General features: G+C 55.3%; 48 protein-coding genes and 1 riboswitch (2 of these 49 cut by a window edge). Of the genes, 23 read left to right on the plus strand and 25 right to left on the minus strand.

Going from position 1 to position 57671, the window contains the following annotated elements; genetic code table 11:
- The 3 genes from lspA to ispH all read left to right on the plus strand — a co-directional run.
- A protein-coding gene (gene lspA / locus OGV67_RS16740; RefSeq protein ID WP_047459022.1) for a signal peptidase II crosses the window boundary here: on the plus strand, window positions 1–319 show its 3' portion. Its footprint begins 170 nt before the window's first position; the window shows 319 of its 489 coding nt (coding positions 171–489); its start codon lies beyond the left edge, outside the window; the stop codon is at window positions 317–319.
- Window positions 320–442: 123 nt separating this feature from the next.
- Window positions 443–892, plus strand: a complete 450-nt coding sequence (fkpB, locus tag OGV67_RS16745) for an FKBP-type peptidyl-prolyl cis-trans isomerase (RefSeq protein ID WP_112001207.1) — start codon at window positions 443–445, stop codon at window positions 890–892.
- Window position 893: 1 nt separating this feature from the next.
- The gene (ispH, locus tag OGV67_RS16750) at window positions 894–1844 is read left to right on the plus strand and encodes a 4-hydroxy-3-methylbut-2-enyl diphosphate reductase (RefSeq protein ID WP_286465773.1); all 951 of its coding nucleotides are present in this window, start codon (window positions 894–896) and stop codon (window positions 1842–1844) included.
- A 47-nt stretch (window positions 1845–1891) separates the two neighbouring features.
- On the opposite strand, the gene OGV67_RS16755 is transcribed toward ispH, so the two are convergent.
- Together OGV67_RS16755 and OGV67_RS16760 are read right to left on the minus strand one after the other, a co-directional pair.
- Window positions 1892–2584, minus strand: a complete 693-nt coding sequence (locus OGV67_RS16755) for a response regulator (RefSeq protein ID WP_012134148.1) — start codon at window positions 2582–2584, stop codon at window positions 1892–1894.
- Window positions 2574–4211, minus strand: coding sequence for an ATP-binding protein (locus OGV67_RS16760; RefSeq protein ID WP_012134147.1), 1638 nt, complete (start codon window positions 4209–4211; stop codon window positions 2574–2576). The genes OGV67_RS16755 and OGV67_RS16760 overlap by 11 nt, the downstream gene beginning before the upstream one ends.
- 333 nt (window positions 4212–4544) lie before the next feature.
- Here OGV67_RS16760 and OGV67_RS16765 point away from each other — a divergent pair, with 333 nt between their 5' ends.
- The 3 genes from OGV67_RS16765 (at window position 4545) to rihC (ending at window position 7863) form a co-directional block, all read left to right on the plus strand.
- Window positions 4545–5912, plus strand: coding sequence for a 2-hydroxycarboxylate transporter family protein (locus OGV67_RS16765; RefSeq protein WP_012134145.1), 1368 nt, complete (start codon window positions 4545–4547; stop codon window positions 5910–5912).
- 24 nt (window positions 5913–5936) lie between these two features.
- Window positions 5937–6800, plus strand: coding sequence for a fumarylacetoacetate hydrolase family protein (locus tag OGV67_RS16770; RefSeq protein WP_024130722.1), 864 nt, complete (start codon window positions 5937–5939; stop codon window positions 6798–6800).
- A 148-nt stretch (window positions 6801–6948) separates the two neighbouring features.
- Complete coding sequence (gene rihC / locus OGV67_RS16775; protein WP_115615148.1) at window positions 6949–7863, plus strand: ribonucleoside hydrolase RihC; 915 nt, start codon at window positions 6949–6951, stop codon at window positions 7861–7863.
- Here rihC and OGV67_RS16780 read toward each other — a convergent pair.
- A complete protein-coding gene (locus OGV67_RS16780) occupies window positions 7860–8759 on the minus strand; it encodes a LysR family transcriptional regulator (protein WP_012134142.1) in 900 nt (299 codons plus the stop codon). The genes rihC and OGV67_RS16780 overlap by 4 nt on opposite strands.
- 90 nt (window positions 8760–8849) lie before the next feature.
- On the opposite strand from OGV67_RS16780, the gene OGV67_RS16785 reads away from it, so the two are divergent.
- The 5 genes from OGV67_RS16785 to caiF all read left to right on the plus strand — a co-directional run bounded on the left by OGV67_RS16785 (window position 8850) and on the right by caiF (window position 15986).
- Window positions 8850–9479, plus strand: coding sequence for an alanyl-tRNA editing protein (locus tag OGV67_RS16785; RefSeq protein WP_230012097.1), 630 nt, complete (start codon window positions 8850–8852; stop codon window positions 9477–9479).
- Between the two features lie 186 nt (window positions 9480–9665).
- Window positions 9666–10487 carry a 4-hydroxy-tetrahydrodipicolinate reductase gene (dapB, locus tag OGV67_RS16790; RefSeq protein ID WP_286464526.1) on the plus strand — a complete coding sequence of 274 codons (822 nt, stop codon included), beginning with the start codon at window positions 9666–9668 and terminating at the stop codon, window positions 10485–10487.
- Between the two features lie 456 nt (window positions 10488–10943).
- Window positions 10944–12092, plus strand: a complete 1149-nt coding sequence (gene carA, locus OGV67_RS16795) for a glutamine-hydrolyzing carbamoyl-phosphate synthase small subunit (RefSeq protein ID WP_024130719.1) — start codon at window positions 10944–10946, stop codon at window positions 12090–12092.
- Window positions 12093–12110: 18 nt separating this feature from the next.
- The gene (gene carB / locus OGV67_RS16800) at window positions 12111–15335 is read left to right on the plus strand and encodes a carbamoyl-phosphate synthase large subunit (RefSeq protein WP_012134136.1); all 3225 of its coding nucleotides are present in this window, start codon (window positions 12111–12113) and stop codon (window positions 15333–15335) included.
- A gap of 258 nt (window positions 15336–15593) precedes the next feature.
- On the plus strand, window positions 15594–15986 hold the full coding sequence (gene caiF, locus OGV67_RS16805) for a carnitine metabolism transcriptional regulator CaiF (protein WP_012134135.1): 393 nt from the start codon (window positions 15594–15596) through the stop codon (window positions 15984–15986).
- An 84-nt stretch (window positions 15987–16070) separates the two neighbouring features.
- On the opposite strand, the gene caiE is transcribed toward caiF, so the two are convergent.
- From caiE to caiT, 6 genes are all read right to left on the minus strand, one after another.
- Window positions 16071–16664, minus strand: a complete 594-nt coding sequence (gene caiE, locus OGV67_RS16810) for a carnitine operon protein CaiE (RefSeq protein WP_047459010.1) — start codon at window positions 16662–16664, stop codon at window positions 16071–16073.
- Between the two features lie 96 nt (window positions 16665–16760).
- Complete coding sequence (caiD, locus tag OGV67_RS16815) at window positions 16761–17546, minus strand: crotonobetainyl-CoA hydratase (protein ID WP_115615147.1); 786 nt, start codon at window positions 17544–17546, stop codon at window positions 16761–16763.
- A 40-nt stretch (window positions 17547–17586) separates the two neighbouring features.
- A complete protein-coding gene (gene caiC / locus OGV67_RS16820) occupies window positions 17587–19140 on the minus strand; it encodes a crotonobetaine/carnitine-CoA ligase (RefSeq protein WP_058668555.1) in 1554 nt (517 codons plus the stop codon).
- A 65-nt stretch (window positions 19141–19205) separates the two neighbouring features.
- Entirely contained in the window at window positions 19206–20423 is a 1218-nt protein-coding gene (caiB, locus tag OGV67_RS16825) for an L-carnitine CoA-transferase (protein WP_115615146.1), read from the minus strand.
- Between the two features lie 199 nt (window positions 20424–20622).
- Entirely contained in the window at window positions 20623–21765 is a 1143-nt protein-coding gene (caiA, locus tag OGV67_RS16830; protein ID WP_012134130.1) for a crotonobetainyl-CoA dehydrogenase, read from the minus strand.
- Window positions 21766–21798: 33 nt separating this feature from the next.
- Window positions 21799–23316, minus strand: coding sequence for an L-carnitine/gamma-butyrobetaine antiporter (caiT, locus tag OGV67_RS16835; RefSeq protein WP_012134129.1), 1518 nt, complete (start codon window positions 23314–23316; stop codon window positions 21799–21801).
- Between the two features lie 480 nt (window positions 23317–23796).
- On the opposite strand from caiT, the gene OGV67_RS16840 reads away from it, so the two are divergent.
- The 9 genes from OGV67_RS16840 (at window position 23797) to folA (ending at window position 32239) form a co-directional block, all read left to right on the plus strand.
- Complete coding sequence (locus OGV67_RS16840) at window positions 23797–24567, plus strand: electron transfer flavoprotein FixA (RefSeq protein WP_115615145.1); 771 nt, start codon at window positions 23797–23799, stop codon at window positions 24565–24567.
- A gap of 15 nt (window positions 24568–24582) precedes the next feature.
- The gene (locus OGV67_RS16845) at window positions 24583–25524 is read left to right on the plus strand and encodes an electron transfer flavoprotein subunit alpha/FixB family protein (RefSeq protein WP_115615144.1); all 942 of its coding nucleotides are present in this window, start codon (window positions 24583–24585) and stop codon (window positions 25522–25524) included.
- 61 nt (window positions 25525–25585) lie between these two features.
- Window positions 25586–26872, plus strand: coding sequence for an FAD-dependent oxidoreductase (locus OGV67_RS16850; protein ID WP_286465781.1), 1287 nt, complete (start codon window positions 25586–25588; stop codon window positions 26870–26872).
- Complete coding sequence (fixX, locus tag OGV67_RS16855) at window positions 26869–27156, plus strand: ferredoxin-like protein FixX (RefSeq protein WP_012134124.1); 288 nt, start codon at window positions 26869–26871, stop codon at window positions 27154–27156. Before OGV67_RS16850 ends, fixX begins: the two co-directional genes overlap by 4 nt.
- A gap of 117 nt (window positions 27157–27273) precedes the next feature.
- Complete coding sequence (locus tag OGV67_RS16860) at window positions 27274–28605, plus strand: MFS transporter (protein WP_024130715.1); 1332 nt, start codon at window positions 27274–27276, stop codon at window positions 28603–28605.
- Between the two features lie 102 nt (window positions 28606–28707).
- Window positions 28708–28941, plus strand: a complete 234-nt coding sequence (locus tag OGV67_RS16865) for a YgdI/YgdR family lipoprotein (RefSeq protein ID WP_012134122.1) — start codon at window positions 28708–28710, stop codon at window positions 28939–28941.
- A 104-nt stretch (window positions 28942–29045) separates the two neighbouring features.
- Window positions 29046–29576 carry a glutathione-regulated potassium-efflux system oxidoreductase KefF gene (gene kefF / locus OGV67_RS16870; protein ID WP_115609631.1) on the plus strand — a complete coding sequence of 177 codons (531 nt, stop codon included), beginning with the start codon at window positions 29046–29048 and terminating at the stop codon, window positions 29574–29576.
- The gene (kefC, locus tag OGV67_RS16875) at window positions 29569–31431 is read left to right on the plus strand and encodes a glutathione-regulated potassium-efflux system protein KefC (RefSeq protein ID WP_115615142.1); all 1863 of its coding nucleotides are present in this window, start codon (window positions 29569–29571) and stop codon (window positions 31429–31431) included. Before kefF ends, kefC begins: the two co-directional genes overlap by 8 nt.
- Window positions 31432–31759: 328 nt before the next feature.
- Window positions 31760–32239, plus strand: a complete 480-nt coding sequence (folA, locus tag OGV67_RS16880) for a type 3 dihydrofolate reductase (protein ID WP_012134119.1) — start codon at window positions 31760–31762, stop codon at window positions 32237–32239.
- Between the two features lie 116 nt (window positions 32240–32355).
- Here folA and apaH read toward each other — a convergent pair whose 3' ends face one another.
- From apaH to lptD, 6 genes are read right to left on the minus strand one after another with little or no spacing between them, the layout of a single operon-like run.
- On the minus strand, window positions 32356–33204 hold the full coding sequence (gene apaH, locus OGV67_RS16885) for a bis(5'-nucleosyl)-tetraphosphatase (symmetrical) ApaH (RefSeq protein WP_110494687.1): 849 nt from the start codon (window positions 33202–33204) through the stop codon (window positions 32356–32358).
- Between the two features lie 10 nt (window positions 33205–33214).
- Window positions 33215–33592: a Co2+/Mg2+ efflux facilitator ApaG/CorD gene (apaG, locus tag OGV67_RS16890; RefSeq protein ID WP_012134116.1), complete on the minus strand. Its 378-nt coding sequence runs from the start codon at window positions 33590–33592 to the stop codon at window positions 33215–33217.
- A 2-nt stretch (window positions 33593–33594) separates the two neighbouring features.
- Window positions 33595–34416, minus strand: coding sequence for a 16S rRNA (adenine(1518)-N(6)/adenine(1519)-N(6))-dimethyltransferase RsmA (gene rsmA / locus OGV67_RS16895; RefSeq protein WP_049011436.1), 822 nt, complete (start codon window positions 34414–34416; stop codon window positions 33595–33597).
- Window positions 34413–35402, minus strand: a complete 990-nt coding sequence (gene pdxA / locus OGV67_RS16900) for a 4-hydroxythreonine-4-phosphate dehydrogenase PdxA (RefSeq protein WP_012134114.1) — start codon at window positions 35400–35402, stop codon at window positions 34413–34415. The genes rsmA and pdxA overlap by 4 nt, the downstream gene beginning before the upstream one ends.
- A complete protein-coding gene (surA, locus tag OGV67_RS16905; RefSeq protein ID WP_047458976.1) occupies window positions 35402–36688 on the minus strand; it encodes a peptidylprolyl isomerase SurA in 1287 nt (428 codons plus the stop codon). Before surA ends, pdxA begins: the two co-directional genes overlap by 1 nt.
- Before the next feature lie 53 nt (window positions 36689–36741).
- The gene (gene lptD, locus OGV67_RS16910) at window positions 36742–39093 is read right to left on the minus strand and encodes an LPS assembly protein LptD (protein WP_111925703.1); all 2352 of its coding nucleotides are present in this window, start codon (window positions 39091–39093) and stop codon (window positions 36742–36744) included.
- 375 nt (window positions 39094–39468) lie between these two features.
- Between lptD and djlA the strand changes: the two genes are divergently transcribed.
- Window positions 39469–40284 (plus strand): co-chaperone DjlA, encoded by an 816-nt coding sequence (gene djlA, locus OGV67_RS16915; RefSeq protein WP_012134111.1) that lies wholly within the window; start codon window positions 39469–39471, stop codon window positions 40282–40284.
- Window positions 40285–40383: 99 nt separating this feature from the next.
- Here djlA and rluA read toward each other — a convergent pair whose 3' ends face one another.
- The 6 genes from rluA to araB form a co-directional block, all read right to left on the minus strand.
- A complete protein-coding gene (rluA, locus tag OGV67_RS16920; RefSeq protein ID WP_012134110.1) occupies window positions 40384–41043 on the minus strand; it encodes a bifunctional tRNA pseudouridine(32) synthase/23S rRNA pseudouridine(746) synthase RluA in 660 nt (219 codons plus the stop codon).
- A gap of 11 nt (window positions 41044–41054) precedes the next feature.
- Window positions 41055–43961, minus strand: a complete 2907-nt coding sequence (gene rapA / locus OGV67_RS16925) for an RNA polymerase-associated protein RapA (protein ID WP_012134109.1) — start codon at window positions 43959–43961, stop codon at window positions 41055–41057.
- A 131-nt stretch (window positions 43962–44092) separates the two neighbouring features.
- Window positions 44093–46444, minus strand: a complete 2352-nt coding sequence (gene polB, locus OGV67_RS16930; protein ID WP_286465783.1) for a DNA polymerase II — start codon at window positions 46442–46444, stop codon at window positions 44093–44095.
- A gap of 97 nt (window positions 46445–46541) precedes the next feature.
- Window positions 46542–47237 (minus strand): L-ribulose-5-phosphate 4-epimerase, encoded by a 696-nt coding sequence (araD, locus tag OGV67_RS16935; protein WP_115615141.1) that lies wholly within the window; start codon window positions 47235–47237, stop codon window positions 46542–46544.
- A 98-nt stretch (window positions 47238–47335) separates the two neighbouring features.
- Window positions 47336–48838: an L-arabinose isomerase gene (araA, locus tag OGV67_RS16940; RefSeq protein WP_115615140.1), complete on the minus strand. Its 1503-nt coding sequence runs from the start codon at window positions 48836–48838 to the stop codon at window positions 47336–47338.
- A gap of 10 nt (window positions 48839–48848) precedes the next feature.
- On the minus strand, window positions 48849–50558 hold the full coding sequence (gene araB, locus OGV67_RS16945) for a ribulokinase (RefSeq protein ID WP_115615139.1): 1710 nt from the start codon (window positions 50556–50558) through the stop codon (window positions 48849–48851).
- A gap of 340 nt (window positions 50559–50898) precedes the next feature.
- On the opposite strand from araB, the gene araC reads away from it, so the two are divergent.
- A complete protein-coding gene (gene araC, locus OGV67_RS16950) occupies window positions 50899–51744 on the plus strand; it encodes an arabinose operon transcriptional regulator AraC (protein WP_286465786.1) in 846 nt (281 codons plus the stop codon).
- 119 nt (window positions 51745–51863) lie between these two features.
- Window positions 51864–52631 carry a DedA family protein gene (locus OGV67_RS16955; protein ID WP_115615138.1) on the plus strand — a complete coding sequence of 256 codons (768 nt, stop codon included), beginning with the start codon at window positions 51864–51866 and terminating at the stop codon, window positions 52629–52631.
- A gap of 92 nt (window positions 52632–52723) precedes the next feature.
- Here the strand turns inward: OGV67_RS16955 and thiQ are convergent, their stop codons facing one another.
- From thiQ to sgrR, 4 genes are all read right to left on the minus strand, one after another.
- On the minus strand, window positions 52724–53422 hold the full coding sequence (thiQ, locus tag OGV67_RS16960; RefSeq protein ID WP_115615137.1) for a thiamine ABC transporter ATP-binding protein ThiQ: 699 nt from the start codon (window positions 53420–53422) through the stop codon (window positions 52724–52726).
- On the minus strand, window positions 53406–55016 hold the full coding sequence (thiP, locus tag OGV67_RS16965) for a thiamine/thiamine pyrophosphate ABC transporter permease ThiP (RefSeq protein WP_115615136.1): 1611 nt from the start codon (window positions 55014–55016) through the stop codon (window positions 53406–53408). Before thiP ends, thiQ begins: the two co-directional genes overlap by 17 nt.
- Window positions 54992–55975 carry a thiamine ABC transporter substrate binding subunit gene (thiB, locus tag OGV67_RS16970; protein WP_047458953.1) on the minus strand — a complete coding sequence of 328 codons (984 nt, stop codon included), beginning with the start codon at window positions 55973–55975 and terminating at the stop codon, window positions 54992–54994. The genes thiP and thiB overlap by 25 nt, the downstream gene beginning before the upstream one ends.
- A gap of 31 nt (window positions 55976–56006) precedes the next feature.
- Window positions 56007–56128: riboswitch (TPP riboswitch) on the minus strand.
- A gap of 33 nt (window positions 56129–56161) precedes the next feature.
- Window positions 56162–57671, minus strand: partial view of an HTH-type transcriptional regulator SgrR gene (sgrR, locus tag OGV67_RS16975; RefSeq protein ID WP_071257553.1) — the 3' portion only. 146 nt of this gene lie beyond the right edge of the window; 1510 of the gene's 1656 nt are visible here — the last part of the coding sequence; its start codon lies beyond the right edge, outside the window; it ends in the stop codon at window positions 56162–56164.

A 57671-nucleotide genomic window follows, 5' to 3' on the forward strand; every position in this document is an offset into this window, starting at 1 on the left:
GTTTAGCTTCTTAGCCGACAGCGGCGGCTGGCAGCGCTGGTTCTTTGCCGGTATCGCCATCGGTATTTGCGTTATCCTGATGGTGATGATGTATCGCTCGAAGGCGACGCAAAAGCTGAACAACATCGCCTATGCGTTAATCATTGGCGGTGCGCTGGGCAACCTGTTCGACCGCCTGTGGCATGGCTTTGTTGTCGATATGATCGACTTCTATGTTGGCGACTGGCATTTCGCCACCTTTAACCTGGCCGATAGCGCGATTTGTATCGGTGCGGCGTTGATTGTGCTGGAGGGTTTCCTGCCGAAAAAGCAGGCGTAATAAAATGCCGGATGGCGGCGTAAGCGCCTTATCCGGCCTACAAAATAGCGCGATTCTTGTAGGCCCGGTAAGCGTAAGCGCCACCGGGCAAACAGGTGACCCAAAACAAGTGAGCAAACCTGCATGTCTAAATCAGTACAGAGTAACAGTGCGGTGCTGGTGCACTTCACCTTAAAGCTTGACGATGGCTCTACCGCTGAGTCAACGCATAACAATGGTAAGCCAGCGCTATTCCGCCTGGGTGACGGCTCCCTGTCTGAAGGGCTGGAGCAGCATCTTCTGGGACTGAAAGACGGCGACAAAACCACGTTTTCTCTGGAACCGGATGCCGCGTTTGGCGTACCGAGCCCGGACCTGGTTCAATACTTCTCTCGCCGCGAGTTTATGGACGCGGGCGAGCCTGAAGTGGGGGCAATTATGCTCTTTACCGCAATGGACGGCAGTGAGATGCCTGGCGTGATCCGCGAAATTAACGGTGACTCGATTACCGTCGATTTCAACCATCCGCTGGCCGGGCATACCGTTCATTTTGATATTGAAGTGCTGGAAATCGATCCGGCACTGGAGGCGTAAAATGCAGATCCTGTTGGCCAACCCGCGCGGCTTTTGCGCAGGTGTAGACCGCGCTATCATCATTGTAGAAAACGCGCTGGCTATTTACGGCGCGCCAATTTATGTCCGTCACGAAGTGGTGCACAACCGCTACGTGGTGGATAGCCTGCGTGAGCGTGGGGCGATTTTCATCGAGCAGATCAGTGAAGTGCCGGACGGCGCGATCCTGATTTTCTCCGCACACGGGGTTTCCCAGGCGGTACGTAACGAGGCGAAAAGCCGCGATCTCACCGTTTTTGACGCCACCTGTCCGCTGGTAACAAAAGTGCATATGGAAGTGGCGCGCGCCAGCCGTCGCGGCGAAGAGTCAATCCTGATCGGCCACGCCGGGCACCCGGAAGTGGAAGGGACGATGGGGCAGTACAGCAACCCGGAAGGGGGCATGTATCTGGTCGAGTCGCCGGACGACGTTCTGTCGCTTGATGTCAAAAACGAAGGCAAACTCTCCTTTATGACCCAGACGACGCTCTCCGTCGATGACACGTCTGATGTGATTGACGCGCTGCGTCAACGCTTCCCGAAAATTGTCGGGCCGCGTAAAGATGACATTTGCTACGCCACGACGAACCGCCAGGAAGCGGTGCGCGCGCTGGCGGAACAGGCCGATGTCGTGCTGGTGGTTGGTTCGAAAAACTCCTCCAACTCCAACCGTCTGGCTGAACTGGCGCAGCGTATGGGGAAAGCGGCGTTTCTGATCGACGATGCCACCGACATCCAGGAAGCCTGGGTGAAAGAGGCGAAGTGCGTTGGCGTGACCGCTGGCGCTTCCGCACCGGATATTCTGGTGCAGAATGTGATCGCTCGCCTGCAAGAGCTTGGCGGCGGCGAAGCCATTCCGCTGGAAGGCCGCGAAGAGAACATCGTTTTCGAAGTGCCGAAAGAACTGCGTGTGGATGTTCGTGAAGTAGAGTAATTACGCTTTGACGCCGGTCTGCTATCCGACCGGCATCTTTTATGCCATTACGTTTCGCTCAGGCGATACATCCTGCGCGGATGCCCTGGCTTGCCATACAGCATTTCGACGCGAAGAAAACCCGTCTCGACACCGTGTTCAACATAGCGGCGCGCCGTGGTTTTACTTAACCCCGTTCCGGCAACCACATCGTCAACGGAGAAGCTGCGCGTGCTGTTTTCTGTAAAAAGCTTCTGCACCAGCGCCAGCGTGATTTCTTCAATCCCCTTACTGCTATTCTCCTGACGGTAATTCTTCGCCTGTAACAGGTAGAGTGAATCGACGTTTTGCTGATCGACAATTTTCCATACCCGCTGCTGTTCGGCAAACTGGACAAAACGTTCCAGCGACTGGCTGAGCCGTTTCCACGAGATTGGCTTCAGAATATAGTCAAACGCGCCGTTGCGAATCGCCAGGCTACAGGTATCCATATCACTGGCGGCAGTAATAAAGATCACTGAGCAATTCGTGTTCATGACTAACGGATCGCTGATGAGCGTAATACCCTTACCATCCGGTAGATAGTTGTCCAGCAGCAGTAGCTGAGGCCGCAGCTGGTTGAGTTTTTGCCGGGCATCGGCAAGCGTGGAGGCAATGCCAGCCAGTCGGAGTCTCGGATGTTTGTCGATCAGTTCAGCGTGCAGCTGCGCCAGTTCGTTCTCGTCCTCAACGATCAGGACATCGATAAGTTCAGGTTGCATAATCGGTACCTTCCAGTTCCTGTACGGGACTGCGGGAAATTCCCGTAGCGGGAATAAACAACGTAAATATGGCGCCGCGCGGTGAATTATCAGCGACTTCTATCACCCCTCCCGCCTGAGTGACATAACTTTCAATCAGATACAATCCAATGCCATGATCGCCCCGGGTTTTCGTGGTGACGCCACGTTCGAAAATATGCTCGCGAATCTCCGGTTTAATACCGACTCCCTGATCGGCCACTTCGATAATCAGCTCATGCTCGTTGAGTCTGATCAGCACGTCCACTGGCGCATGCGGTAATGGCGATCGCTGCGTTGCTTCGATCGCGTTATCGAGTAAATTGCCCAGGATCGAAATCAGTTCTGATTCTGCAAGTGGCGGAAAAGGCCTATCCATCCGGCAGCTGGGATCGAAATTCAGTTCCACCCCTTTTTCACCCGCTCTTGCCGCTTTACCTAACAGCAGGCCGCACAACGTCGGTGAACTGAAGCGCGATGAGATAAAGTCCAGCAGCTCCTGGGCATGTTCCGACTGAGCCTGAATATAATCAATGGCTTCATTGTAACGACCCATATGCAGTAAACCAGAAAGGGTCGTCATGCAATTGAGCTGCTCGTGGCGCATGATGCGCAAATTATCTACGTAACGTTTTACCTGGCTTAGCTGAGCGCTCAAACTGTCTATTTCATTGCGATCGCGGAAGGTTATCACCCATCCCTGAAGCGAGTTCTCCAGCATGATGCGCACCCGGCTGGCGATAACCGTCAATTCATTGAAACGGCAGATTTCATCATGAGTGTCATTCTTCAGCATCACTTCTTTAAGGAAGAAGGGGGATGGCGTAATCACTTCGGTAATGTGTTGCCCGCGTATCGCCTGCGCAGGCTGGCCTAAACCCAGCAGCTCGCGGGCAGCCTGATTGATCACCTCAATGTGCAAATTATTATCAATGGCGATTACCCCTTCATAAATTGATTCCATCATCGCTTTTTGCTGACGAACCAGCAGGCCTATCTCTCGAGGCTCCAGTGAAAAAATCTGTTTTTTAATACTGCGGGTGAAGAACCAGGAAAAGACAAAAAGGGATATCAGTAGCAGGATGGCGGCAACCAGGATACTGACGGCTTTATTCACCGTAATGGTGTTGAGGTAACTGGTGAGGTATCCAACGGAGACGATACCAATAACCTCGCCCTGATCGTCAACAATGGGCGCTTTACTGCGCAGGGAGATGCCCAGGCCGCCACGGCGAATTGTCGTGGTGCTCTTTCCGTGAAGCACTTCAGTGTTATCGTCACCAACCAGCTTTTTTCCTACTCTGTCGGCATAAACAGAATGAAACAGATGGATACCTTCTTTATCTCCGATAACAATAAAACTGGCGTCGCTATGCGCGGCTATTTTTTGCATAAATTGATGAATCGCCGTGGTATCTCTTTCCACGACTTCTTTTCGCAAATTCGGAATAAGCGCAATTTCTTCCGCCTGTATTTTCGCCCTGGCTCCCATCTCCTGATAAAGCTGCTTTTCTACGTGCATATAATAGTATCCACCCAGTAAGGCAAATAATATGGAGAAAAAAGCAATCAGCGATATAAACAGTTTGATCTGAAATGAAACTTTCATAATGTTCAGGCATCGTCATCAGGGATACGTCACTGTATCATCTTTTGGCCTGAATGAAGCGATTTTGCCAGAAACCTGTGATCTTTTGCACAGCAGAATATATTGCGGTAGGCAGCGCGCAGGCGCAACGATGTTACCAAACGTTGCTTTAAATACGCGCTGAAAAGAAACCATAAAAACCACGGCGTTAAATAAGAGATAAATCACATAAAATAATAGAAACCATTAAAACTATAGAGACCATTAAAACTTCTTTTTGAATTCGTCAGCACTCACACAAAGTAAATATTGAAGCCCATAAACTAACCCTGAAAAATAACCGAGGGCTTAATAATGAGCACGACTGATGATTCTTTCTCTGTTACTCATGAACCGTTAAACATTCAGCGTTTGTCACTTAAAGAGCGCTGGTGGCACATTATGGATACATGGAAAATCGGTATTATTCCATTACCGATGTTTTTGTTGGCCGGTGCATTAATCGCGATTGATTGCCTGGGCGGGAAGCTGCCGAGCGATATTGTCGTGATGGTCGCCACGCTGGCTTTTTTTGGCTTTGCCTGCGGAGAGTTTGGAAAGCGTTTGCCCATCGTCGGCAAACTGGGGGCCGCCGCAATTTGCGCGACCTTTATTCCTTCCGCGTTAGTTTACTATGGCCTGCTGCCGGATGTGGTGGTGGAGTCGACGACCAAATTCTATAAATCTACCAACATCCTGTATCTCTATATCTGCTGCATTATCGTCGGCAGTATTATGAGTATGAATCGCACCGTGCTGATTCAGGGTTTCCTGCGTATTTTCTTCCCAATGTTATGCGGTGAAATCGTCGGTATGGTTGTTGGTATGGGCGTCGGCCTGGCGCTTGGCCTCGAACCCTTTCAGATTTTCTTCTTTATTATTTTACCCATCATGGCCGGCGGCGTTGGCGAAGGCGCCATTCCGCTTTCAATCGGCTATGCGACCCTGTTACACATGGATCAAGGGGTGGCGCTCGGTCGTATCTTACCGATGGTGATGCTGGGCAGTCTGACCGCCATTATCATCTCCGGCTGCCTGAACCAACTGGGCAAGCGCTTCCCGCATCTGACCGGCGAAGGTCAATTGATGCCAAACCGTGCGAATGCCGATGAACAATCGCCGTCACTGGCGGAAGGCGTCTCTGGCAAAACGGATGTGACCACGATTGCCGCAGGCGCGCTGCTGGCGATACTGCTCTATATGCTGGGTATGTTAGGGCACAAGCTGATTGGCTTGCCCGCACCGGTTGGCATGTTGTTTGTGGCAGTGCTGGTCAAGTTAGTTAACGGCGTATCGCCCCGCGTTCTTGAAGGCTCGCAGGTGGTGTACAAATTCTTCCAGACTTCAGTGACTTATCCCATTCTGTTCGCGGTTGGCGTAGCCATTACGCCGTGGGAGGAGCTGGTGAACGCCTTCACCCTGACCAATCTTCTGGTCATTATCAGTACCGTTGCTGCGCTGGTCGCGACAGGATTCTTCGTTGGTAAAAAAATCGGTATGCATCCTATTGATGTCGCCATTGTCTCCTGCTGTCAGAGTGGGCAAGGCGGTACGGGCGACGTAGCGATTTTAACCGCAGGCAACCGCATGAGCCTGATGCCGTTCGCACAAATTGCGACGCGTATCGGCGGGGCGATAAATGTTTCCATTTCGCTGCTGGTGCTGGGTAACTTTCTTATTTAATTGAAGTATGCAGGATTGATAATTATGAAACTCGCAAGCTTTCTTTATCAGGGCACTCGCAGCTATGGCATCGTTACTGCCGGAGGCGTTATTGATTTGGGGAACCGCATCGGCGACCAGTATCGGGACCTGAAGGCGCTATTGCAGGGGGATGGTCTGGAGCAGGCGCGGCGCTTCGCGCAGGCGCCGGTCGATCTAAAAATGGATGCAATCACCTTTTTACCGGTAATAGAGCGACCGGAAAAAATACTCTGTGTCGGCATGAACTACGCCGAAAAGCGCCAGGAGTTCGATCAGCATGACCCCGCGCCGACGCTGTTTGTTCGTTTTGCGGATTCGCAAACCGGGCACAACATGCCGGTACTCAAGCCTCGCCATTCGCATGAGTTTGATTACGAGGGGGAGCTGGCGGTGATCATCGGTAACGGTGGCGAGAATATCTCCCGTGACCATGCGCTTGACCATGTCGCCGGATACAGCTGCTATATGGATGGCTCCGCACGCGACTGGCAGCACAGCTGGTTTACTGCGGGGAAAAACTGGCGGCAGACCGGCGCTTTTGGCCCGTGGATGGTTACTGCCGATGAAATTCCCGACCCGCATCAGCTGGCGATCCGCACCTGGCTCAACGGCCGCATGGTACAGGAAGATAACACCAGCAGTATGATCCATAAAGTTGCTGAATTAATTGAGTATATAAGCACTTTCACCCGTCTTAATTCCGGGGACGTCATCATTACGGGCTCGCCGGGCGGCGTAGGGAAAAAGAGGAATCCGCCGTTATTCATGCAGGAAGGCGATCGTATTGAAGTGGAGATTGAGCACATTGGCCATCTGAGTAATGTCATCATGGAAGCCCCGCTACAGGCCTTTGCGGCGGCGCATTAATACGATGAGCCAACACGTTTTGGCGTATGGGATTAATGACAAATTTTGTTTCGTCTCCTTTTGTCGGTCGGTCGCTTGCCAACCGGCAAAAGGTTTGCCAATAATCGGATGCCAACCCTGGAGCTTGTCATCTTTTTATGGAGGAAACATGCGCCTGCCCATTATTCTGGATACCGATCCGGGTATAGACGATGCCGCCGCCATCGCCGCCGCCCTGTTTGCCCCGCAGCTTGACCTGCAACTGATGACCACCGTCGCGGGGAATGTCTCCGTAGAGAAAACCACCCGCAACGCGCTGCAACTGCTGCATTTCTGGAACATGGATATCCCGCTGGCGCAGGGGGCCGCCACGCCGCTGCTGCGCCCGTTGCGCGATGCTGCTTACGTCCACGGCGAGTCGGGCATGGAAGGCTATGACTTTGTCGCCCATGATTGCCAGCCATTGGCAAAACCGGCCTTTATCGCCATTCGGGATGCCCTGATGAGCGCCACGGAACCCGTCACGCTGGTCGCGATCGGCCCGTTGACCAATATTGCGCTGCTGCTGACTCACTACCCGGAATGCGCTTTTAACATTCGTCGTCTGGTGATCATGGGCGGCTCTGCGGGGCGGGGAAACTTTACGCCGAACGCCGAATTCAATATTGCCGTCGACCCGGAAGCTGCTTCCCGCGTTTTTCAGAGTGGGATAGAGATAGTGATGTGCGGGCTGGACGTGACCAACCAGGCCCTGCTGGCGCCGGATTATCTGGCAAAACTGCCCGAACTTAACCGGACGGGAAAAATGCTGCATGCGTTGTTTAGCCACTACCGCAGCGGCAGCATGAACACCGGGCTGCGTATGCACGATCTCTGCGCCATCGCCTGGCTGGTTCGCCCGGATCTGTTCACCGTTAAACCCTGTTTTGTCGCGGTAGAGACACAGGGGGAATACACCGCAGGCACAACGGTTGTTGATATTGAAGGTCGACTGGGGAAAAGCCCTAACGTGCAGGTGGCGCTGGAGATAGATGTGGCTGGCTTCCAGCAGTGGGTCGCCGACGTGCTGGCGCTGGCGCCCTAGGATTTTAGTTGTTGGCTAAGGTAATCAATCATGGCCCGTATTTTGAGCGGCATATGCTTGTTTCCAGCCCACAAAAGCCATAGCTCGCCGGAGTAGTTGCTGATGAACGTCCACTCCGGCAACACCTGCATGATTTCGCCGTCTTGTAACGCTTCTCTGGCCGTGAATGCGGGGAGACTGCCAATTCCCAGATGGCGCTTTACTGCGTCCAGTCTTACACCCGTATGATTAGCCGCATAGCGTCCCGTTGTTTGAACGACTTCTGTCTTACCTTGTTTACGAAATTTCCAGCGTGAGTCCGTTGGCGTCTCTCCGAGGCTAATGCAACTGTGCTGACGTAAATCTTCCGGGTGCGTCGGTGTCCCCTGTTTTTGCAGATACTCTGGCGTGGCGCAGAGGATGTGGGTGATTGGCATTAACGGCTTGCCATGCAACCCGGGCGAGGGGGTATTGGTGATTTGCAGCGCCAGATCGACGCCATCATCAATGAGATCCATATAGCGGTCTTCGAGTCTCAGGCAAACATCAACCAGGGGAAAACGTTCAAGAAATTGCGGGATCAGTGGATGAATAACGAAGCGTCCGACGGCTTTGGGTACGCTGAGCGTAATCTTTCCCTGAGGAACGTGTTGTACGCTTCCCCCGGAATCAATGGCCTGTCGCGCCGCTTCCAGCATCATTTTTGCATGTTCATACACCATCTTTCCTGTTTCACTTAATGCCAGCTTACGTGTTGAACGATGCAACAACTGGCTGCCCGTTTCGCGTTCAAGGCGTGAAACGCTGCGGCTCATGGCTGATGGGGTCACACCTGCTGCGCGCGCTGCGGCAGAAAAGCTACCGTGATCAACAATCAACACAAAAGTGGCCAGATCGGGAAGGAGTGTCAAATTCATTTGTGTTTCTCAGGCAAAGATTCATTGCCGGGCAGGCGGATTATCTGCTCCGGGATAAATAATATACTGCCCTTCACGACAGGAGGACATATGACAGAACGTCTTTATTACAGCACCGATGATACAGAAGGCATGGCATGTGTGACGGGGTGCTCTCCACAAATGGATGGCCTGTATGCCGTTACGCTCGATAAAACATTATTCCACCCTCAGGGAGGTGGACAACCCGCAGACAAAGGCTGGATTGCGGATATTCCAGTTTGCGGAATCATGTTACGTGATAATCAAATTATACATATTCTGCCGCAACCCGTTGCAGCGGGAGTGGTGCAGCTAAAAGTCGATGTACAGACGCGTTTGCTCAACTCTCGTCTGCATTCAGCAGGCCATCTTATCGGGTGTGCGGGAGAAACATGGGGTTGGTCGCCAGTGAAAGCGCACCACTGGCCGGGTGAGGGGCGCATTACCTTTTCAGCAGGTGAACATGCTCGTCTTCCTGATGCTGAAAATCTGCTGGCGTGTATTGAGCAGTGGCAGGCGAAGGATTATGCCCGCCGAATTGAGTTTGACGGTGAGCGACGTAAAGTGGGGTTTGGCGAACTTCCGATGTACTTCTGTGGAGGAACACATGTCACTTCGCTCGGCCAACTTGGTCGTATAACGATCGGTGGGATCAAAATGAAGAAAGGGCAGCTCATCATTAACTATTCCATTGAATAGCGTCCATTTGCTCTTGATCGCAGGCAGAGTTGCCTGCGGTGTCCCGCTTTTTCCGCATATAGCTTTTACTGATATCTCTCCCTGTTTATCATTAAATTCTAATTATCGACGTTTTTGGCTAGCGGCGCGGCGTGGCGCTGGTTAATCTGAAAACGATTTACGCAAAATTAATAAAAGAGAATAGCTATGCATGATGCACAAATCCGCGTTGCCATCGCGGGAGCCGGGGGACGCATGGGACGTCAGCTGATTCAGGCCGCCCTGGGGATGGACGGCGTTCAACTCGGCGCGGCGCTGGAGCGGGAAGGTTCTTCATTACTGGGCAGCGATGCCGGTGAATTAGCAGGCGCAGGGAAAACGGGCGTCACCGTGCAAAGTAGCCTGGAAGCGGTAAAAGATGATTTTGACATCTTTATTGATTTCACTCGCCCGGAAGGGACGCTGGCGCACCTGGCGTTTTGCCGTCAGCACGGTAAAGGCATCGTCATTGGCACGACGGGATTTGATGACGCAGGCAAGCAGGCCATTCGCAATGCCGCGCAGGATATCGGCATTGTGTTCGCCGCCAACTTTAGCGTCGGTGTTAACGTCATGCTGAAGCTACTTGAGAAAGCGGCGAAAGTGATGGGCGACTATACCGATATTGAAATTATCGAAGCGCACCATCGCCATAAAGTGGATGCGCCGTCAGGCACCGCGCTGGCGATGGGGGAAGCGATCGCCCACGCGCTGGACAAAGATCTGAAAGCGTGCGCGGTATACAGTCGTGAAGGTTATACCGGCGAACGCGTGCCGGGCACCATCGGTTTTGCGACGGTTCGTGCCGGCGACATTGTGGGTGAACATACCGCGATGTTTGCTGATATCGGTGAACGTATTGAAATCACGCATAAGGCCTCCAGCCGTATGACGTTTGCGAATGGCGCGGTCAGATCGGCTATCTGGCTAAAATCAAAGCCAAATGGTCTTTTTGATATGCGAGATGTGCTGGATTTAAACAATTTATAGCTTGTTTTTACCCTTCGTGATGTGGTTATGGTAATCATAATTTATTGATTACATAGGGCAATAATTTATTGCCCTATTATTTTTAACTTTATCTTTCTATTTTTTATTTAAACTCGTGAATTTATCTGTTTTCTTCTGTTTATTTGTTGCTTTTATGTAAATTTTGACCAAGTGGTCCACTTTTTTCTTCTCACTGGTTTCATAATGCATTCTTTCAGCCACGCAAGCGTTTTCCAGGACAAGTTAGCTGATCTTTTTGCCTGTTAAATCAGAACATCTTTGCCTGAGTCGTAAAACAATACAAAAAATACCGCCTTTAAGTTGACTTTTACCCGCCTTATCTTCAGAATGCCGCCGTTTGCCAGAAATCCACGGGTAAGCAGATTTGCATTGATTCAGGTTATACAAATGAATTAATATGCAAATAAAGTGAGTGAATATTCTCTGGAGGGTGTTTTGATTAAGTCAGCGCTATTGGTTCTGGAAGACGGAACCCAGTTTCACGGTCGGGCCATAGGGGCAACAGGTTCGGCGGTTGGGGAAGTCGTTTTCAATACTTCAATGACCGGTTATCAAGAAATCCTCACTGATCCTTCCTATTCCCGCCAAATTGTCACTCTTACTTATCCTCATATCGGTAATGTCGGCACCAATGAAGCCGATGAAGAATCCTCTCAGGTTCATGCGCAAGGCCTGGTCATTCGCGATCTGCCGCTGATTGCCAGCAACTTCCGCAATACTGAAGACCTCTCTTCTTACCTGAAACGCCATAACATCGTGGCGATTGCCGATATTGATACCCGTAAGCTGACGCGCCTGCTGCGTGAGAAGGGCGCACAGAACGGCTGCATTATCGCGGGTGATAACCCGGATGCGGCACTGGCGCTGGAGAAAGCGAAAGCCTTCCCGGGCCTCAACGGAATGGATCTGGCGAAAGAAGTGACCACCGCTGAATCCTATAGCTGGACGCAGGGAAGCTGGACGCTTGCAGACGACCTGCCGGAAGCCAAATCAGAAACTGACCTGCCGTTCCACGTTGTGGCTTACGACTACGGCGCGAAACGCAACATCCTGCGTATGCTGGTAGACAGAGGCTGCCGCCTGACGGTGGTTCCGGCGAAGACCTCCGCCGAAGAGGTGCTGAAGATGAACCCGGACGGTATCTTCCTCTCTAACGGCCCTGGCGATCCGGCGCCGTGCGACTACGCTATCGAGGCGATTCAGGCATTCCTCGAAACCGATATTCCGGTTTTCGGCATCTGCCTCGGCCATCAGCTGCTGGCGCTGGCGAGCGGCGCGAAAACCATCAAGATGAAGTTCGGCCACCACGGCGGTAACCATCCGGTAAAAGATATCGATAACAATACCGTGATGATTACGGCGCAGAACCACGGTTTTGCGGTGGATGAGGCTTCTATGCCTGCAAATCTGCGAGTGACGCACAAATCGCTGTTCGACGGCACTCTGCAAGGGATTCATCGTACCGATAAACCGGCGTTCAGCTTCCAGGGGCACCCTGAGGCGAGCCCTGGCCCGCATGATGCCGCGCCATTGTTCGACCACTTTATCGAGTTAATTGAGCAGTACCGTCAGTCCGCGAAATAATCAGGAGTAAACAGAGCCATGCCAAAACGTACAGACATAAAAAGTATCCTGATTCTGGGTGCGGGCCCGATTGTTATCGGCCAGGCGTGTGAGTTTGACTACTCTGGCGCCCAGGCGTGTAAAGCGCTGCGTGAAGAAGGTTATCGCGTCATCCTGGTGAACTCTAACCCCGCGACCATCATGACCGACCCGGAAATGGCCGATGCGACCTACATCGAGCCGATTCACTGGGAAGTGGTGCGTAAAATTATTGAGAAAGAGCGCCCGGATGCGGTGCTGCCGACGATGGGCGGCCAGACGGCGCTGAACTGCGCGCTGGAGCTGGAGCGTCAGGGCGTGCTGGCTGAGTTCGGCGTGACCATGATTGGCGCCACTGCCGATGCGATTGATAAAGCCGAAGACCGCCGCCGTTTCGACGTGGCGATGAAGAAAATCGGCCTCGACACTGCCCGCTCCGGTATTGCGCATACGATGGAAGAGGCGCTGGCGGTTGCCGCTGACGTCGGTTATCCGTGCATTATCCGTCCATCCTTTACGATGGGTGGCACCGGCGGCGGTATTGCCTACAACCGCGAAGAGTTCGAAGAAATTTGCGCGCGCGGTCTGGATCTCTCCCCAACCAACGAACTGCTGATTGATGAGTCGCTGATTGGCTGGAAAGAGTACGAAATGGAAGTAGTGCGTGATAAGAACGACAACTGCATTATCGTCTGCTCCATTGAGAACTTTGACGCGATGGGCATTCACACCGGTGATTCCATCACGGTGGCTCCGGCGCAAACGCTGACGGACAAAGAGTACCAAATCATGCGTAACGCCTCGATGGCGGTACTGCGTGAAATCGGCGTGGAAACCGGCGGTTCCAACGTTCAGTTTGCGGTGAACCCGAAAAACGGTCGTCTGATTGTCATCGAAATGAACCCGCGCGTTTCCCGCTCCTCGGCGCTGGCGTCAAAAGCCACCGGCTTCCCGATTGCCAAAGTGGCGGCGAAACTGGCGGTGGGTTACACCCTCGACGAACTGATGAACGACATCACCGGTGGCCGTACTCCGGCATCGTTCGAACCGTCCATCGACTACGTTGTCACCAAAATTCCTCGCTTCAACTTTGAAAAATTCGCGGGCAGCAACGACCGTCTCACCACCCAGATGAAATCCGTCGGCGAAGTGATGGCGATTGGCCGCACTCAGCAGGAATCCTTACAGAAAGCGCTGCGCGGCCTGGAAGTGGGCGCCGCCGGTTTTGACCCGAAAGTGAGCCTGGATGACCCGGAAGCGCTGACCAAAATTCGTCGCGAGCTGAAAGATGCGGGCGCCGAGCGTATCTGGTACATCGCTGATGCGTTCCGCGCGGGGCTGTCTGTCGATGGCGTCTTTAACCTGACCAACATCGACCGCTGGTTCCTGGTGCAGATTGAGGAACTGGTTCGTCTGGAAGAGAAAGTGGCAGAGCTTGGCATCACCGGTCTCGACGCTGACTTCCTGCGGATGCTGAAGCGCAAAGGCTTCGCCGATGCGCGTCTGGCTAAACTGGCGGGCGTGCGCGAAGCGGAAGTGCGCAAATTGCGCGACCAGTTCAACCTGCACCCGGTTTACAAGCGCGTGGACACCTGTGCGGCGGAATTTGCTACCGACACCGCCTACATGTACTCCACTTATGAAGATGAGTGCGAAGCGAATCCGAACCAGGACCGCGACAAAATCATGGTGCTCGGCGGCGGCCCGAACCGTATCGGCCAGGGGATTGAATTTGACTACTGCTGCGTACACGCCTCGCTGGCGCTGCGCGAAGACGGTTACGAGACCATTATGGTCAACTGTAACCCGGAAACGGTCTCCACCGACTACGACACCTCCGACCGCCTGTACTTCGAGCCGGTCACGCTGGAAGATGTGCTGGAAATCGTGCGCGTCGAGAAACCGAAAGGCGTCATCGTACAGTACGGCGGCCAGACTCCGCTGAAACTGGCGCGCGCGCTGGAAGCGGCAGGCGTGCCGGTTATCGGCACCAGCCCGGATGCGATTGACCGCGCGGAAGACCGTGAGCGCTTCCAGCAGGCGGTTGACCGTCTGAAACTGAAACAGCCTGCTAACGCCACCGTGACGGCGATTGAACAGGCCGTTGAGAAGGCAAAAGAGATTGGCTATCCGCTGGTGGTTCGCCCGTCCTACGTGCTGGGCGGCCGCGCGATGGAAATCGTTTACGACGAAGCTGACCTGCGTCGTTACTTCCAGACCGCAGTCAGCGTCTCTAACGATGCGCCGGTACTGCTGGATCGCTTCCTTGATGACGCGGTGGAAGTGGATGTGGATGCTATCTGCGACGGTGAAATGGTGCTGATTGGCGGCATCATGGAACACATCGAACAGGCGGGCGTGCACTCCGGTGACTCCGCATGTTCTCTGCCGGCCTACACGTTAAGCAAAGAGATTCAGGACGTGATGCGCCAGCAGGTGCAGAAGCTGGCCTTTGAGTTGCAGGTGCGTGGTCTGATGAACGTGCAGTTCGCGGTGAAAGACAACGAAGTCTATCTGATTGAAGTGAACCCGCGTGCGGCGCGTACCGTACCGTTCGTCTCCAAAGCGACCGGCTTACCGCTGGCGAAAGTGGCGGCGCGCGTGATGGCGGGCAAATCGCTGACCGAGCAGGGCGTGACGAAAGAAATCATCCCGCCGTACTACTCGGTGAAAGAAGTGGTGCTGCCGTTCAACAAATTCCCGGGCGTTGACCCGCTGTTAGGGCCAGAAATGCGCTCTACCGGGGAAGTGATGGGCGTCGGCCGCACCTTCGCTGAAGCGTTCGCCAAAGCGCAGCTTGGCAGCAGCTCGACGATGAAGAAATCGGGCCGTGCGCTGCTCTCCGTTCGTGAAGGCGACAAAGAACGCGTGGTGGACCTGGCGGCGAAGCTGCTGAAACAGGGCTTCGAACTGGATGCGACTCACGGTACGGCGATTGTGCTGGGTGAGGCGGGCATCAACCCGCGTCTGGTCAACAAGGTGCACGAAGGTCGTCCGCACATTCAGGACCGTATCAAGAATGGCGAATACACCTACATCATCAACACCACCGCAGGTCGTCAGGCGATTGAGGACTCTAAACTGATTCGCCGCAGCGCGTTGCAGTATAAAGTGCATTACGACACGACCCTGAACGGCGGCTTCGCCACGACGATGGCGCTGAACGCCGATGCGACTGAAAAGGTGATCTCCGTACAGGAAATGCACGCGCAAATTACGAAGTAAGCGGCAGACGCATTTATCTGGTGATATAAAAAGGTTCCTGCAAAGGAACCTTTTTTTACGCCATAAGGTCATTCCTGGTCACATACGCTTCCTGGATGTGGTTTTCAATGTAACAAGCACGATTTCGCTCACACTAATCAACAATTAAGTCGCATACTATCCCCTTATATCCACAATTTATTTATGGTTAATGGCGTTATTTATATTCAGGCCATAACGAACCGTAGCAAGATTTTTAATTTGTAAAATGGTGTGCTTATGAGTGAAAAATATGTTGAGAAACCACTTTATTTGTTAATTGCTGATTGGGTAATGGCAGAAAACCGGTGGGTGAGCGCCAAAGAGATCGCGAAGCAATTTAATATGGATTATTGCAAAGCGATTAATACGGTTTCGTATATTCTTTCTGAAGTGGGGGAAATAGAGTGCGAGACCAGGACGATCCCTAATCAGCTGGAAGGGCGAGGATGCCAGTGCCAGCGTCTGGTGCGTATTAAGCGTATTGACGCGCAGCTCTATGCGCGTTTGGGTCATAGCGCGCAGGAGAAGATGGTAAAAGCGGAGAGAACCCCGCGAATGCCGGTTCCGCCCGCAGAGCTAAACCGCGAGCAGAAATGGCAGATGATGCTATCAAAAAGTATGCGTCGGTAATGTCGGCGTAAATGCCTTATCCGGCCTGCAACGGTGTGTTGACTCGTAGGCCGGATAAGCGCCAGCGCCATCCGGCACAAAGCGCTACGCCGATTTTGGCTTCACCTCCGTCGTGCCTTTCAGGCGCGGCCGGTTCTTTTCGACCTGGGTTAAGGGTTGCGTTTCACATAGCGATGCCCGACAGCGTACCGCGAGATCCTGATATTCCTGCGTGTTGAGCCGTTTCCAGTGCAGCTCTTCATCCGTGACATCACGTTTGACGCGTGCAGGCGCGCCAACCAGCAGCTGCCTGGGCGCGCCGACAAAACCCGCTTTTACAAAACTCATGGCGGCGACGATACTCTCTTCGCCGATGATTGCGCCATCCATGATTACGCTGTTCATGCCCACTAACGCATCACGACCAATCACGCAGCCGTGAAGGATTGCGCCGTGCCCGATATGCCCGTTTTCATGCACGATGGTGTCGGTATCGCAATAACCGTGCATGATGCAGCTATCCTGAAGGTTAGCGCCCGCCTCAAGAATCAGACGCCCATAGTCGCCGCGCAGCGATGCAAGCGGGCCGATATAGACGCCGGCACCGACGATGACATCGCCAATCAACACGGCGCTGGGATGCACGTACGCCTCTGGATGTACTACCGGAATCAGGCCTTCAAAGGCGTAATAGCTCATGGTTATTTCTCCGTGATTGTTGTCGGATGGCGGCTGCGCCTTATCCGACCTACGGCAGTAGGCGGATAAGCGTTAGCGCCATCCGGCAGCGCGGCGCTAGCGGCCTTTCCAGACCGGATCGCGTTTTTCGGCAAACGCCTGCGGGCCTTCGAGCGCATCTTCAGAGTGCAGTACCGACGGGTAGTGCTTCAATGCGCCGCTGCGAATGTAGCGATAGCCTTCTTCCACCGGCATTTCGCTGGTTGTGCGGTAGATCTCTTTGAGGGCGGCGATCGCCAACGGCGCGCTGTTCACCAGCTGTTGCGCCAGTTCGCGGGCGCTGTCCATTAACGCTTGTTGGCTGACAACCCGGTTCACAATTCCCCAGCGCAAGGCTTCTTCTGCGTCCATTCGTCTGCCGGTCATCAGCATTTCGTTGACGATAGCAGGCGGCAACAGCTTAGGCAGGCGCAGCACGCCGCCGCTGTCAGGCACAATGCCGAGCTTTGCTTCAGGCAGCGCGAAACTGGCGTTATCGGCACAGACGATAAAATCCGCCGCCAGCGCCAGTTCGAACCCGCCGCCGAAGGCATAGCCGTTAACGGCGGCAATCACCGGTTTATCCAGGTCAAAGATCTCGGTTAAACCGGCAAACCCGCCGGGGCCAAAATCGGCGTCCGGGGCTTCGCCTTCGGCTGCCGCTTTTAAATCCCAGCCTGCGGAGAAGAATTTTTCGCCGCCACCGGTGATGATCGCCACACGTAATTCGGGATCGTCACGGAAATTGAGAAAAACTTCGCCCATCTCAAAACTGGTTTTTGCGTCTATTGCATTCGCTTTCGGGCGATCCAGCGTAATTTCCAGAATCGGGCCGTGACGGGTCAAATGTAATGATTCACTCATATCTTCACTCCATTATTTAAAATCGGACGGGTAAGAATGCTTATTTCAGGTTCTTTTTAATTATTTTTCCTGAACAATTTCGGGGCAGATCATTTCTTATCTCAAGAAAAGAGGGGACTTTGAATTTCGCCATATTCTGTTCACAGAAAGCGAAAAACTCCTCTTCCGTTAATGTTTCACCTTCATTAAGCACCACAAAGGCTTTAATGGCTTCATCGCGGATCGAATCGTGAATACCAATAACGACGATGTCCTGAATTTTGGGATGAGCCGAAATAATGTTTTCCAGTTCGACGCAGGAGACATTTTCGCCGCCGCGCTTAATCATGTTGCAACGCCTGTCGACGAAATAGAAAAATCCCTCCTCATCCCGATAGCCGGAATCACCGGTATGCAGCCAGCCGTTGGCTTCCAGCGCTTTGGCGGTGGCTTCCGGCCTGGCGTAATACTCTTTAAAGAGGGTTTTTCCCGGCACGCCTTTAATACAGATTTCACCGATTTCTCCGGCGGGCAGCGAGCGGTTCTGCTCATCGCGGATGTCCGCCTCATAGCAAAATCCAGGGCGACCAATAGATGGCCAGCGCCGTTTATCGCCGGGACGATCGCCAATAATGCCGACAATGGTTTCCGTCATCCCGTAAGAGGTCAGCAGCCGGACGCCGAAACGTGCAATAAAAGCGTCTTTTTCCTGCACGGAAAGGTTGAGATAGAACATCACTTCGCGCAGACAATGCTGCCTCTCTTCCGGGGAGGCGGGCTGCACCATCAGCGTCCTGATCATCATCGGAATACATTCCGTGACGGTGGCGCGATACTTTCGTACCTGTCCCCAGAACGCGCGGGCGCTGTATTTTTCGATCAGCACAAAGGTGCTGCCTGCGGAGAATGCCGCCATTGCCGCAGTACACTGACAGTCAATATGAAAGGCGGGCATCACCGTCAGATAGACGTCATCTTCACGCAGCGCACACTGCCAGGAGGAGTAGTAACCCGCAAAACGCAGGTTGTAATGGGTAATGACCACGCCTTTTGGCCGCGAGGTGGTGCCAGAAGTAAACAGAATCTCCGCCGTGTCGTCAGTGGATAACGGCGGCGCATAGCACAATGTGGCAGGCTGCTGGTCTTTCAGTTGAGAAAAATGGCTAACGTTATCTTCAACGGGCGCATTTTCGCCAATCAGACAGATATGATTGAGCAGGGTATCGTCCTCAAGCAGTATCTGGCGATACATCGGATAAAATTCAGCGCTGGTGACGATGAGCTGCGCGCGGCTGTTTTGTAAAATCCAGGCGCTCTCTTCGCGCAGGAGCCTGGCATTGATCGGCACCATGATGGCGCCAATTTTGGCCAGACCAAACCAGCAGAAAAAGAACTCCGGGCAGTTATCCAGATGCAGCGCGACGTTATCGCCTTTCTGAATGCCTGAGGCGAGGAAAAGGTTCGCCGTGCGGTTGATCTCTTCATTCAGCGACGCGTAGCTGAATTGCCGGACAACGCCTTCGCTGGATTCAAAAATAAGCGCCGTTTTATTTCCGTATACCTCGGCCAGGTCGTCCCACATCTGACGTAAGTTTTGTCCGCCAACGATATCCATTGCACTGTTATCCGTTCGAAAATAGGCATGCGCGCTAACCGGATAAACCGGTTAGCGCTTTGCGTTTAATCCTCAACTTTGGCCAGACCCTTGCTGACCAGTTCCTGTATATCTGCTTCGTTGTAACCGATGTTTTTTAGAATGGCGGCGGTGTCCATGCCATGCGACGGCATGCCACGCCAGATTTTCCCTGGGTTGTTTTTGAATTTCGGCATGATGTTTGGCCCTTTACAGGTGCGGCCATCCATCGTGTGCCACTCGGTAATGGATTCGCGGGCGACGTACTGCGGGTTGCTTTCCAGTTCTGGAATGGTCAGCACTTTCGCGCAGGCGATATTCAGCTCGGCGAAACGCGCCTGCACGTCGGCGATGGAACGGGTTGCCAGCCACGCATCCAGTTTTTCCTCGACTAACGGCCCGTAAGGGCACTCAACGCGATGGATAAGCTGGGTGCCTTCCGGCACCTCTGGCGTACCCAGAATGTGCGCCAGACCGATATCCTTAAAGCACTCGTTGATCTGCGTAATGCCGACCAGCTCCATCACGATGTAACCGTCTGCGCATTTATACAGCCCGCATCCGGCGTAGTAGGGGTCTTTGCCTTTGGTCATGCGCGGGCAAATTTCGCCGCCGTTGAAGTAATCCATCATGAAGTACTGACCCATACGCAGCATCACTTCATACATCGCCACATCAATGCTTTCGCCTTTGCCGGTTTCACGCACTCTGTGCAAAGCCGCCAGCGCGGCGGTGGTGGCGGTCATCCCGGAAAAATAGTCCGCCGTATACGGGAACGCGGGCATGGGTTGATCGACATCGCCGTTCTGAATCAGGTAGCCGCTAAAGGCCTGGGCGATGGTGTTGTAAGCCGGGAGGTTGGTGTACTCCTCCGTGCCGTACTGACCGAAACCGGAAAGGTGGGCGATCACCAGTTTGGGGTTGTGTCCCCACAGCACGTCATCGGTAATTCCGCGACGGGCAAACGCCGGGCCTTTGCTGGCTTCGATGAAGATGTCAGTGGTTTCCATGAGTTTCAGAAACGCTTCCCGACCTTCATCTTTGAAGATGTTAAGGGAGAGGGCATGCAAGTTTCGGCGTGAAAGCTGCGGATAGTTCGGCTGGACGCGAATGGTATCGGCCCAGGCGACGTTTTCAATCCAGATCACTTCCGCGCCCCACTCTGCGAACATTTGTCCGGCGAACGGCCCGGCGATTTCAATCCCAGAGAACACGACCCGCAATCCGGCGAGCGGCCCGAAAGTGGGCATCGGTAAACGGTTCATAAATAAATTCCTGCATTTTTTGTAGGCCCGGTAAGCGCAGCGCCACCGGGCAAATTGCCGGATGGCGGCATAAACGCCTTATCCGGCCTACGATGGTTTGTAGGCCCGGTAAGCGTAGCGCCACCGGGCATGTTGCCGGATGGCGGCGTAAACGCCTTATCCGGCCTACGATGTTTGTAGGCCCGCCACCGGGCAATGTTTAACGGTATTGCTTCAGCACGGCGCGGCCGAGCGTCAGGATCTGCATTTCGTCAGAGCCGCCGGAGACGCGGTCAACGCGCAGGTCACGCCAGAAACGCGTAATGCGGTGGTTGCCCGCAATCCCGACGCCGCCCAATACCTGCATGGCGCTGTCTACCACGTCAAACGCGGCGTTGGCGCAGAAGTATTTACACATCGCGGCATCGCCCGAGGTGATGGTGCCGTTATCCGCTTTCCACGCGGCTTCCAGCAGCATGTTTTTCATGGAGTTTAATTTGATCGCCATATGCGCGAACTTCTCCTGAATCAGCTGGAAGCGGCCGATCGTCTCGCCAAACTGCACGCGCTGATTGGCGTAACGCGCAGCATCTTCGAACGCGCACATCGCCGTACCGTAGTTGGTTAAAGCCACCAGAAAACGTTCGTGGTCGAACTCTTCTTTTACGCGGTTAAAGCCATTACCTTCCCGGCCGAACATGTCTTTTTCGTCCAGCTCAACATCGTCAAAATTGATTTCACAGCAGCTGTCCATGCGCAGGCCGAGCTTCTCAAGTTTGTTAACCTTGATGCCGGGTTTGCTCATATCGACAAACCATTCGGTATAAATCGGTTTGTCCGGGGAGGCGCCGTCCCGTGCCATCACCACGATGTAGGGGGTGTAGGCGCTACTGGTGATGAAACACTTGCTGCCGTTAAGATAAACCTTACCATTTTTACGGGTATAGGTAGTTTTTAAACTGCCAACATCCGATCCCGCTCCCGGTTCGGTGATCGCCGAGTTCCACATCTGCTTGCCGGTTCCCTGGAACGCCATGATTTTATCAATTTGTTCCTGGGTCCCTTCACGCAGGAAAGTGTTAAAACCTCCCGGCAATTGGTACAACACGTAAGTTGGCGCGCCCAGACGCCCCAGTTCCATCCATACGGCGGCAACGGTGACGAAACCGGCTTCCAGCCCGCCGTGTTCTTCCGGGATCAACAGGCTGTCAATGCCCATATCCGCCAGCGCTTTCACAAAACGTTCCGGGTAGACGCTGTCGCGATCGCACTCGGCAAAGTAGGCTTCCCAGTTCTCACTGGCCATCAGTTCACGAATACCGGCGACAAACAGTTCCTGCTCGTCATTCAAATTAAAATCCATCTTCCAGCCTCATTTGTAAGGAGTTTATTGAGTTTATTTATCTTTCCAGTGCACTTTGGCGTCTTTGATAAAGGAGAGCGTTACCATGATGTTGACGAAGAACAGCGGGCATCCTCCGGCGATAATCGCGGTTTGAATGGGTTTTAACCCGCCGAGCGCTAACAGGACGATGCCGATAACGCCAACCAGCACCGACCAGCCGATACGTACCAGCAGCGGCGGCTCTTCACCGTCGCGCACTTCGCGGCAGGTGGACATGGCCAGCGTGTAGGAGCAGGCGTTAATCAGCGTGACGGTGGCGATAAAGCAGAGGATGAAGAATCCCCACATCGTAGCCGTGCTGAATGGCAGTGCGGCCCAGGTTTCGATGATGGCGCGCGCCACGCCGTGCTGTTCGATCAGTTGTGGAATATTGAGGATATTTTTATCCATCAGCAGCAGGGTGTTGCTGCCAAGAACGGTCCACAGAATCCAGGTGGAGGCGGTCAGGCCGAGCACCATCCCAAAGCACAGTTCACGCACGGTACGGCCGCGGGAAATACGCGCGAGGAAGATACTCATCTGGATGGCGTAAATGACCCACCATGCCCAGTAGAAAACGGTCCAGCCCTGCGGGAAGCCGCCTTTGCCGATTGCATCGGTGTAGAACAACATGCGTGGCAGATACATCAACAGCATACCGACGGAATCGGTGAAGTAGTTCATGATGAAGCTGGCGCCGCTGACGATAAACACCCAGCCGAGCATCAGGAAGCTGAGATAGCTACGCACGTCACTGGCGATTTTCACCCCTTTTTGCAGGCCGCAGGCCACGCAAATGGCGTTCAGAACGATCCAGCAGGTAATGATGATGGCGTCCAGTTCCAGCGTATGAGGGATGCCGAACAGATACTGCATACACTCTGTCACCAGCGGCGTCGCCAGGCCGAGGCTGGTGCCCATCGCGAAGATCAGCGCCACCAGATAGAAGTTATCGACAATAGTACCGAATAACCCTTTCGCGTGTTTCTCGCCCACTAAAGGTACCAGCGTCGAGCTGGGACGAATCACGTCCATTTTGCGAACAAAAAAGAAGTAGGCGAACGCGACGGAGAGGAAGCTGTAAGTCGCCCACGGTAACGGCCCCCAGTGAAACAGGCTGTAGGCGAGGCCGATCTCTTTGGCGCCGTTGGAGCCAGGTGCCAGAGCAAAGGGCGGCGTCGAGATGTAATAATAAATTTCGATTGAGCCCCAGAACAGCACGGCGGCGGAAGTGCAGGAGGCGAACATCATGAAAATCCAGCTGGCGGTGCTGAATTCTGGCGGTTCATCACCTAATCTTTTTTTAGCGTAAGGGCCGAAGACCAGCCAGAACCAGCCAAAAAGCATCACCACCATGTACCATTCAAATGCCCAACCCCAGATATTTGTGACATAACTGAAGACGGCATTAATAACAATATTCGCAGCGTCGAGATCTCTGACGGTTAGCCAACAAAGTATCCCTACAATTATTAACGGCGGGAAAAAAACCTTAGGTTCAATCCCGGACTTTCTCTTTTCATTTTTCATGAGTCAATTCCAGTGTCAAAACGAAATTTATGTTACGTTCCCGTTTGTTATATTTTGTTTATTTTTCTTAGTAATAATCTGATGACAGTTAGACCTCAGAGTCGCTTTGGCGAGTAACTCATAATGGGTATTCATTTTGCGGTAATCCGTTATGTTGATCACACTTTTTTGTCTGGTGTTTTTGACCCTGATTTTCAAATAAAATCAATTTAAAACAATTAGATGCGATGTATTTTGGTCGAATTGCGCGCATCTCTCATTCAATATTGGTGATCCATCAAGCAATATTGAAAATTTTTATGTTCTACGGGTGCTGTTCAATATTAGTGAGGTGCTTAACAATATTGAAAGTTGTAAATATCAGCGTGTGACATTTTCAATATTGGTGATTAAAGTTTTATTTCCGAATTAAAGAGCGTGATATCTGTATTTAACACCGCCGATATGGATGACGTTTCCTTCATGATTTCTGGAGATGCAATGAAGATAATTACTTGTTACAAGTGCGTGCCTGATGAGCAGGATATTGCGATCAATAATGCCGATGGTTCATTAGATATCAGCAAAGCGGATGCCAAAATCAGTCAGTACGATCTGAATGCGATTGAAGCTGCCTGCCAGTTAAAGCAGCAGGCAAGCGATGCCCAGGTGATTGCCATGAGCGTAGGCGGCAAGGCGCTGACCAACGCCAAAGGGCGTAAAGATGTGCTCTCCCGTGGGCCAGATGAACTGGTCGTGGTGATAGACGACCAGTTTGAACAGGCTTTGCCGCAACGCACCGCCGCAGCGCTTGCCGCCGCCGCGCAAAAATCGGGCTTTGATCTGATCGTTTGCGGCGACGGTTCCTCCGACCTTTATGCCCAGCAGGTCAGCCTGCTGGTGGGTGAAACGCTGAACATTCCGGCCATCAACGGCGTGAGCAAAATCCTCTCCCTGACGGAAAGTGCGCTTACCGTTGAGCGTGAACTGGAAGATGAAATTGAAACCCTGAGTATTCCCCTGCCTGCGATGGTGGCGGTCTCCACAGACATTAACGCTCCGCAGATCCCGTCGATGAAAGCGATTCTGGGCGCGGCGAAAAAACCGGTGCAGGTCTGGTCTGCGGCGGATATTGGTTTCAGTGCGCCAGACGCGTACTCCGTCCAGAAAGTCGCCGCACCGAAACAACGCGAGCGTCAGCGCATCGTTATTGAAGGCGATGGTGAAGAACAGATCGCCGCGTTCGCCGAACATCTGCGCAAAATCATTTAATTACCGGGGGATATTATGAACACGTTTTCTCATGTCTGGGTATTCAGCGATACCCCTTCTCGTCTGCCGGAACTGATGAGCGGCGCACTGGCTTCAGGCGAGCAGATTCATGCGTTTGTGCAGCACGACGTCGAGGGCGAGACGGCACGCCAGCTGGGGGCGAATCACATCTGGCATTTACGCGGTAAACCGGACGACCGCATGGTGGAAGATTACGCCGGGGTGATGGCGCAGACGATTCGCCAGCAGGGGGATTCGGGTCTGGTGCTGCTGCCTAATACCCGCCGTGGCAAACTGCTGGCGGCAAAGCTGGGATTTCGTCTCGCGGCGGCCGTCTCTAACGACGCCAGTGCGGTAACGCAGCAGGAGGGCCATGCGACCGTCCGGCATATGGTCTACGGCGGGCTGGCGATTGGCGAAGAGACCATCACATCACCGTATGCGGTGATCACCGTCGGCAGCGGCACGTTCGAGGCGCAACAGGCGGACGCGTCCCGCCACGGCGAGTCGCATGACGTGCAGTGGCAGTCGCCAGATGTCGTCGTAACGCGCACCGCAACGCAGGCGCGCCAGAGCAACACGGTCGATCTTGATAAAGCGCGACTGGTGGTCAGCGTCGGGCGCGGCATCGGCAGCAAAGAGAATATCTCGCTGGCCCAGGCGCTGTGTCAGGCCATAGGCGCGGAACTGGCGTGTTCTCGTCCGGTGGCGGAAAACGAAAAATGGATGGAGCACGAGCGTTATGTCGGCATCTCCAACCTGATGCTTAAACCAGAGCTTTACCTCGCGGTGGGCATTTCCGGGCAGATCCAGCACATGGTGGGCGCGAACGGTTCACAAACCATCTGCGCCATCAACAAAGATAAAAATGCGCCGATATTTCAATACGCTGATTACGGCATTGTCGGCGATGTGATGAAGATTCTGCCTGCGCTTACGAGCGCTTTAGCACGCTGATCCACTCGGGCAGGGCTTGTGGGTATCGGCCCTGCCGCTGACAGGTAAATCTGGAGTTCTTATGTCCGAAGATATCTTTGATGCCATCATCGTGGGGGCCGGGCTGGCGGGTTCTGTCGCGGCGCTGGTGCTCGCCCGTGAAGGGGCGCAGGTGCTGGTTATTGAGCGCGGCAATTCCGCTGGCGCGAAGAATGTCACCGGCGGGCGCATCTACGCGCACAGTCTGGAGCGCATTATCCCCGGTTTTGCTGAGCATGCCCCGGTTGAACGCGTGATCACCCATGAAAAACTCGCTTTTATGACCGAAAAAGGGGCGATGGCGGTGGATTACGTCAATGGCGAGGATGCCGCGCCTTCGCAGGTCTCTTATTCCGTATTGCGCAGTAAATTTGACGCCTGGCTGATGGAACAGGCTGAAGAGGCGGGCGCGCAGCTGATAACCGGCATCCGCGTGGATAATCTTGTTCAGCGCGACGGCAAAGTGGTGGGCGTTGAGGCGGATGGCGACGTTATTGAAGCGAAAACTGTCATTCTCGCTGATGGCGTGAACTCGCTGTTGGCGGAAAAGCTGGGAATGGCGAAACGTGTAGATGCCGCCCATGTCGCGGTAGGCGTAAAAGAGTTAATTGAGTTGCCTGAATCGGTCATTGTGGATCGCTTCGGATTACAGGGAAATGAAGGCGCGGCCTGTCTGTTTGCCGGTTCTCCGACCGACGGTCTGATGGGCGGCGGCTTCCTCTATACCAATAAAACGACCCTCTCTTTGGGGCTGGTTTGCGGTCTGCATCATCTGAAAGAGGCGAAAAAGTCGGTTCCACAAATGCTGGAAGATTTTAAACAGCATCCGGCGGTGGCGCCGCTGATTGCGGGCGGAAAACTGCTGGAGTACGCCGCGCACGTCGTCCCGGAAGCGGGAATGAATATGCAGCCGGAGCTGGTGGGCGACGGCGTGCTGATTGCCGGTGACGCCGCCGGTATGTGTATGAACCTCGGTTTTACGATTCGCGGTATGGACCTGGCCGTCGCGGCAGGGGAAGCGGCGGCGAAGACCGTACTTTCGGCCATGCAGAGCAACGATTTCAGCCGACAGGGGCTGGCGGAATATCGACAGCATCTCGACAACGGGCCGATGCGGGATATGCGTATGTACCAGCGCTTACCGGCGTTTATGGACAACCCGCGTATGTTCACGCGCTACCCTGAAATGGCGGTGGGCATTGCCCGCGATCTGTTTACCGTCGATGGCAGCGCTCCCGTCCCTGTGCGTAAAAAAATCCTGCGCCACGCGAAGAAAGTGGGCTTCATCAACCTGATGAAGGATGGCATCAAAGGAGTGACCGTATTATGACTTCTCCCGTCAATGTGGACGTCAAACTGGGCGTCAATAAATTCAATGTGGATGAAGACAATCCGCACATCATCCTGAAAACCGAACCGGATAAGCAGGCGCTGGAGGTGCTGATCAAGGCGTGTCCGGCCGGGTTGTATAAAAAGCAGGACGACGGCAGCGTGCGTTTTGATTACGCCGGGTGCCTGGAGTGCGGCACCTGTCGAATCCTCGGGTTGGGGACGGCGTTGGAGAAATGGGAATACCCGCGCGGCACCTTTGGCGTGGAATTTCGCTACGGCTGAGGTTGATGCCGGATGGCGTCGCTGATGCGTCTTATCCGGCCTACAAAATACGTGATTCGTAGGCCTGATAAGCGTAGCGCCATCAGGCATCAAGTGAAAACAAAACAGGACGCGGCTATGCAGCAGCCCAGGAACTTTGACGACATTAAATTCTCCTCTATTCACCGCAGAATTATGCTGTGGGGAAGCGGCGGGCCGTTCCTGGACGGTTACGTACTGGTCATGATTGGCGTGGCGCTGGAGCAGCTCACGCCTGCGCTGAAGCTGGATGCGCAGTGGCTGGGGTTACTGGGGGCAGGCACGCTGGCCGGGCTGTTTGTCGGTACGTCGCTGTTCGGCTATATCTCAGACAAAGTGGGGCGACGTAAAATGTTCCTCATCGATATCATCGCCATTGGGGTGATATCGGTAGCGACGATGTTTGTCTCATCGCCGATGGAGTTGCTCGTCATGCGCGTGCTGATTGGGGTGGTGATTGGCGCGGATTATCCTATCGCCACCTCGATGATTACCGAGTTTTCCAACACCCGCCAGCGCGCCTTCTCGATCAGTTTTATTGCCGCGATGTGGTACGTCGGCGCCACCTGCGCCGATCTGGTCGGTTACTGGTTGTACGATGTGGCGGGCGGATGGCGCTGGATGCTGGGGAGCGCGGCAATTCCCTGCATTATGATCCTGATCGGGCGCTTCGATCTTCCCGAATCACCGCGCTGGCTGTTGCGTAAGGGGCGGGTGAAAGAGTGTGAGGAGATGATGATTAAACTGTTTGGCGAACCGGTGGCGTTCGATGAAGAACCGCCCCAGGAGACGCGCTTCTTACAGCTGTTTAATCGCCGTCACTTCCCGTTTGTTTTGTTTGTCGCCGCCATCTGGACCTGCCAGGTCATCCCGATGTTCGCCATCTATACTTTTGGCCCGCAGATTGTCGGCCTGCTGGGGCTGGGCGTCGGGAAAAGCGCGGCGCTGGGTAATGTGGTGATCAGTTTGTTCTTTATGCTGGGCTGTATTCCGCCGATGTACTGGCTGAACAGCATAGGGCGACGGCCATTGCTGATCGGCAGCTTTGTCATGATGACGCTGGCGCTGGCTGTGCTGGGGCTGATTCCAGAAATGGGGATCTGGCTGGTGGTTGCGGCCTTTGCGGTGTACGCCTTTTTCTCCGGCGGCCCGGGGAACCTTCAGTGGCTCTACCCGAATGAGCTGTTCCCGACGGATATTCGCGCGTCTGCCGTGGGCGTCATTATGTCTCTGAGCCGAATTGGCACCATCCTTTCAACGTGGGCGCTGCCGATCTTCATCACCAGATATGGGATCAGCTACGTCATGCTGATGGGGGCGGGAATTTCACTTATCGGTCTGCTTATTTCCATCGCTTTTGCGCCGGAGACGCGTGGACTGACGCTTGCCCAGACGAGCAGTATGACGATTCGCAACAAGCCTCTGTGCTAGGGGATATCTTCAGAGTGTTCTGTATTTTCTTTTAAGGTCAGTCAGTTAGTCTATAGTTAATGGGTATACCACTGAAAATGACTGAAAAGCAGGGAGAACACCATGCAAAAACAACTTCTTATTGCGTCTCTTTTTGCCGCTGCGACGGTATTTACCGTAGCGGGCTGTTCATCAAACCAGGCCATAAAAACCACCGACGGCAAGACGATCGTCACTGATGGTAAACCACAGGTCGATGATGATACCGGACTGGTGTCCTACAAAAACGCAGAAACCGGTAAAACGGAACAGATCAACCGCGATCAGGTGAAGAACATGAGCGAACTGGATAATTAATTCAGTTTTATCCATTTAGCTGCTCAATAATATTCACTATTAGCCTGTTAAATTACTGACTACACTCTGTGGTAAAACAGAGATGTAAAATAACAGGCTACTTCATGATCCTCATTATTTATGCCCATCCGTATCCGCAGCACTCGCATGCGAATAAACGGATGCTGGAACAGGCAAGGACGCTGGATGGCGTCGAAATTCGCTCGCTCTATCAACTTTACCCTGACTTCAATATTGATGTTGCCGCCGAACAGCAGGCGCTGGCGCGCTCGCGTCTTATCATCTGGCAGCATCCAATGCAGTGGTACAGCGTTCCCCCTTTACTCAAACTCTGGATGGACAAAGTCCTCGCGCATGGCTGGGCCTACGGGCATGGCGGCACGGCGCTCCGGGGCAAAGATCTGATGTGGGCCGTGACGACCGGCGGAGGCGAAAGCCACTTCGCTATTGGCGCCTATCCGGGCTTTGACGTGCTCTCGCAGCCGTTACAGGCTACCGCGCTCTATTGTGGGCTCAACTGGCTGCCGCCTTTTGCGATGCACTGTACGTTTGTCTGTGATGACGAAACGCTCCAGGCGCAGGCGCGCCACTACAAGCAACGTTTGCTGGCGTGGCAGGAGGCAAATCATGGATAGCCATACGCTGATACAGGCGCTGATTTACCTGGGGTCGGCCGCGCTGATTGTGCCGATTGCCGTCCGGCTGGGCTTAGGGTCGGTGCTGGGCTACCTCATTGCCGGGTGTATTATCGGCCCGTGGGGGCTGCGTCTGGTGACGGACGCTGAAGCTATTCTTCATTTCGCCGAAATTGGCGTGGTGCTGATGCTGTTTGTGATTGGGCTGGAGCTGGACCCTCAGCGTTTGTGGAAATTGCGTGCGTCGGTTTTTGGCGGCGGCGCGTTGCAGATGGTGGTATGCGGTGGGTTGATTGGCCTGTTCTGTATGTTCCTCGGTCTGCGCTGGCAGGTGGCGGAGCTGATCGGCATGACGCTGGCGCTCTCTTCCACGGCGATTGCGATGCAGGCGATGGATGAGCGTAACCTGACCGTCTCGCAAATGGGCCGTAGCACATTCGCCGTGCTGCTGTTTCAGGATATTGCCGCTATTCCACTGGTGGCGATGATCCCCTTGCTGGCCGCCAGCAGCGCCTCAACGACGCTGGGCGTCTTTGCGCTGTCTGCGTTAAAAGTGGCGGGAGCGCTGGCGCTGGTGGTGCTGTTAGGGCGCTATGTCACGCGTCCGGCGTTGCGTTTTGTCGCGCGTTCCGGTTTGCGTGAAGTGTTCAGCGCCGTGGCCCTGTTTCTGGTCTTTGGCTTCGGCTTGCTGCTGGAAGAAGTGGGGCTGTCGATGGCGATGGGGGCGTTTCTGGCGGGCGTGTTGCTGGCAAGCTCGGAATACCGGCATGCGCTGGAAAGCGACATAGAGCCATTTAAAGGGCTGCTGCTGGGGCTGTTCTTTATCGGCGTCGGCATGTCTATCGACTTTGGCACGCTGATCGATAATCCGTTACGCATTCTTATCCTGCTGGTCGGTTTCCTGGTCATTAAAACGGTAATGCTGTGGCTTGTCGCCAGGCCGCTACGGGTGCCGAATAAGCAACGTCTCTGGTTTGCCGTATTATTAGGACAGGGGAGTGAGTTTGCCTTTGTGGTATTCGGCGCGGCGCAAATGGCCAATGTACTCGACCCGGAATGGGCGAAGGCGTTGACGCTCACCGTTGCGCTCTCAATGGCGGCGACGCCCATTTTTCTGGTGCTCCTGAGCCGTCTGGAAAAATCCGCAATCGGCGAAGCGCGTGAAGCGGATGAGATCGATGCGGAGCAACCGCGCGTGATCATCGCCGGATTTGGCCGTTTTGGGCAGATTACGGGGCGTTTGCTGCTGTCGAGCGGGGTAAAAATGGTGATTCTCGACCATGACCCGGATCATATTGAAACGCTGCGCAAATTTGGCATGAAGGTCTTTTACGGTGACGCGACGCGCATGGATCTGCTGGAGTCTGCCGGTGCGGCGAAAGCGGAAGTGCTGATCAACGCGATTGACGATCCGCAAACCAGTTTACAACTGACAGAAATGGTAAAAGCCCATTTCCCCGACCTGCAAATTATTGCCCGCGCCCGCGATGTCGATCACTACATTCGTTTGCGACAGGCCGGTGTTGAGATGCCGGAGCGTGAAACGTTTGAAGGCGCGTTAAAAACAGGGCGTCAGGCGCTGGAAAAATTAGGGCTGGGACGCTACGAGGCGCGCGAGCGTGCCGATCTGTTCCGTCGTTTTAATACGCAGATGGTGGAAGAGATGGCGAAAGGGGAAAACGATCCAACGTCCCGCGCGGCTGTCTATAAACGCACCAGCGCTATGTTGAGCGAGATTATTACTGAAGACCGTGAACATTTATCGTTAATTCAACGCCACGGCTGGCAAGGCACGGATGAAGGTAAACATACGGGTGATGCAGATGATGAGCCGGAAGTGAAACCGTCAACGTAGGCCAGGTAAGGCGTTTACGCCGCCATCCGGCAATTTGCCCGGTGGCGCTAAGCTTACCGGGCCTACAAACCATCGTAGGTCGGATAAGGTGTTTATGCCGCCATCCGACAATTTGCCCGGTGGCGCTGCGCTTACCGGGCCTACAAACCATCGTAGGCCGGATGGCGCGTCTGATTGCCTGATGGCGGCCTGCGAGCTGACACCGCTTTAAATAAGTCGGGTTGCCAGCAGAACGGAAAATTTTCGTGCTATTCCTCTTTTCGTTAGTCGACGAAAGATTGCTCTTTCCGTATAGTGGCGACAATTTTTTGTATCCAGGAAATATTCAATGATCAGTCTGATTGCGGCGTTAGCGGTAGATCGCGTTATCGGCATGGAAAACGCCATGCCGTGGAACCTGCCTGCCGATCTCGCCTGGTTTAAACGTAACACCTTAAACAAGCCTGTGGTTATGGGGCGCCATACCTGGGAATCCATCGGACGACCGCTGCCGGGGCGTAAAAACATCGTCATCAGCAGCCAGCCTGGCACTGACGATCGCGTGCAGTGGGTGAAATCGGTCGATGAAGCGATTGCCGCCTGCGGCGATGCGCCAGAGATTATGGTGATTGGCGGCGGACGCGTGTACGAACAGTTCTTGCCGAAAGCGCAGAAACTGTATCTGACGCATATTGATGCCGAAGTGGAAGGGGACACCCATTTCCCGGACTACGAACCGGATGACTGGGAATCGGTCTTCAGCGAGTTCCACGACGCCGATGAGCAGAATTCTCACAGCTACTGCTTCGAGATTCTGGAACGTCGTTAATCCGGCATGTTGTAACGCGGATTTGTAGGCCTGATAAGCGAAGCGCCATCAGGCAATAATGTGGCGTGAATGCCGGATAGCGGCGTAAATGCCTTATCCGGCCTACAAAATAACGCTCAGGCGTTTACCGCCTCGCCTTTGCCTGAATCAAGATGACGATTCGACGGCTGCACGAAGTAGCGCTTATCTTCCCAACGCAGACAGGTTAAATCCCCGCCCCAGCAGCAGCCGGTATCCAGACCATAAATGCCTTCCGGCGTCCCTTTACCTTCCAGCGACGCCCAGTGACCAAAGACAATGCTGTATGCTTCGCTAACCGGTCCCGGAATGGCGAACCAGGGTTTCAGCGGCGCAGGGGCGTTTTCCGGCGACTCTTTGCTGTACATATCCAGTTGGCCGTTCGGGAAACAGTAACGCATACGGGTGAAGGCATTCGTGATAAAACGCAGCCGCGCCAGACCCGTTAGCTCCGGCGTCCAGTTGTTCGGCATATCGCCGTACATCGCGTCGAGGAAGAAGGGGTAGGAGTCGCTCGACAGCACGGCTTCAACATCGCGCGCGCAGTCTTTCGCTGTCTGTAAATCCCACTGCGGCGTAATGCCCGCATGCGCCATCACCAGCTTCTTCTCTTCGTCGACCTGCAACAGCGGCTGACGGCGCAGCCAGTTGAGCAGTTCGTCGGCGTCTGGCGCCTCCAGCAGCGGAGTCAGCCTGTCTTTCGGCTTATTGCGGCTAATGCCCGCAAAGACGGCCAACAGATGTAAATCGTGATTGCCAAGCACCAGACGCACGCAGTCGCCCAGTGATTTCACGTAGCGGAGCACTTCCAGAGAACCAGGGCCGCGAGCGACCAGATCGCCGGTAAGCCACAGGATATCTGAACCGGGGGTAAATTCCACCTGGTGTAACAATGCGATCAGTTCGTCGTAGCAACCGTGAACGTCGCCAATGAGGTATGTTGCCATTGCTTGAGTTTTAATGAATAAGTGTTGGAACGGCGAGTCGGAACACGGGAATATCGATAGTAAAGGCGACGCCTTTTTCATCGATCATTTCGTAGTGACCCTGCATGGTGCCCAGCGGCGTTTCAATAACGGCGCCGCTGGTGTACTGGTACTCTTCTCCGGGCGCGATGTGCGGCTGCACGCCAACCACACCTTCGCCCTGTACTTCGGTTTCGCGGCCATGACCATTGGTTATCAGCCAATAACGCCCCAACAACTGCACTGGCGCTCGCCCCAAATTGCGGATGGTTACCGTGTATGCGAATACGTAACGTTCATCATCAGGTGAAGATTGCGCTTCAATGTAGACGCTCTGAACCTGAATACACACTCGGGGCGAATTGATCATGCTTAACTCTCCTTCGAAGGCGCGTTTTCTGACAGATAGTTCGCCATCTGGCAATATTGCGCGACAGAGATATTTTCCGCTCGCAATGCCGGGTCAATGCCCAGTTCCGTCAGCACCTCGACGCTGAACAGATTGCCGAGGCTGTTGCGAATCGTTTTACGACGCTGGTTAAACGCCTCGGTGGTGATGCGGCTCAACACGCGTATGTCTTTCACCGGATACGGCATCGTCGCGTGAGGCACCAGACGCACAACGGCGGAATCGACTTTAGGCGGCGGCGTGAAGGCGGATGGTGGCACTTCCAGCACCGGGATCACCTGGCAATAATATTGCGCCATGACGCTTAATCGACCATACGCCTTACTGTTCGGCCCTGCAACCAGACGATTGACCACTTCTTTTTGCAACATAAAGTGCATGTCGGCAATGGCATCAGTATAGCTAAAGAGGTGGAACATCAACGGAGTGGAGATGTTGTAGGGCAAGTTGCCGAATACGCGCAGCGGCTGACCTATCTTCTCAGACAGCTCGCCAAAGTTCATGGTCATGGCATCTTGCTGATAAATCGTCAGTTTCGGCCCCAAAAACGGGTGCGTTTGCAGGCGCGCGGCCAGATCGCGGTCAAGTTCGATCACCGTGAGCTGGTCCAGACGTTCGCCGACAGGCTCCGTCAGCGCCGCCAGACCGGGGCCGATTTCGACCATTGCCTGACCCTTTTGCGGGTTAATGGCGGAGACAATACTGTCGATCACAAACTGATCGTTGAGAAAGTTTTGCCCGAAACGTTTACGGGCTAAGTGGCCCTGATGGACTCGATTATTCATTGGGTATTAACAATCATTTTGATGGCGAGATTAAGCGCCGTAATAAAACTGCCGACATCCGCTTGCCCCCGACCCGCCAGTTCAAGCGCGGTACCGTGGTCTACGGATGTTCGAATAAAAGGCAGGCCCAGCGTGATATTCACGCCGCGACCAAATCCCTGGTATTTTAGCACGGGGAGACCCTGATCGTGGTACATCGCCAGCACGGCATCGGCATGATCGAGATATTTAGGCTGGAAAAGCGTGTCGGCGGGCAAAGGGCCGCTTAAGCGCATCCCCTGAGCGCGCAGATCATCCAGTACCGGAACGATCGTGTCGATCTCTTCGGTTCCCATATGGCCGCCTTCACCCGCATGGGGATTTAGCCCGCACACCAGAATATGCGGATCGGCAAGGCCGAATTTCGTGCGTAAATCATGATGCAGAATGCCGATCACCTCATGCAGCAAAGCGGGCGTAATGGCGTCGGCAACCGCTCTTAACGGCAGGTGCGTTGTCGCCAGCGCGACCCGCAGCTCCTCGGTGGCCAGCATCATCACCACTTTCTTCGCCTGCGAACGCGCTTCAAAAAACTCCGTGTGTCCAGTAAACGGTACGCCAGCGTCATTGATGACGCCTTTGTGAACCGGCCCGGTGATCAGCGCCGCAAATTCCCCTTGCAGACAACCGTCGCAGGCGCGCGCCAGCGTATCCACCACATACTGCCCATTCTCAACGCTGAGTTGACCTGGGGTGACAGGAGCGCGAAGCGCTGTCGGCAACAGGGTCAGCGTGCCGGCGGATTGCGGTTTTGCAGGGTGATTTGGCGAGTAGGGAAGAAGCGAGAGGGGCAAACCGAGCAACGCGGCCCGGTCGGTTAACAGACGGGCATCTGCACAGACGACGAGCTCGACCGGCCACTCACGCTGTGCGAGCTGAACGACTAAGTCAGGACCAATCCCGGCGGGTTCGCCGGGAGTGATAACAACGCGTTGAACAGTAGCCATTAATTGCTCAGGATTTTTACGTAAGCGCTGGCGCGTTGCTCCTGCATCCAGGTCGCCGCTTCCTCCGAGAACTTACGGTTCATCAGCATACGGTAAGCTCTGTCTTTCTGCGCCGCGTCGGTTTTATCAACGTTACGCGTATCCAGCAGTTCGATCAGGTGCCAGCCAAAGGAGGAGTGCACCGGGGCGCTCATCTGGCCTTTGTTGAGGCGGGTCAGCGCGTCGCGGAAGGCAGGATCGAAAATATCCGCCGCTGCCCAGCCCAGATCGCCGCCCTGGTTGGCAGAACCAGGGTCCTGTGAAAACTCTTTCGCTGCGGCAGCAAAGGTCGTTTTGCCGCTCTTAATGTCTGCTGCGATCTCTTCCAGTTTCAGGCGCGCCTGTTGATCGGTCATGATCGGCGAGGGTTTCAGCAGAATATGGCGGGCATGAACTTCAGTGACGGAGATGCTCTGGCTCTGGCCGCGCAGATCGTTCACTTTCAGAATGTGGAAGCCAACGCCGGAACGAATCGGGCCAACGATGTCGCCTTTTTTCGCCGTGCTCAGCGCCTGCGCGAAAATGCCCGGCAGCTCCTGAATACGTCCCCAGCCCATCTGGCCGCCTTTCAGCGCCTGCTGGTCGGCGGAGTAGGTGATCGCCAGTTTGCCGAAATCACTGCCGTTACGCGCTTCATCAACAATCGAGCGCGCCTGGGCTTCCGCTTCGCTTACCTGATCCGACGTCGGGTTTTCCGGCAGCGGGATCAGAATGTGGCTCAGGTTCAGCTCTGTGCTGGCATCGTTCTGGTTACCGACCTGTTGGGCCAGCGCATCCACTTCCTGCGGCAGGATGGTGACGCGACGACGCACTTCGTTGTTACGCACTTCGGAGATGATCATCTCTTTGCGGATCTGGCTACGGTAGGTTGAGTAGCTCAGACCATCGTAAGCCAGACGGCTGCGCATCTGGTCCAGCGTCATGTTGTTCTGTTTAGCGATATTGGCGATAGCCTGATCCAGCTGTTCATCAGAGATTTTCACCCCCATCTTCTGACCCATCTGGAGAACGATTTGATCCATGATCAAACGTTCCAGGATCTGATGACGTAGCGTGGCATCATCAGGAAGCTGCTGACCAGCCTGACCCGCATTAAGTTTTACTGATTGCATTAAGCCATCAACGTCGCTTTCCAGCACGACGCCGTTATTGACGACGGCTGCGACTTTATCGACCACCTGCGGGGCAGCGAAACTGGTATTCGCGATCATGGCGATACCGAGAAGCAGCGTTTTCCAGTTCTTCATACTTTTTCCATTTCAATTAACCGCAATGCGGATTACGTGGTAAATCAATCAAATCACAGAGAGCTTTGATACGGCAAAATGTTCGAACGCAACATCTCTTTGGTGCCGAGACCGTAGTTGGAGCTCAGACCACGCAATTCAATGTTAAAGCCGATCACGTTGTCATAAACAGCGTGTTCTTTATCGTTATCCCAACCGTTCAGCTTACGCTCATAACCGAAGCGAATCGCATAGCAGCAGGAGTTGTACTGCACGCCGAGCATCTGGTCGGCAGGCTTATTCACATTGGTATCAAAGTAGTAAGCGCCTACGATAGACCAACGATCGGCAATCGGCCAACTGGCAACGCCCCCGACCTGGGAAATCCCGTTTTTATACTGCTCCGCAGTGGAATAAGACGGCAGCGTAGCCTGAATATATTCCGCGCTGGCATAACGGTAGTTCAACTGTAAGAGACGATTTTCATCGCGACGGTATTCGATCGTACTGCTGCTGGTCGCGACGCTGTCCAGACGCGTGTCGTACTGAATACCGCTACGCAGTCCCCAGCGGTCGGAGATACGCCAGTAGGTGTCGCCCGCCCAAACCAGTGAGCCCGTTTTGTCGTCATTCTCCCAGGTTATGTTGTCATCGCCGGTGCGAGACTCCGTGAAATAGTAGATTTGACCCACGGAAACATTAAAACGTTCAATTGCGGCATCATCATAAATACGCGATGTGACGCCGGTCGTGACCTGGTTTGCGGAGGCGATACGGTCCAGACCGCCATATGTGCGGTCGCGGAACAGGCCGCTGTAGTCGGACTGCAATAATGAGGAGTCGTAGTTATAGATTTTGCTCTGGTCGCGGTATGGCACGTACAGATACTGCGCGCGCGGCTCCAGCGTCTGGGTGTAACCCGGCGCAAGCATATTCATATCGCGTTCAAATACCATCCTGCCGTCGACTTTGAACTGCGGCATCACGCGGTTGGCAGAATCATCCAGTTTGGTACTGTTTCGCGAGTTGTACCAGTCCAGATTGGTTTGCTGGTAGTGCGTCGCCAGCAGCTTCGCTTCAGTATTGATGCTGCCCCACTGATTCGATAACGGCAGGTTGATGGTCGGCTCCAGGTGAACGCGAGTCGCTTCCGGCATGTTGTCTCGGGTGTTCACAAACTTCACGGCCTGGCCGTAAATACGCGTATCGAATGGACCGACGTCATTCTGGTAGAAGTTAACGTCTAACTGCGGCTCAGCGGAGTAACTGCTGGTATTCTGATCGCTGAACACCTGGAACTGTTTGGTCGACACCGTGGCATCAAAGTTCTGCACGGCATAGCCGACGCTGAATTTCTGCGTGGCGTAACCGTCGGTACTGGAACCGTACTTATTGTCAAAGTCATTGAAGTAGCTGGAGTCGCTGACCTTGGTATAGTCGACATTAAAGCGCCATACCTGATCCATCACGCCACTATGGCGCCAGTAGAACAACCAGCGACGGGAGTTGCTGTCGTTCGGATGATCATCGTCGTAAACGCGATCGGAATTCAGATAGTCGAACTCCATTAAACCCGCGCCCGCCTGGCTGAGGTAGCGGAACTCATTCTCCCACATGACACCGCCACGACGGTGCATATAATGCGGCGTAATGGTGGCGTCCATATTGGGCGCGATGTTCCAGTAATACGGCAGGTAGAACTCAAAATAGTTCTTGGTGGTGTACTTCGCGTTCGGGATCAGGAAACCGGAGCGGCGTTTGTCACCGACCGGCAGCTGTAAATAAGGGCTGTAAAACACGGGAACCGGACCCAGTTTAAAACGGGCGTTCCAGATTTCCGCTACCTGCTCTTCACGATCGTGAATCACTTCGCTGCCCACAACGCTCCAGGTATCGGAGCCTGGCAGACAGGAGGTAAAGCTGCCATTTTCCAGAATGGTATAGCGGTTTTCGCCACGCTGCTTCATCAGGTCCGCTTTCCCGCGCCCCTGACGGCCGACCATCTGGTAGTCGCCTTCCCACACGTTTGTGTCTTTGGTGTTCAGGTTCGCCCAGCCTTTCGGCCCCTTCAGAATAACCTGATTGTCGTCATAATGGACGTTGCCGAGCGCATCGACGGTACGCACCGGTTCCGGCTGGCCTGGCGCCTCTTTTTGATGGAGTTGCACCTCGTCAGCTTGCAGGCGACTGTTACCCTGGTTGATATCGACATTACCGGTGAATACCGCGTCGTCCGGGTAGTTCCCTTTCGCGTGATCGGCGTTGATCGTCACGGGTAATTCGTTCGTCTCGCCTTTCACCAGAGGACGGTCGTAGCTTGGCACACCCAACATGCACTGCGAGGCAAGGTCGGCGGCCAGGCCCTGCTGACTATAAAGGGCGCTGGCGATCATGGTGGCCAGGAAAGTGGGAATACGTTTTTTCATACGTTGTATTTATTGTTCCATCATCAGTAGCGTTGCGCGTGACAAACGGTCAGAGACTAACGTACTCATCTTCACTACGCTAGTGTTAATCCTGTCCCTTTTCTACCCGTCGTCTTTCAGGTTGCGCTTTCGTGGACGTTATTCACATGCCCCGGCGACTTGCCTGGATAAGCGTCTGGCGGCTGTGCGGCGGTCTTGCTGCAACGTGAAATCCAATGGGTATGTGTCTGTGGTGTTAGGCACGGCATTGAATGACAGGTATGATAATGCAAATTATAGGCGATGTCCCACAATTGACCGCAGCCTTCATTCCAGGAAAAGCACTCTATATTGTGGGACATAGCCTCACTGTCAGCGTAAAGATTTGGGGAGTCTATGCAGTACTGGGGAAAGATTGTAGGTGTCGCAGTGGCGCTGATGATGGGAGGCGGCTTCTGGGGCGTGGTATTAGGTCTGCTGATAGGCCACATGTTCGACAAAGCCCGCAGCCGCAAAATGGCATGGTTCGCCAATCAGCGTGAACGGCAGGCACTGTTTTTCGCCACCACTTTTGAGGTCATGGGGCATTTAACCAAATCGAAAGGGCGCGTGACGGAAGCGGATATCCATATTGCCAGCCAGTTGATGGACCGGATGAACTTACACGGCGAATCACGTACCGCCGCCCAACACGCGTTTCGCGTGGGAAAATCGGATAATTACCCGTTACGTGAAAAAATGCGCCAGTTTCGCAGCGTCTGCTTTGGGCGGTTTGATCTGATACGGATGTTTCTGGAAATTCAGATTCAGGCGGCGTTTGCGGATGGAACGCTCCATCCGAACGAGCGGGAAGTGCTGTACGTTATCGCCGAGGAGCTGGGGATTTCCCGCGCTCAGTTTGATCAGTTCTTACGCATGATGCAGGGCGGGGCGCAGTTTGGCGGCGGTTATCAGCAACAGCAGTCCGGTGGCGGCTGGCAGCAGGCGCAGCGTGGCCCTACGCTGGAAGATGCCTGCAATGTGCTGGGGGTTAAGCCGACAGATGATGCGACAACCATTAAACGCGCGTACCGCAGACTGATGAGCGAGCACCACCCGGACAAACTGGTCGCAAAAGGGTTGCCGCCGGAGATGATGGAGATGGCGAAGCAAAAAGCGCAGGAAATTCAGAAAGCGTATGAAATGATTAAAGAGCAGAAAGGTTTTAAATAATGGTTTTGCCGGATGGCGACGTAAAGCGTCTTATCCGGCCTACGTTGAGAACGGTAGGCCGGGCAAGCGAAGCGCCCCCGGCAAAAATGGGTACAGAATTTAAAAATCTACCGGGGCTTTAAAGGTCATACTGTTGCCATACGCGGGATGGGTGATGGTTAGCGTTTCGGCATGCAGCAACAGACGCGGTGCCATCGCCAGCGCTTCTGGCGACGCGTAGAAGCGATCGCCGAGAATGGGGTGTCCCAACGCCAGCATATGCACACGTAGCTGATGAGAACGCCCGGTAATCGGTTTAAGCACCACCCGTGCGGTGTTATCCGCAGCGAAGTCCACCACCTCATACCCGGTTTGCGCAGGCTTACCTGTCTCATAGCACACTTTCTGTTTCGGCCTGTTCGGCCAGTCGCAGATCAGCGGTAAATCAACCAGCCCTTCGGCAGGGGCTGGATGCCCCCACACGCGCGCAACGTACTGTTTTTTCGGCTCACGCTCGCGGAACTGGCGTTTCAGTTCCCGTTCCGCCGCTTTGGTCAGCGCCACTACAATCACGCCGCTGGTCGCCATATCCAGACGATGCACCGACTCCGCCTGCGGATAATCGCGTTGAATACGCGTCATCACGCTATCTTTGTGCTCCTCAAGGCGGCCCGGCACGGACAACAAGCCGCTGGGCTTGTTGACCACCATAATGTGCTCATCCTGATACAGGATAATCAGCCAGGGCTCCTGCGGCGGATTGTAGTTTTCCATCCCCATTTTTTGCTCCGTTACTGATGCGTGACGACGATAAGACGCAAGGCATCCAGACGCCAGTTGGCCTGATCCAGGCTTTCCATTACCTGCTGACGGTTGCTGTCGATCGCCGCAAGTTCATCATCACGGATGTTCGGGTTAACGGCGCGCAGCGCTTCCAGACGCGACAGTTCGGCAGACAGTTTTTCATCCGCTTCGCTACGCGCGGCGTCGATCAGCGCCCGGGCCGATTTCTCCGCCTGCGCTTCGCCCAGTTGCAGAATCGCGTGTACGTCCTGTTGAACCGCGTTGACCAGCTTGCTGCCGGTATGACGGTTAACGGCGCTCAGCTGGCGGTTGAAGGTTTCAAACTCCACCTGCGCGGCCAGGTTATTGCCGTTTTTATCCAGCAGCATGCGCACCGGCGTCGGCGGCAGGAAACGGTTAAGCTGTAAATGTTTCGGCGCCTGCGCTTCAACGACATACACCAGTTCCACCAGCAGCGTTCCCACCGGCAACGCTTTGTTTTTCAACAGCGAAATCGTGCTGCTGCCGGTATCGCCAGACAGAATCAGATCCAGTCCGTTGCGAATCAGCGGATGTTCCCAGGTAACAAACTGCGCATCTTCACGCGACAGCGCCACATCACGCTCGAACGTAATGGTGCAGCCATCTTCCGGCAGGCCAGGGAAGTCCGGCACCAGCATATGATCGGAAGGCGTCAGCACAATCAGGTTCTCACCACGGTCATCCTGGTTAATCCCGACGATATCAAACAGGTTCATGGCGAAGGCGATCAGGCTGGTGTCGTCATCCTGTTCTTCAATGCTCTCTGCCAGCGCCTGCGCTTTCTCGCCGCCGTTAGAGTGGATCTCCAGCAGACGGTCGCGCCCTTGCTCCAGCTGCGCCTTCAGCGCTTCGTGCTGCTCGCGGCAGGTTTTGATCAGCGCGTCAAAACCGTCGGTATTTTCAGGCGTCGCCAGGTAAGCGATCAGATCGTGATACACCGTATCGTAGATGGCGCGACCGGTCGGGCAGGTGTGCTCAAAGGCATCCAGCCCTTCGTGATACCAGCGAACCAGCACGGACTGCGCGGTTTTTTCCAGATACGGAACGTGGATCTGAATATCGTGCGCCTGGCCGATACGGTCCAGACGGCCAATACGCTGCTCCAGCAAATCCGGGTTAAACGGCAGGTCAAACATCACCAGGTTGCTGGCGAACTGGAAGTTACGGCCTTCAGAACCGATTTCCGAGCACAGCAGAACCTGCGCGCCGCTGTCTTCTTCGCTAAACCACGCGGCGGCGCGGTCGCGTTCAATAATGGACATGCCTTCATGGAATACGGCGGCGCGGATGCCTTCGCGCTCGCGCAGCACCTGCTCCAGTTGCAGCGCGGTGGCGGCTTTCGCGCAGATCACCAGCACTTTCTGCGAGCGGTGGCTGGTCAGATGCCCCATCAGCCACTCCACGCGCGGGTCGAAGTTCCACCAGGTGCCGCTATCCCCTTCGAATTCCTGATAAATCTGCTCCGGGTAGAGCATATCGCGCGCTCTGTCCTCCGCGCTTTTACGCGCGCCCATAATGCCGGAGACTTTAATCGCCGTCTGATATTGCGTTGGCAGCGGCAGCTTGATGGTGTGCAGCTCGCGTTTCGGAAAGCCTTTGACGCCGTTACGGGTGTTGCGGAACAGTACGCGGCTGGTGCCGTGTCTGTCCATCAGCATGGAGACCAGCTCCTGGCGGGCATTCTGCGCGCCATCGCGGTCGCTGTTCGCCGTTTGCAGCAGCGGTTCGATGTCCTGCTCGCCAATCAGGTCGCCGAGCATGTTCAGCTCTTCGTTGCTCAGCTTGTTGCCTGCCAGCAGCATGGCGACGGCGTCGGCGACCGGGCGATAATTTTTTTGCTCTTCGACAAATTGTTCGAAGTCGTGGAAACGGCTCGGGTCGAGCAGACGCAGACGGGCGAAGTGGCTTTCCATGCCCAGCTGTTCCGGCGTTGCGGTCAGCAGCAGGACGCCAGGCACGCGTTCCGCCAGTTGTTCAATCGCCATATATTCGCGGCTTGGCGCGTCTTCGCTCCACACCAGGTGGTGAGCTTCATCGACGACTAGCAGGTCCCATTGTGCGTCGCACAGATGTTCCAGACGCTGTTTGTTGCGACGCGCGAAGTCCAGCGAGCAGATAACCAGTTGCTCGGTTTCAAACGGGTTGTAGGCATCGTGCTGGGCTTCGGTGTAACGCTCGTCGTCGAACAGCGCGAAGCGCAGGTTGAAGCGGCGCAGCATTTCAACCAGCCACTGATGTTGCAGGGTTTCCGGGACGATGATCAGCACGCGTTCCGCCGCGCCAGACAGCAGCTGTTGGTGCAGGATCATCCCGGCTTCGATGGTTTTTCCTAAGCCCACTTCATCCGCCAGCAGGACGCGCGGCGCGTGGCGGCGACCGACATCATGGGCAATGTTGAGCTGGTGGGGAATCAGGCTGGTGCGCTGACCGCGCAGGCCGCTCCACGGCATGCGGTACTGCTCGCTCTGAAATTTACGTGCGCGGTAGCGCAGAGCGAATCGGTCCATCCGGTCGATTTGCCCGGCGAACAGGCGATCCTGCGGTTTACTGAAAACCAGCTTGCTGTCGAGCAGGACTTCACGCAGCGTGACGGCGGTTTCTTCGGTATCAAGGCGGGTGCCAGTATAGGCAAGCAGACCGTTTTCTTCTTTTACTTCATCGATTTGTAGCTGCCAGCCTTCATGGCTTGTAATCGTATCACCAGGGTTAAACATCACGCGGGTCACGGGGGAGTCACTGCGCGCATACAGACGGTTTTCACCTGTCGCCGGGAAAAGTAAGGTGACAGTTCGCGCATCCATCGCGACGACGGTTCCAAGTCCCAGTTCGCTTTCTGTATCGCTGATCCAGCGTTGACCAAGTGTAAAAGGCATATATGTTCGGCTCTATATCTTTAATTGCAGGCAATAATCACCCGCTACCAAAATAGAATGGCAGCAGTGTTAATTGGGTCCAGGAATGGAAAGGGCGCTATGGTAATGGATGGCGGCGCATTCGTCACGCGTCAAAATAACCCCAGTTGTCCTGTGAGTAGTGTAGCAAAATTATCATCGATGAAGGGAAGTATTCCCTCTGCGACCGGCTGTAGCTGGCGGGTTAAATAGTGCTCGTAATCCAGCGGTGAATGCCGGTAATCCAGCGGCTCAGGGCCGTTAGTCGTCCACACGTATTTGATCGTACCGCGGTTCTGATACTGCGCCGGGCGCCCCAGCTTGATGTTTTGTTCATCGGCGAGCCGGGCGGCGCGAACGTGCGGCGGAACGTTACGCTGATATTCGCTCAACGGGCGGCGCAGTCGCTTGCGGTAAACCAGCTGTTCATCCAGCTTGCCCGTCATCAGGTTATCGATGGTTTCCCGGATATACTCCTGATAGGGTTCCTGGCGGAAGATACGCAGGTAAAGCTCCTGCTGGAATCGCTGCGCCAGCGGCGTCCAGTCGGTGCGCACGGTCTCCAGCCCTTTAAATACCATTCGCTGCTTCTCGCCTTCCTGAATCAGCCCGGCATAGCGCTTTTTGCTGCCGGTGTCCGCCCCGCGAATGGTCGGCATCAGAAAACGGCGGAAGTGGGTTTCAAACTCTAATTCCAGCGCGCTGGTCAGCTTTTGCTGTTGCAGGGATTGCGTCCACCAGTCATTCACATGACGCACCAGCTCGCGGCCAATCCTTGCCGCCTCGTCTTCAGAATGCGCGCCTTTCAGCCAGACGAAAGTGGAATCCGTATCGCCGTAGATCACGTCATAGCCCTGCGCCTCGATCAGCGCTTTGGTCTGACGCATGATCGCGTGGCCGCGCATGGTGATCGACGAGGCCAGTCGGGGATCGAAAAAGCGGCAGGCCGTCGTCCCGAGCACGCCGTAAAACGCATTCATGATGATCTTCAGCGCCTGGGACAGCGGTTTATTGCCGTGGCGTTTGGCCTCATCGCGCCCGTGCCAGATCTGCGTGACGATCTCCGGGAGACAGTGCGTTTCTCGCGAGAACCAGGCGTCAAGAAAGCCTTCGGTGCTGTGTGTCGGGTCCGGTTGCGCCATCCCTTCCACCAGCCCAACCGGGTCGATCAGGAACGTGCGAATGATCGACGGGTACAGGCTCTTATAATCCAGCACCAGTACGGAGTCATACAGGCCAGGGCGCGAGTCCATTACGTAACCGCCAGGGCTGGCATGCGGCGGGACTTCACCGAGATTCGGCGCAACGTAACCGGCGCGATGCATACGGGGAAAATAGAGATGACCGAAGGCGGCGACAGAACCGCCGTGGCGGTCAGCGGGCAGACCGTTAACGGTGGCGCGCTCCAGTAAAAACGGCATGATCTCCGTCTTATGAAAAATCTGCGTCACCAGCTCGCAGTCCTTGAGGTTATACGTGGCGAGCGCGGGCTTATCTTCGGCGAAACGGCGGTCAATTTCGTCCATTCTGTCCCAGGGATTATCGATCGATTTCCCTTCGCCAAGCAGCTCCTGGGCCACGGTTTCCAGTGAAAATGATGAGAAATTCCAGAACGCGGATTTGAGCGCCTCAATGCCGTCAATAATCAACCGCCCTTTGGCCTGGGCGAAAAACACGCCGTTCTTGAAACCGTGCTCGCGCCATTCCAGCTCGGTGTTGTCGCGCCCCAGACGTAAAGGGATACGATAGCGCTCGGCATGTTTTTGCAGGACGCGTAAATCAAACTGCACCACGTTCCAGCCGATGATCACATCGGGATCGTGCCGGGCAAACCAGTCGTTGAGTTTTTCCAGCAGCAGCGGGCGGCTCGCCGCATACTCAAGCTGGAAATCCAGTGCCGAGGCATCGCCATTCGCCGGGCCGAGCATAAAAACGACGCGTTGTCCGCAGCCTTGCAGGCCAATGCAGTACAGCTCGCCGTGTCGGGTGGTTTCAATATCCAGCGATACCCATTTCAGCGGGGGACGGTAGTCTGGGTGCGGTTTCAGGCGGGCATTGACGATCGCGCCGTCTTTTGTGTCGCCCTCCAGCCAAACGGGAGCGGTGATAAACCGCTCCATCAGGTAACGTTCCGGCGGGCGCACATCGGCTTCATAGACCGTTACGCCCTGTTCTTTCAGCTGTTTTTCCAGACGCATCAGCTGTCGGTGCGAGCGGCAGTACAACCCCGAGACGGGCTGGCGATGAAAATCCTGCAAATTGAGCGGCGTCAGGCGATAGCCATTTTCTGTGCGCAGCAGCGAGGTGACGCGGGCGGCCTGATGCGTAGGGATAAACGCGACCGACTCCTGCGGCGCGAGCGTGACCTGCAAAGGACCGGTGTCCGTTGCCAGCCAGAATGAGACCTCTGTTCCTTGCGGGGTATCCCGCCAGTGCCGGGTTAAAATAAAACCTGCCTGCGCCACGCTGCGTACTCATTAAAAAACCAGGCATGATTATAGCCTGGTTCGGAACGTTTTGCTGTGGTTTTATACAGGTATGGTTGCGCCGTCGGGCTATCCATTACTGCCCGTAATAAGCCTTCGCCCCGTGTTTGCGCAGGTAGTGCTTATCCAGCAACGTTTGCTGCATATCCGGCAACTGTGGCGCAAGCTGGCGGCAGAAGATGCCCATACAGGCGACCTCCTCCAGCACAATGGCGTTATGCACCGCGTCTTCGGCGTTTTTGCCCCAGGTGAACGGACCGTGTGAATGCACCAGCACGCCGGGCATCTGCGCGGCATCGATACCCTGTTTTTCAAAGGTTTCAACGATGACGTTGCCCGTCTCCCATTCATATTCGCCGTTGATCTCCGCATCGGTCATTTTGCGCGTGCAGGGGATCGTGCCGTAAAAATAGTCCGCATGGGTCGTCCCCGTCGCCGGGATGGATTGCCCGGCCTGCGCCCAGATGGTCGCGTGGCGCGAATGGGTGTGGACGATGCCGCCAATCGACGGGAAAGACTGATACAACAGACGATGGGTCGGCGTATCGGAGGAGGGCTTTTTCGTTCCTTCCACCACTTCACCCGTGGCAATGCTGACCACCACCATATCCTCTGCGCTCATCACGCTGTAGTCGACGCCGGAAGGTTTGATGATGAAGACGCCGCGCTCGCGATCGACGGCGCTGACGTTTCCCCAGGTGAGAGTCACCAGATTGTGTTTTGGCAGCGCCAGATTGGCTTCCAGTACCTGACGTTTGAGATCTTTTAACATAGCTGTCTCCACGCCGGATGGCGCTGCGCTTATCCGGCCTACGAGGTTGGTGCGACCTGTAGGCCGGATAAGGCATTTACGCCGCCATCCGGCAACTGTTAACGTTTGAACCCGTAATAGACTTCGTTCCAGCGCAGCGCGTCTTTAAAGGCGGGCAGGCGGGTATCGTTATCGATGACGGTGATTTCAATATCGTGCATCTCTGCGAACTGGCGCATATCGTTCAGATCCAGCGCATGGCTGAAGACGGTGTGGTGCGCGCCACCGGCGAGAATCCACGCTTCGGATGCGGTGGTCAGATCCGGCTGGGCTTTCCACAGCGCGTTGGCGACCGGCAGTTTCGGCAGGTCATGCGGCGTTTTTACGGTGTCGATGCAGTTGACCAGCAGACGATAGCGATCGCCGAGGTCGATCAGGCTGGCGACGATCGCCGGGCCGGTTTGGGTGTTGAAGATCAGACGTGCGGGCGCGTCTTTACCTCCGATGCCGAGGTGCTGCACGTCGAGGATCGGTTTTTCTTCCACCGCGATAGACGGGCATACTTCCAGCATGTGCGAGCCGAGCACCAGATCGTTGCCCTTCTCAAAGTGGTAGGTGTAATCCTCCATAAATGAGGTGCCGCCCGGCAAACCGCCAGACATCACTTTCATGATGCGAAGCAGCGCGGCGGTTTTCCAGTCGCCTTCGCCAGCGAAACCGTAGCCCTGTTGCATCAGACGCTGTACGGCCAGTCCTGGGAGCTGCTTCAGGCCATGCAAATCTTCAAACGTCGTGGTGAACGCGTGGAAGCCGCCCTGTTCCAGAAAGCGCTTCATGCCCAGTTCAATACGCGCGGCTTCCAGCACGTTCTGCCGCTTGTCGCCGTGAATTTGCGTCGCGGGCGTCAGGGTATAGCGGCTTTCGTATTCATCCACCAGCGCGTTAATGTCGCCGTCGCTAACCGCATTCACGACCTGCACCAGGTCGCCCACCGCCCAGGTATTCACCGAGAAGCCGAACTTGATCTGCGCCGCCACTTTATCGCCGTCGGTCACGGCCACTTCACGCATGTTGTCGCCAAAGCGGCACACTTTCAGGTGGCGGGTGTCCTGTCTGGAGACCGCCTGACGCATCCATGAGCCGATACGCGTGTGCGCGTGTTTATCCTGCCAGTGACCGGTCACTACCGCGTGCTGCTGACGCATACGCGCGCCGATAAAACCAAACTCGCGTCCGCCGTGCGCGGTCTGATTCAGGTTCATAAAGTCCATGTCGATGCTGTCCCACGGCAGGGCGGCATTGAACTGGGTGTGGAACTGTAACAGCGGCTTGTTGAGAATACTCAGCCCGTTAATCCACATTTTCGCGGGCGAGAAGGTGTGCAGCCAGACCACCAGGCCCGCACAGCGATCGTCATAACTGGCGTCACGACAAATCGCAGTGATCTCGTCAGGCGACGTCCCCAGCGGTTTCAGCACCAGTTTGCAGGGCAGTTTTGCTTCGGTATTCAGCGCCTTTACCACATGTTCGGCATGCTGAGTAACCTGGCGCAGCGTTTCAGAGCCATACAAATGCTGGCTGCCAATCACAAACCACACTTCATAGTTGTCAAAAATCGTCATTGTCGTGTCCTTAATGGGTCAGGGTTGCCTGGCTGACCGGGGTTTTTGGCGCCGGGGCGGCAGTCGGAAGATAGTGTTGTTCAGCGCTGACCGCCCACTGCCGGTAGCGCTGATAAAGCTGTTCGAAGCGTTGAGCCTGTTCCGGGCGCGGTTGCAGGGTGTTCTCTACGGCGCTGGCCATTTTTTGTTGTGCGGCAGGGATATCGACATGCGCTTTTGCGGCGACGGCGGCAAAAATGGCGGCGCCTAACGCGCAGCACTGGTCTGAGGCAACAATCTGTAGCGGGCGGTTGAGCACGTCGCAGCAGGTCTGCATGATCACCTGATTCTTACGGGCGATGCCGCCCAGCGCCATCACGTTGTTGACGGCAATGCCCTGTTCGGTAAAGCATTCCTGAATGGCGCGTGCGCCGAAGGCAGTGGCGGCGATCAGGCCGCCAAACAGCGCTGGCGCATCGGTAGCGAGATTCAGATCGCTAATCACCCCTTTCAGACGCTGATTAGCGTTCGGCGTGCGGCGACCGTTAAACCAGTCGAGCACCACGGGCAGATGATCCAGCGATGGATTCTTCGCCCACGCCTCGGTCAGCGCCGGGAGTAGCTGCTTTTGGCTGATGGCGATTTGGTCTTTCAGTTCAGGATGCTGCACCGCAAGCTGCTCCAGCGGCCAGCCGAGAATGCGGCCAAACCAGGCATAGATATCGCCGAATGCCGACTGTCCCGCTTCCAGGCCAATAAAATCAGGCACGACGCTGCCGTCTACCTGGCCGCAAATGCCTTTCACCGCGCGGTCGCCGACGCTCTGCTTGTCGGCAATCAGAATGTCGCAGGTCGATGTGCCGATCACTTTCACCAGCGCATTCGGCTGCGCGCCCGCGCCAACCGCGCCCATATGGCAGTCAAACGCGCCGCCAGAGATGACCACGCTTTCCGGCAGGCCGAGGCGTTGCGCCCACTCCGCGCACAGCGTGCCAACCGGCAGATCGGCAGTGAAGGTGTCGGTAAACAGCGGCCAGGCGAGGTGGCGGTTGATGATGGGATCGAGGTCATCGAAGAAACTGGCGGGCGGCAAACCGCCCCAGCTCTCATGCCACAGCGATTTATGTCCGGCGCTACAGCGACCACGGCGAATATCCTGCGGGCGCGTGGTGCCGGAGAGCAGGGCAGGCACCCAGTCGCACAGCTCAATCCAGGAGGCGGCGGCCTGCCCGACGGCGCTGTCCTGACGCGTAACGTGCAGAATTTTCGCCCAAAACCATTCGCTGGAGTAAATACCGCCGATGTAGCGGGAATAATCGGTTTTGCCCGGCGTATGGCACAGGCGGGTGATGGCTTCCGCTTCTTCGACCGAGGTGTGATCTTTCCACAGGATGAACATCGCATTCGGGTTTTCGGCGAACTCAGGACGCAGCGCCAGAACGTGGCCGTCGGCATCAATGGGGGCGGGGGTGGAGCCGGTGCTGTCGACGCCGATGCCGACCACCTCGCCACGCTGTGACGCGCTCAGGGTCGCGAGGACGTTTTTCAACGCGGCTTCCATTGACTCTATGTAGTCGCGTGGATGATGGCGGAACTGGTTGTTCGGGGCGTCGCAATAGCGCCCTTCCTGCCAGCGGGGATACCACTCTACGCAGGTGGCGATCTCTTCCCCGGTGGCGCAATCCACCGCCAGAGCACGAACTGAATCACTGCCAAAATCGAGGCCAATTGCAATCGCCATCGTCTTACTCCAATCGAAAAAAACAGGTATGGAGAAACAGTAGATAGCGGGGATAAAAACCGTCAGGCAGGATCCGCTAATCTTATGGATTAAAATGCTATGGCATTGCAAAGTGTGACGCTGTGCAAATATTCAATGTGGACATTTCTGTCGTAGTTATAGACACTTTTGTTACCCGTTTTTATCGCCTTCGCAATCGGCCTTTGTTACAAATCTCTTTTCGCAAGCGGGGTTGATGGTCCGTAACCGCAATGACGGCGGGGCGCAGAGGGGAAGGTGAAGATGTCTCACTCAATATGGACAATTGGTTTCTTCTCAGAACGCCGGGAGTATTGAATTTATGGCTGAAACGCAAAATGATCCCCTGCTGCCGGGCTATTCGTTTAATGCGCATCTGGTTGCAGGGCTGACGCCCATTGAGGCGAACGGCTATCTGGATTTTTTTATCGACCGCCCGCTGGGGATGAAGGGATATATCCTTAATCTTACGATTCGCGGGGAAGGGGTGATCAATAACCACGGCAAACAGTTTGTCTGCCGTCCGGGGGATATTTTGCTGTTTCCGCCTGGCGAGGTACACCACTACGGTCGCCATCCCAACGCGAGCGAATGGTATCACCAGTGGGTGTACTTCCGACCGCGCGCCTACTGGCAGGAGTGGCTCACCTGGCCGACGATTTTTGCGCAGACCGGTTTTTTCCGCCCTGACGAAGCGCACCAGCCGCGCTTTAATGAGCTTTTTGGTCAAATCATCAATGCCGGGCAGGGGGAAGGGCGCTACTCTGAACTGCTGGCGATTAACCTGCTGGAGCAGCTTCTGCTGCGACGTATGGAGGCGATCAATGAATCGTTGCATCCGCCGATGGACAGCCGGGTGCGCGACGCCTGTCAGTACATCAGCGATCATCTGGCGGACAGCCTGTTTGATATTGCCAGCGTGGCGCAGCACGTCTGTCTGTCGCCGTCCCGCCTGTCGCACCTGTTCCGCCAACAGTTAGGCATTAGCGTACTGAGCTGGCGCGAGGATCAGCGCATCAGCCAGGCGAAGCTGCTGCTCAGCACGACGCGGATGCCGATAGCCACCGTCGGGCGCAATGTCGGGTTTGACGATCAGCTTTATTTCTCTCGCGTCTTTAAAAAATGTACCGGGGCCAGCCCGAGCGAGTTCCGCGCTGGTTGTGAATAAAAAGTGAATGATGTGTCTGCAAAGATGTCATAACGCGTAATCTATTCAGACAATTGGCGACTTGACGAAGCGGGTGAGGGTTAGCAGAATCGCTGCTTCGTAAATCTGACGGACACATTATGCAAGCATTGCTGGAACACTTTATTCTCCAATCCGCTCTGTACTCGCTAATTGCGGTGGCGCTGGTGGCCTTTCTGGAGTCGCTGGCGTTGGTCGGTCTGATTCTGCCCGGTACGGTGATGATGGCGGGGCTGGGGGCGCTTATCGGCAGCGGTGAGCTGAATTTCTGGCATGCGTGGCTGGCGGGCATTATCGGTTGCCTGCTGGGGGACTGGATCTCCTTCTGGTTGGGCTGGCGCTTCAAAAAGCCGCTGCATCGCTGGTCTTTTATGAAAAAGAACAAAGCGCTGCTGGACAAAACCGAACACGCGCTGCATCAACACAGCATGTTCACCATTCTGGTCGGGCGTTTTGTCGGCCCGACGCGGCCGCTGGTGCCGATGGTGGCGGGGATGCTGGATCTGCCCGTCGCGAAATTTATCGTGCCGAATATTATTGGTTGCGTGCTGTGGCCGCCGTTCTATTTCTTGCCGGGGATTCTGGCGGGCGCTGTGATCGACATTCCGGCCGATATGCAGAGCGGCTATTTCAAATGGCTGTTGTTGGCAACGGCGCTGCTGCTGTGGCTGGCGGCCTGGCTGTGCTGGCGGTTATGGCGTAGCGGTAAGGCCGCCGCCGATCGCTTAACGCCGTTTTTACCGCGAGGCCGCCTGTTATGGCTGGCGCCGGTGATGCTCGGCGCGGGCATTGTCGCGCTGGTGATGCTGCTTCGTCATCCGCTGATGCCGGTGTATATCGATATTCTGCGTAAAGTCGTGGGTTACTGAGGAATCTTTTGCCGGATGGCGCTGACGCTTATCCGGCTTACAACGGATGCCTGTCCGTAGGCCCGGTAAGCGTAACGCCGCCGGGCATCCCATTACGCTTTAATGCCCAGCAATGCCGAGGCGCTGGCCTGACCGCTTAATAACTCATCCGTTTTGCCCTGCCATGCGATACGCCCGTCGGCCACGACAATCGAGCGTGACGCAATGCGCGCGGCATCCTCCACGCTATGCGACACCATCAGCAGGGTTAATTGCTGGTCGCGGCAGACGTCGCCGACCAACGTCAGCATCTCCTGACGCAGGGCGGGATCGAGAGCGGAAAACGGCTCGTCGAGCAGCAATACCGGCTGTTCGCGCACCAGGCAGCGCGCAAGCGCCACGCGTTGACGTTGCCCGCCGGAAAGCTCGCCCGGCAGGCGCTCCAGCAGATTTTCGATCCCCATCTGGTGTGCAATATGATGCAGTTTCTCCCGCTGAGCCGCGTTCAGCTTTAGCCCAGGGTTTAACCCCAGCCCGATGTTCTGCTGCACGTTGAGGTGGCTGAACAGATTATTTTCCTGAAACAGCATGGAAACGGGACGGCGGGAGGGCGGTGTTGTGGTGTGATCCTGAGCTTCAATCATTATTGTGCCGCTGGCCGGTGTCAGAAACCCGGCGATTAAATTCAGCAACGTACTTTTCCCGGCGCCGCTTGGCCCGAGAACCGCCACCTGTTCACCGCGCTCCACCGACAGTGTAAAGCGCATGGGCAAATGGTGATAAAGCCAGGTGATATCAGTCAGTTTTAACATTTCGCCCCGGTAATTTTTCGATAACGGTAAACAGCATAAAGCAGAGCATCAGCAGTAATAATGCGGTAACCGCGCCGTCCTGGCTGCGATAGGAGCCAATTTGCTGATACAGATAAAACGGCAGCGTGCGGAAATCGTCGTTGCCAAACAGCGCCACCACGCCAAAATCACCGATGGAGAGCACGCAGGCAAAGGCCAGCGCCTGCGCCAGAGGGCGTTTCAGGGCGCGCAGTTCCACCACCTTCAGCCGCGACCATCCCTCAATGCCCAATGACTGACATAGCATACTGTAGCGTGCGGTCACGTCTCGCATGGGGTTTTCCAGCACTTTTAGCGCATAGGGAATCGCCATTAGCGCGTTGGTGAAAATCACAATACCGTCAGCCGACTCCGGTAGCCCAACGCTGTTGTTGAGCAGTAAAAAGAAGCCGGTCGCCAGCACGATGCCGGGCATGGCAAGGATCAACATTCCGCTCAGCTCCAGCGCCTGACCTGCCAGTACCTGCTGGCGGGCGCGCAGTTCGCGGCTGCTCCATAAAAGCATCATCGTCAGGATGACGCACAGCACTCCCGCCGCCAGCGCAATGCGCAGAGAGGTCCACAGCGCCTGCCACAAAATGGGTTGCGCCAGCACGTCCAGCAGGCTGCGATTGACGCCATCAATAATAACCGCCAGCAGCGGCGGGAGAAGCAACAGCAGCGCCAGGGCGATCAGCAGGCTGTCCGTCAGGCGGCTGTGGAGCCGATCGTCAGGGTCGCGCCAGCCTTGCACCAGCGTGACGCCGGGGACAATGGCTTTACTCAGCCGCTGGCTCAGCAGCACCAGCGCCAGACAACATATCATCTGGATCAGCGCCAGCATGGCCGCACGGGCAGGATCGTAGTCGTAGCTCAGCGCCTGATAGATGGCCAGCTCGATAGTGGTAGCCTGCGGGCCGCCGCCAAGTGACAACACGGTGGCGAAACTGGCGAAACAGAGCATAAAAATCAGCGCCGCCACCGGCGGGATTTGACGACGCATCCACGGCCATTCAACAAAGCGGAAGAAGTGCCAGCCGCGCATACCTAGCTGCGCGGCGAGCTGTCGCTGTTCGCCGGGAATGTTTTCCAGCGCCTGAAGCAGCAGGCGGCTTGCCATCGGCAGGTTAAAAAAGACGTGCGCCAGTAAAATCCCCTGCAAGCCGTAGGGCGAGAAATGCCACTCCAGCCCCAGCGTATGCCACAGCGAGGCCAGCCAGCCCTGACGACCGTAGACGCTGAGGATACCGAAAACGGCGACCAGCACCGGTAAAATCAGCGTCATGGCGCACAGGCGCAATAACGCCAGACGTCCGGGAAAACGGCGACGATAGAGCGCTCTGGCGAGGAAAATCGCCGGGATGACGGAGAGCAGCGCCGACAGGAACGCCTGCCAGAACGAGAAACGCACGACGTGCCACAGGTAGCTGTCCTGCCACAGCGACGACCATTCACCCTGCGGCGCGTTAAGCCATAGCGCCAGAAATGCCGCCAGAGCTACTGCCACCATCAGCGCGGCGGCAGAAAGCCCGGGTATCAGCCAGCCGGGAATTAGCGGCTGACGGCGCGTTGCCATTCGCTAATCCATGCCTGACGCTGGGATGCCACTTCCGCAGGCGTAAATTCCAGCGTGGTGGATGGCTTCGTCAGTTGTTCAAATCCTGCGGGCAGGGCGACGTCAGCGACCGGATACATCCAGTTGCCGGTGGGAATGGCGTTCTGGAATGCCGGTGAAACCATAAACTTGAGGAATTTTTCTGCCAGTTCCGGCTGTTTGCTGGCGGCAGTGCGCGCAGCCACTTCCACTTGCAGGTAATGACCTTCGCTGAAGCTGGCGGCGGCGTAGTTATCTTTCTTCTCTTCGATGATGTGATACGCCGGAGAGGTGGTGTAGCTCAGTACCAGATCGCTTTCGCCTTTCAGGAACAGGCCGTAGGATTCGCTCCAGCCTTTGGTGACGGTGACCGTTTTGGCCGCCAGTTTTTGCCAGGCTTCCGGTGCGTTATCGCCGTAGACTTTCTGCATCCACAGCAGCAGACCCAGCCCTGGTGTACTGGTGCGCGGGTCCTGATAAATCACGCGCCATTTCCGATCGCTCTCTACCAGTTCTTTCAGGCTTTTCGGCGGATTTTTCAGTTTGTTTTTGTCATAGATGAAGGCGAAGTAGCCATAATCAAACGGCACGAATGTGTCGTTATGCCAGCCGCCTGGCACGTTAACCGCATCAGGCGCAATGCCGCTTTTCGCGAACAGGCGGGTTTGCGTGGCGGCTTCCAGCAGGTTGTTGTCCAGGCCAAGCACCACGTCGGCTTTGCTGTTTTTCCCTTCCATTCGCAGGCGGTTAAGCAGCGAAACGCCATCTTCCAGCGCCACCAGCTTCAGTTCGCAATCACAGTCAGCTTCAAAGGCTTTTTTGATTGTCGGGCCAGGCCCCCAGTCGGCAGCGAAGGAGTCATAGGTATAGACGGTCAGAACAGGTTTGGCGAAGGCAGGCGCTGCGCACAGGAGTAGCAAGGGAAGACATTTTTTTAACACTTTGCACCTCATAAAGTGGGTGGCAAAGGACTTGAGAAGCAGTCTCAAATCCCTTCGCCGGCGTTATCCGGATCAGGTTCGACGGGTATTTTCTCAGCCCATACACTTCACGAATGGTTTTGCGTATGTTTATCAGCACCCCGTTGAGGACGGCGTTAGTGTAGTGATTTTGTTGCTAAGCGGCAATCATGGGTCGGGTGGCGCAAACCATGCCGATTTAAAGTCAAACCAGCCGAGGGTGTTCATACGTAGCCCGCGCATACTGCGCTGCCCCTGGATGATCAGCCAGTGGTGGATCAGCGGGACGATCGCTTTACTGGCGAGCAATTGCTGGCACCACACTGCCAGGTTCATCTCGCCGTTTCGCCACTGCGCGGCATCGCCCTCCCAGTCCAGCGGGATGCAATGCTGCAACAGCGGGACTTCGCACAGGTGTGCAAACAGGGAAAAATCGAGCGGTAGCGTAAAGTTGGCGCTGTTGAGCCAGATGTCGCTTGTGACCTCCCCCGCATGCCATTGATCGTAGTCGATCTCATGGATATCCAGATGGACCTGATGTTTAGCCAGCAGCTGGCTCATGATCTGCGCGATCACCCGATGTTCGATGTGGTCGTGGTAGTAGGTCAGCGTGATCGTCTCCAGCCCGGCGGGTTTTTCGCCGTGTCCCGGGCGGGCATGGTGCCAGCGGGGCAGTAATCCGTAAGCCGGGAACCAGTGGCGCTGGTATTGCTCGTCGGCATAGAAGAGCAAATTGCTGGGGGAGAGCACGCGGCTTATCCACTCTCTGACTTCCTGATTCGCGCCGCGATTCGTCCGGGCGTCGAACAGCATATAATAGCAGCCCTCTTCCAGCCGGCTTTCGATGGCTTTTTCATCTTCGGTCGGCCCTTTTAACGTCAGACCGCCGTTCGGCTCGTCGCCAATGTCCGGCAATACCCAGACGTTCACTTCATCAATCAGCGCCCGATAGCCGAAGAAATCATCAAAGGCGTGGATTTTTAACTGGTTGCGCGTATTACGCATCACCGCGTAAGGGCCGGTGCCGATCGGATGGCTGGAGAAATTATTCAGCGTTTCCCACTCCCGCGGCAGGATCATCGCCGGAACCTGACCCAGCAGCCACGGCAGCCAGCGATCCGGCTGCGACAGGTGAATATCCAGCGTCCAGGCGGTGGGGGAGACTATCTCGGTAATGTGCGAGTAGAGCGGCAGGGCGTTGATGCGCGTCAGTGAGGCAATGACATCCTCCATCTCCAGCTCACGTCCGTGATGGAAGTGAATCCCCGGACGAAGAAAAAAACGCCACTGCAAAGGGGAAATCTGTTGCCAGTGGTGGGCAATATCGGCTTCCAGTTCCCCATTTTCCTCATTTACGCGCGTCAGTGCGCTGAAAATTTGCCGGGCGATATGGGTTTCTGAACGACGCAATGCGGTGCCAGGCAGCAGGTTGTGCATTGGACGATAGTAGAGCACGCGCAGAATATGCCGCCCCTGGCGAAAGCTGCGCCCCAGGTGGGACACCAGCATTTGCCGCACGGCGGTTTTGTCGCCCACCAGCTGTACCAGCTGGTCGATGCGATCTTGCTCCAGCAGGTCTTCCGCCCGCTGCTGCTGTAGCGCCAGCCCGGTATAGAGGAAGGTCAGACGGGAGCGTTTCCCGCGTCCAACCTCCGCTTCCCACGTCAACCAGCCACGT

Source organism: Citrobacter sp. CK188, assembly GCF_030333525.1.
GTDB lineage: Bacteria > Pseudomonadota > Gammaproteobacteria > Enterobacterales > Enterobacteriaceae > Citrobacter_B > Citrobacter_B koseri.

Bases quoted from the DNA above. Each gene is read 5' to 3' on its own strand.
- fkpB (WP_112001207.1), top strand. From the start codon at position 443: ATGTCTAAATCAGTACAGAGTAACAGTGCGGTGCTGGTGCACTTCACC.
- ispH (WP_286465773.1), top strand. From the start codon at position 894: ATGCAGATCCTGTTGGCCAACCCGCGCGGCTTTTGCGCAGGTGTAGAC.
- OGV67_RS16755 (WP_012134148.1), bottom strand. From the start codon at position 2,584: ATGCAACCTGAACTTATCGATGTCCTGATCGTTGAGGACGAGAACGAA.
- OGV67_RS16760 (WP_012134147.1), bottom strand. From the start codon at position 4,211: ATGAAAGTTTCATTTCAGATCAAACTGTTTATATCGCTGATTGCTTTT.
- OGV67_RS16765 (WP_012134145.1), top strand. From the start codon at position 4,545: ATGAGCACGACTGATGATTCTTTCTCTGTTACTCATGAACCGTTAAAC.
- OGV67_RS16770 (WP_024130722.1), top strand. From the start codon at position 5,937: ATGAAACTCGCAAGCTTTCTTTATCAGGGCACTCGCAGCTATGGCATC.
- rihC (WP_115615148.1), top strand. From the start codon at position 6,949: ATGCGCCTGCCCATTATTCTGGATACCGATCCGGGTATAGACGATGCC.
- OGV67_RS16780 (WP_012134142.1), bottom strand. From the start codon at position 8,759: ATGAATTTGACACTCCTTCCCGATCTGGCCACTTTTGTGTTGATTGTT.
- OGV67_RS16785 (WP_230012097.1), top strand. From the start codon at position 8,850: ATGACAGAACGTCTTTATTACAGCACCGATGATACAGAAGGCATGGCA.
- dapB (WP_286464526.1), top strand. From the start codon at position 9,666: ATGCATGATGCACAAATCCGCGTTGCCATCGCGGGAGCCGGGGGACGC.
- carB (WP_012134136.1), top strand. From the start codon at position 12,111: ATGCCAAAACGTACAGACATAAAAAGTATCCTGATTCTGGGTGCGGGC.
- caiF (WP_012134135.1), top strand. From the start codon at position 15,594: ATGAGTGAAAAATATGTTGAGAAACCACTTTATTTGTTAATTGCTGAT.
- caiE (WP_047459010.1), bottom strand. From the start codon at position 16,664: ATGAGCTATTACGCCTTTGAAGGCCTGATTCCGGTAGTACATCCAGAG.
- caiD (WP_115615147.1), bottom strand. From the start codon at position 17,546: ATGAGTGAATCATTACATTTGACCCGTCACGGCCCGATTCTGGAAATT.
- caiC (WP_058668555.1), bottom strand. From the start codon at position 19,140: ATGGATATCGTTGGCGGACAAAACTTACGTCAGATGTGGGACGACCTG.
- caiB (WP_115615146.1), bottom strand. From the start codon at position 20,423: ATGAACCGTTTACCGATGCCCACTTTCGGGCCGCTCGCCGGATTGCGG.
- caiA (WP_012134130.1), bottom strand. From the start codon at position 21,765: ATGGATTTTAATTTGAATGACGAGCAGGAACTGTTTGTCGCCGGTATT.
- caiT (WP_012134129.1), bottom strand. From the start codon at position 23,316: ATGAAAAATGAAAAGAGAAAGTCCGGGATTGAACCTAAGGTTTTTTTC.
- OGV67_RS16840 (WP_115615145.1), top strand. From the start codon at position 23,797: ATGAAGATAATTACTTGTTACAAGTGCGTGCCTGATGAGCAGGATATT.
- OGV67_RS16845 (WP_115615144.1), top strand. From the start codon at position 24,583: ATGAACACGTTTTCTCATGTCTGGGTATTCAGCGATACCCCTTCTCGT.
- OGV67_RS16850 (WP_286465781.1), top strand. From the start codon at position 25,586: ATGTCCGAAGATATCTTTGATGCCATCATCGTGGGGGCCGGGCTGGCG.
- fixX (WP_012134124.1), top strand. From the start codon at position 26,869: ATGACTTCTCCCGTCAATGTGGACGTCAAACTGGGCGTCAATAAATTC.
- OGV67_RS16860 (WP_024130715.1), top strand. From the start codon at position 27,274: ATGCAGCAGCCCAGGAACTTTGACGACATTAAATTCTCCTCTATTCAC.
- OGV67_RS16865 (WP_012134122.1), top strand. From the start codon at position 28,708: ATGCAAAAACAACTTCTTATTGCGTCTCTTTTTGCCGCTGCGACGGTA.
- kefF (WP_115609631.1), top strand. From the start codon at position 29,046: ATGATCCTCATTATTTATGCCCATCCGTATCCGCAGCACTCGCATGCG.
- kefC (WP_115615142.1), top strand. From the start codon at position 29,569: ATGGATAGCCATACGCTGATACAGGCGCTGATTTACCTGGGGTCGGCC.
- folA (WP_012134119.1), top strand. From the start codon at position 31,760: ATGATCAGTCTGATTGCGGCGTTAGCGGTAGATCGCGTTATCGGCATG.
- apaH (WP_110494687.1), bottom strand. From the start codon at position 33,204: ATGGCAACATACCTCATTGGCGACGTTCACGGTTGCTACGACGAACTG.
- apaG (WP_012134116.1), bottom strand. From the start codon at position 33,592: ATGATCAATTCGCCCCGAGTGTGTATTCAGGTTCAGAGCGTCTACATT.
- rsmA (WP_049011436.1), bottom strand. From the start codon at position 34,416: ATGAATAATCGAGTCCATCAGGGCCACTTAGCCCGTAAACGTTTCGGG.
- pdxA (WP_012134114.1), bottom strand. From the start codon at position 35,402: ATGGCTACTGTTCAACGCGTTGTTATCACTCCCGGCGAACCCGCCGGG.
- surA (WP_047458976.1), bottom strand. From the start codon at position 36,688: ATGAAGAACTGGAAAACGCTGCTTCTCGGTATCGCCATGATCGCGAAT.
- lptD (WP_111925703.1), bottom strand. From the start codon at position 39,093: ATGAAAAAACGTATTCCCACTTTCCTGGCCACCATGATCGCCAGCGCC.
- djlA (WP_012134111.1), top strand. From the start codon at position 39,469: ATGCAGTACTGGGGAAAGATTGTAGGTGTCGCAGTGGCGCTGATGATG.
- rluA (WP_012134110.1), bottom strand. From the start codon at position 41,043: ATGGGGATGGAAAACTACAATCCGCCGCAGGAGCCCTGGCTGATTATC.
- rapA (WP_012134109.1), bottom strand. From the start codon at position 43,961: ATGCCTTTTACACTTGGTCAACGCTGGATCAGCGATACAGAAAGCGAA.
- araD (WP_115615141.1), bottom strand. From the start codon at position 47,237: ATGTTAAAAGATCTCAAACGTCAGGTACTGGAAGCCAATCTGGCGCTG.
- araA (WP_115615140.1), bottom strand. From the start codon at position 48,838: ATGACGATTTTTGACAACTATGAAGTGTGGTTTGTGATTGGCAGCCAG.
- araB (WP_115615139.1), bottom strand. From the start codon at position 50,558: ATGGCGATTGCAATTGGCCTCGATTTTGGCAGTGATTCAGTTCGTGCT.
- araC (WP_286465786.1), top strand. From the start codon at position 50,899: ATGGCTGAAACGCAAAATGATCCCCTGCTGCCGGGCTATTCGTTTAAT.
- OGV67_RS16955 (WP_115615138.1), top strand. From the start codon at position 51,864: ATGCAAGCATTGCTGGAACACTTTATTCTCCAATCCGCTCTGTACTCG.
- thiQ (WP_115615137.1), bottom strand. From the start codon at position 53,422: ATGTTAAAACTGACTGATATCACCTGGCTTTATCACCATTTGCCCATG.
- thiP (WP_115615136.1), bottom strand. From the start codon at position 55,016: ATGGCAACGCGCCGTCAGCCGCTAATTCCCGGCTGGCTGATACCCGGG.